This window comes from Duganella rhizosphaerae, from assembly GCF_040364205.1.
Lineage (GTDB): Bacteria > Pseudomonadota > Gammaproteobacteria > Burkholderiales > Burkholderiaceae_D > Rugamonas > Rugamonas rhizosphaerae.
Window position 1 is genome coordinate 1 of the sequence record NZ_BPWK01000013.1, and the last position, 55,589, is coordinate 55,589.

The window sequence follows — 55,589 nt, forward strand, 5'->3', positions numbered from 1 at the left end:
GGCGTGAACACGGCGCCGATCGGGGCAGGCAAGGGGGCTGCGGCCTGGGCCGGCGCGGCGTTGGCGGCGGCGGCGGGCGCGGCGGCGGCGGCAGGCGCGGCTGGCGCATCCGACTGGCTTTGCTGGAGCTGCGCGCCGAGCGCGGCGCTGTTGGCCATGGCGTAGATGTTTTGCGGCGTGGCGAGCGGAACCGCATTGACCGCCGCCGCGCCGACCGGGGCCGGAACCGCGACCGCGACCGCGATCTGGACCGGGACCTGGGCCGCGACCTGGGCCGTAACCGGGACCGCGGCCTGCGCATCCGGCAGCGGCTGCTGGACCTGGGCGCCCTGCGCGGCCCTGTTGGCCGCGGCGTAGATGGTTTGCGGCGCGCCGGCCGGGGCAGGCGCTGGCGCAGATGCGGGCACAGGCGCGGGCGCGGCGGCGGTGACGGCGACGCTGGCGGCCGCCAGGTTCAAGCGGGTGACGGCGCTGTTGAGCGTCGAGGTGGCGCCGACGGCGTCGGTGCGCACCGGGGCGGCGCTGTCGGCGCCCGCGGCCGGCGCGGCCTGCTGCGCGGCGCTGGCCTGCAGCGCGTTGAACATGGCCGGCACCAGGGTGGCGGCATTGGCGTTGGCGGCGGCGGTGACGGCGGCAGTGGCGGCCTGCGCGCCGACGTCGGCGTCGGCGGCACCGTCGGCGCCGCTGTCACCGGCGGCCGATTGCGGGTCGAGCACCAGCGGGTCGGTCAGTTGCAGCAATTGGGCAAACAGCGGCGTGCCGGCCTGGGCTTCGTCGGCGGCGGGCTCCGCCTGGTCGCGGCCCGGATAGCTGACCGGGTCGTTCTGGCTGGCCGGCGTGGCGCCGCGCGGCGCCGGACTGGGCTTGGGCGCATTGCCGGCCAGCGGCGTCTTGCCATTGCCGTTGCCGGTCAGCGGAGCGGACTTGGGTGGAACCCGGCTGCCGTTGTTGGCGGCGTTATGACCCTGCGCAGCCGTCGGCATGCTGTCGAGGCCGCCATGATTGGAGGCGACCGGAGCGGTCAGTTCGGCTTTCGCGGCTTTTGCCGAGGCGGTGGCGCTGGAGAGTGTCATGGTCATGCTTGGATTCCGGTTTCTAACTGTTCGCTGTCTAGCGCATAGGCCAGCCAGCCTTCTTTGTTGGCCTGCATTTCATGCAGGCGCCGCGCGAGGTCTTCGGCGGCGGCGTTGCATGCGCGCACTGTTTCTTCATGTACCTGACGCAGGGCCGACAGGGCGGCCCGTTCGCTGCTGCTCCACTGGCCCTGGGCCGCCATCTGCGGCAAGGCGGTCGTCATCAGGGAGTTCATCGCCGCCAGCATCTTCCAATCCTCGGCGGCGAGGGCGGCGCTCATCTTTTGCGCCATCTGCAGCAGCGTGCGTTGCCTATCCATTTTTGGCCTGTACGCCCAGCCAGCCCTTTTTGATGGTGGTCAGCAACGTCGTCACTTCGTCGATGATGGTCGGGTCCAGGCTGACGCCGGCGGTGTAGAGGCGGCCGGCGCAGTAGTCGTACAGGCGGCCGAGGTTTTCCACCACTTCGCCGCCGTTGTCGAAGTCCAGCGAACTGGCCAGGCCGTTGATGATGTCGGTGCACTTGTTCAGGCTGTTGGCCTTGAGCTCGTAGCGCTTGCCGACGATGTGGCCGCGCGCGCGGGCCAGCTCTTCGAGCAAGCCGTCGGTCAGCACCAGCACCAGCTCGATCGGCGACGCCCGGGTCACCTGGGCGTCCAGATTGGTGGAGTGATAACTGCTGTAGGCTTCGTGGTTCAACATGGGGTTCACCGTACTGGTTGTAGTCGTTAAATGCTTAGTTGTTGCTGTTGGAGAACATCGCCGTGAACATGTCGGAGGTGCTGGTCATCGACGATTGCAGCTGCTGCAGCGCGCTGAACTGCGCCAGATAGCGTTTGTAGGCGTTGTCGAACTGGCTTTGCACGGCCACCTGGCGCTTGGCGATGTCATCCTGCACGCGGGTGATGGCGGTCTTGCGGCTGCCGATCAGGCCGGTGGCCGAGTTGGTCCAGGTGGTCACCAGCTTGTTCATCGAACCCAGCACGCCGCTGTCGACACCCAGGCCGGCGCGGCCGAACAGGGTGTCGATCTTGCCGGGGTCGGCGGCGATGGTTTTCTGCAGGCGGGTGCTGTCGAGCGTCAGCGTGCCGTCGCGGGCGGCGGTGATGCCAAAGCTGATCAGCGAGCGGCCGCCGGTGGCGTTGCGCAGCGCGGCGCCCAGGGTGGCGCGCAGCGCGGCCACGCCGGAATCGTTGTACAGCGCGGCGTCCGGCGACTGCGGCGTGCTGTCGGTGGTCGAGGTGGCGCTGTGGTTGCCCGCCGCGGTCACCGTGTTGAACACCGCCAGCAGCTTGTTGTAGGCGTCGACAAAGCTCTGCACGTTGGCGGTGGTGGCGCTGCTGTCGGGGCCGACGGTCAGCTGCACCGGCGTGGCCCCTGCCAGCTGCGCCTGCTTGACGGTGAACTTGACGTTGTCGATGGTGCTGAAGGTGTTGGAGGCCTGGGTGACCTTGGTGCCGGTGCCCTGGTCGCCCATCCAGACGATCGCGTCCTTGGCGATGGTCTCGACCTTTTGCGTCGACAGGTCCGACTGCAGCGCGGGATCGCCCAGGCCGCTGACGTCGAGCGAGGCCACGGCGTTGTCGGCGCCGGTCTGGGTGGCGGTCAGCACCAGCTTGGGCTGGCCGTTGATGGTCAGGGTGGAGGCGGTGACGCGCGAATTATTGGTGGCGGCGACATTGATCGCGGCGGCGATTTCCTTGGCCGACAATTTGCCGTCCATATTGCTGTCGGCGTTGGCCAGGTCGATCTGGAAGTTGGAGCCGTCGGCCAGCATCACCTTCAGCGAGCCGGCGCTGGTGGCGGCGCTGTCGTTGACGTTGTACGACACCTGGCCGGCGGTGGCCAGCTGCTCGACGTAGAACGAGTAGGTGCCGGCCACGGCGCTGGCGGTGGCGCTGCCGGTGGCGATCGTGGTGTTGCTGCTGGTGGCGGCGTTGGCGGCCACGCCGCTGGTGCTGGTGGTCAGCGCCTGCAGCGAGGATTGGAAGGCGCTCAGCGCGCTGCCCAGCGTGCCCAGCGCGCTGACGGTGGCGGTGGCCTTGGTGGCCCGGCTATCCAGGATGGACTTGGTCGGCGCGACATATGCGTTCGCCAGTTTCTCGGCCGTGGTTTGCGGGTCGTAGACGGGACTGCTGATGACTGCCATGATCGTTGCTCCTGGAAAGGATGATTGAGTGTACCCTGATATAAGGCGACCTTAATCGTTTCCCTATGAAAATATTCTTAACTATTTTTTCGGTGTGCGCTTATTTCTGGCCGCGCATCCATAGTTGTGTTGCCAACTCATCATGTTGCTTGCGTTCCTGGACATTTTGCTGCGCCAGCACCACCTTCTGCTGCTTGACCAGCACCTTGCCCAGCACCTCGCGCTTGGCCCAGGCGGCGTTCAGTTGCTGCTGCGACAAGGCCATGTCGGCCTCGTGCATGTGGAGGTCGAGCCGGTGGCTGTCGGCCATCTGCATCACGGCCTGCTTGTAGTCGCCGCAGTTGCCGGCCAGCGCAGGATGCAGATTGCCGCTGGGGCCGCTATTCGTGTAGAGCCCGGTCAAGCGCTCCAGGTTTTTCTGATACCGTTCACGCAAACTTTCCTTTTCCGCCAGCTCGGTCTGCAGGCGCTCCACCTCGGTGTTGCGCAGGGCCACGAGCGTGGTCAGGTTACGGATGTTGTGGTGGCTCATGTCATCAGCTTTTCAAGTTGGTTGATGCACGGCGCGAAGGGCGCCTCTTCCTTGGTACCCTGGCACAGGAAATCCTCGACCCGGGGGTGCAGCAGCACCGCCTTGTCGGTGACCGGATCGGCGCCCGGCACATAGGCGCCCAGCGGGATCAGGTCGCGCACGCGGTCGTGGCGCGCCATGCTGGCTTTCAGCGCGCGGGCCGCCATCATGTGTTCGTGGGTGATGACCTGGCTCATGCAGCGGCTGATCGAGGAGGCGATGTCGATCGCCGGATAGTGGCCGCGGTCGGCCAGCTCGCGGGTCATGACGATGTGGCCGTCGAGCACGGCGCGCGCGGTGTCGACCACCGGGTCCTGCTGGTCGTCGCCCTCGGCCAGCACGGTGTAGATCGCGCTCATGCTGCCGGTCTGGTTTTCGCCGTTGCCGGCCGATTCGATCAGCTGCGGCAGCGCCGAGAACACCGACGGCGGATAGCCCTTGGTGGCCGGCGGCTCGCCCAGCGCCAGCGCCACTTCGCGCAGCGCCATCGCATAGCGGGTCAGCGAATCGACCAGCAGCAGCACGTTCTTGCCCTGGTCGCGGTAGTGGGCCGCGATCGAATGGCACAGCTCGGTGGCCATGATGCGCATCAGCGGGCTCTCGTCGGCCGGGGCGATCACCAGCACCGCCTTCGACAGGCCTTCCTTGCCGAGCGACATGTCGACGAATTCGCGCACCTCGCGCGAGCGCTCGCCGATCAGGCCGACCACCACCACGTCGGCCACGGTCTGCCGGGTCATCAGGCCCAGCAGCACGGACTTGCCGACGCCGGAGCCGGCCATCAGGCCGACCCGCTGGCCCTTGCCCAGGGTCAGCATGGCGTTGATGGCGCGCACGCCGACGTCGAGCGCCTCGGTCACCGGTTTTTTCTTCAATGGATGGATGCGCGGCGGCTGCGCCTCGAGCGGGAAGTCGCCGCCCAGCTTGCCGAGGCCGTCGATCGGCTCGCCCAGGCCGTTGACCATGCGGCCCAGCCAGCCGGAGCCGATCTGCAGGCTGACTTTTTCGGGGGAGGGCAGCACGCGGGCGCCGGTGGTCAGGCCGATGGCCTTCTTGAACGGCATCAGGAACGACAGCTTGTCGCGGAAACCGACCACCTGCGCGTCCAGCCATTCGCCGTTGACTGTCTCAATCTGGCAACGCTGGCCGGTGTGCAAAGGACAACCCACCGCCTCAAGCAGCAAACCGGACGCCCCCACCAGGCGACCGGTCGGGGTCGCCATGGGCACGGAACCCAGTTCGAGATTGCGTAAGGCGTCAGCGATCACTCTTCGATCTCCGGTTCATCGCCGCCGTCGGCAGCTTGAAGTTGATTATCGACCTGTTCCATGACAGCCGCAAGACGTTGATGACATCCGGCATCAACTTCATTGTCGCCGGCCTTGATGCGGCACTCGCCGGCGTCGAGGCGGGCGTCCGGGATCAGGTTCCAGCGTTTGGAACGTTTCGGGTCCAGCTCGGCGATGCGCTTGAGTTCCTCCGGGTTCAGGAAGACGTCGATTTCCTCGCGGGTGGGCGGCATCGACGCCAGCGTTTCCTCGACCAGGGCCATCAGCTGCACCGGCTGCAGCGCCAGTTCGGCGCGGATCACCTGGCGCGCCACCTTGGCCACCAGGTCGACCACTTCCTTGCGCTGGGCGGCGCGGTAGTCGGAGCGCAGTTTTTTGAGGCTTTTCAGCATGGCGTCGACCGGGCGCGCCATCTGGTCGTAGGCCACCAGGGTTTCGTGGCGGCCTTCCTCGCGGCCCTGTTCCTGGCCGGAGCTGCGGCCGGCCTCGAAGCCGTCTTCCTGGCCGCGCGCCAGGCCGATCTCGTAGCCGTCGCGCTGGCCCTGTTCAAAGCCCTCGCTGACCGAGGCGGCCCACTGCGCGCCGCCGTCGCCGCTCTGGCTGTGGCTGTGCGCCACGGCGCGCTGGTGCGCCAGGTTGGTGAACTGCGCCAGCGGCGGAAAGCGGTAAGCGCGGAACTGCTTCATTCGACCACCTGTTCGGCGAACAGCTGGATCTCGATCTCGCCGACGTCGGCCAGCGCCTTGACGGTGGCCATGATTTCCTGGCGGGTTTGCTCGATGCGCGACAGCGGCATCGGGCCGGCGCGGCGCATCATGTCCTCGAAGGCCTGGGCCTGGCGTTTCGGCATGGTCTTGAGGATGGCGTCGCGGATCGACACTTCGGCGCCCTTGAGCGCGATCGCCCATTGCTCCAGCGGCACTTCCTCGATGATGCGGGTGATCGCCACCTCGGACTGGTTGCCGAGGATGAAGAAGTCGTACATCGACAGCTCGATCTTGGACACCACTTCCGGGTCGTGGGCGCGCAGCAGCTCGACCATCTGCGCGCGGTTGCTCGGCAGGCGGTTGAGGATCTCGGCGGCCTGGCGTATGCCTTCGACGCTGGTGCTTTGCGAATCGAAGGAGGACAGGCAGCGCACCACCAGCTCGTCGAGCTCGACCAGCAGGTCGCGGTCGATCTCTTCCAGGCGCGCCAGGTTCAGCAACACCAGGTCGCGGCCGTCGGCCGGCAGCGCGTCGATGATCTGGCCGGCCAGCGCGGCCGGCAGGAAGGCCAGGAACACCGCCTGCATCTGCACGTGTTCGTTGGAGATGTATTCGGCCAGCCACTTCGGCGAAGCCCATTGCAGGCGCGCCATCTTGGGCCGCAGTTCGTCGCCGTAGATGTTGTTGAGCACGGTGTTGGCGAGGTCGCCGCCCAGCGCCAGGTCCAGCGAGCGCTTCAGGTAGCTGCGCGAGGCGCCGTGCACGCCGGACTGCTGGCGGTAATCGTCGAAGAAGGTCTGCATCGCGGTCTTGACGGACTCGACCTTGATGCCGCTCATGCGCGACATCACCTGCGTCACTTCCAGCAATTCCTCGCGCGACAGGCAGCGCAGCACGGCCGCGGCCGGCTCCTCGCCTATGCTCAGCAGCACGATCGCGGCTTGCTCGACCGGCGACAGCTGGGCGTTGCGGACGGCGTTGCCGTAGTCTTCTTCGTCGGGGTTATTGAGTTCGGCCATTTTTCTGCATCCATTGTTTGACGACTTCGGCGACACGTTCCGGTTCTTTGGCGGCCAGTACTTTCAGGTGGTCGACCATGACGTCGACCGCCGAGCCTGGCGGCGGCAGATCGTAGTTTTCCAGCAGCGGCACCACCGGCATGCCCGGCTGGGCGGCGGCGCCCGGCAGCGCGGGCGCGGCGCCCGGCGTGCCCGGCGCGTGGGCGCCGGCGATGGCCGGCGTGCCGGCCGCGGCGGCGGCCGCTTCCTTGGCTTCCTTGGCCGCCACCACTGCGGCCTGTTCGGCGGCGCGGCGTTCGGCGGCGATGCGCGCCAGTTCCTGCGGCGGCGGCGTGAAGCGCACCGTGGCCAGACGCATCAGCGGACGCAGCAACAGGAAGTAGCCGAGGATGATGCCGACCCCGTACATCACGTAGGAGCTGATGTCGACCACGTTGTCGCGTTCCTGCCACCACGGCGGGGTCGCCGCTTTCGGCGGGAAGTTCATGGCCGACACCACCAGCTGGTCGCCGCGGTCGGCGTTGATGCCCAGGCCGTTGCGCAGGATCTTGTCGATGTTGGCGATTTCGTTGGCGCTCCAGCCGGTCTTGGGCGTGGGCGATGCGGCCTGCGCCAGCACCACGGCCACGCTCAGCTTTTCAAGCCGGCCGCGGCTGCGCTTGGTCTGGGTGATGCTGCGGTCGTAGGCGTACTGGCGGGTGGTGGCGTTCTTGCGCGCGGTGCCGTCGGCCGGATTGTTGGGATCGTTGGCGGCGGCCGGCTTGGCGGCGTCGGCCGGGTTGGCGTTGGCCGGCGGCGGCCGGTTCGACAGCGTGCCCGGCACGCCTTGCGCCACGCGGTTGCGGTCCAGCTCTTCGCGCATGGCTTCGCTGGTGACCTTGGGATCGGCGCCGTATTTCTCGACCGTTTCCTCGACCTTGTCGTTGTCGACCACGGCCATCACGCTCATGCGGAAATTGTCGTCGCCGATGACCGGGCCCAGCAGGTTGCGGACGTTGGCCTTGACCTCGTCCTGGTAGCGCTTGCCGTTCTCGTTGCTGGCGCTGCCGGCGTCGAAGCCGTCGGCCAGGTCGATGTGGGAGGACAGCAGGTTGCCGGTCTGGTCGACCAGGCTGACGCGCTGCGGAGTGAGGCTGGCGACGCTGCCGGCCACCATGTTCACCACGGCGGCGATCGCTTCGGGCGCCAGCGTGTGGCCGGGCTTGAGCGCCACCACCACCGAGGCCGAGGATTTCTCGCCGTCCGACGATACGAACGAGGTCGACTTGGCGATCGACAGGTGCACGCGCGCGTGGGCGATCGCGTCCAGCGTCATGATCGATTGCGCCAGCTCGCCTTCCAGGCCGCGGCGGAAGCGCACGTCCTGCACGAATTGCGACACGCCCAGCGGGTCGTTCTTGTCCATCAGCTCGAGGCCAGCCGGCAGCTGGGCGGTCACGCCCTTGGCGGCCAGCAGCATGCGCACCTTGCCCAGCATCGAGTTGGGCACCAGCACCTGGCCGCTTTCCGGGTGCAGGCGGTACGGGATGTGGTCGGCGTCGAGCACGGTCATCATGTCGGCGGCGGCGACTTTTTCGCGCGCGCCGAACACCGGTTTATAGCCGGACTGGTCGCTCCACAGGTACATCAGCACCATGGCCGTCACGCCGATCGCCAGCAGCAGCAGCGGATACAGGTTTTTCAGCAGGTTGGGCGGCATGGACAGCGCGACGGGGCTGGCGCGCCAGCGCTCGAAGGCGGACTTGATGGAATTGATCACGTTGTTGGCTTTCGCGTTGAACTGGGCCCGCTGTTACAGCGGCAATTTGATGAGCTCGTCCACGGCGCCCATCACTTTGTTGCGCACTTGCATCAACATCGAGAAGGACAGGCTGGCTTCCTGGCTGGACAGCATGGCGCCGACCAGGTCGTCGCTCTTGCCGGAGTCGACGTCGGACATCTGCTGCGCCGCGTTGGCGTCGGCGTCGTTGACTTTATGGACCGCGTCCTTCATCGACTGGGCGAAGGAGAAAGCAGGTTGGGCGTCACCTGCGCCGGCGGCAAACTGCGCGGCGGGCGCCACGCTTTGGCTGGCCAGGTTTTGCGCCGCATTGGTGAGCGACGCGAGGTCGGCCTGTATCAGGTTAGAGATTCCGTTACTCATCTTGCTATCTCCCGTTTATGCAACGTTAGTCCCATATGTCTACCATATCCAGATTGCCAGAAAGCAGCAAGCCCTGCGTTGTTTATCTGTAGGTCGCTGTGTTCAATCAAACGACACATGGCGGCGGATGTCATGGCGATGTCACAGTGTTGTAAGAAAGACATCATCTGCATGGCGCTCAAAGCCACGCCCGCGCTGTCGCGGCGGCATGCATGACGGGGAAAGGGGGGCAGGGGCGCTGACGCCAGTCCCGGTCGCCGGGAACTGTTTTCTTACGGCAAATATCGTTATAAATCATTCACTAAGCGCCATGTATTCAAGTGTGTTGCAGAGCTGCGTCAGACGACGTGAAGCAGGTTAAGCTTACTGGCTAGCAATTTTCTTGTAAAGACTTATTTGCCGTGAGGAATCACTTGGTCAAATATTGTTGGATGGCAATAATGTGAATTTTGATGTATGCTGCGCTAACGACAATGCATGACTTTAAGTTACGATAGGTAATATTCCCCAAATAGTGCGCTGGAAGTAACCAGTTTTTAGCTGGATAGTGCGATGATGGGGGAGTAGCGAAGAAATCCGACATGGCGAAAACATGACAACGACAAAACAGACCGCGCCGCCTCAAGTGCTGGATCCATGCCTGCTGGGGCGGCCGGTGCATCTGCTGCATATCTTTGCGGCCCAGTTGCGCGACGATCTGGCGCAGTCGATGCGGCTCAATATGAACCGCCGCTACTGGGGCGGCTTCCAGGTCGAGGACGTCACGTTCGAGCGGCTCGAAGACAAGGAAACCCGCGGCCGCTGGCTCAGCTTTGCCGCGCCGGCCGGGCAGATCGCCTTCTCGCTGGAACGCAAGGTGCTGCTCAGTGTGTTGAACTTCCGCTACGGCAGCGGCAAGGCCGACGCCGCCGCGCTGGACGAGAACACGGTGAAGGTCACCGCCACCGAAGAACGGCTCGCCGTGGTGCTGGGGCAACAGTTGGCCGGCATCCTGGCCGGACGCATCGAACTCAACCTGCCGGTGCTCGACAAGCCGGCCCCGGCCGAAGGCGAGCAGGAGGCGGTCGACAGCGAATTCAAGCCGGCCCCCGGCTCCCACCCGCCCAAGGGCAGCTGGATCATCACCGTCACCGTGGCCGACATCCGCAGTGGCGCCACCGGCCAGTACTGGTTCGCGCTGGACAAGACGCTGATGGCCAATGTGCTGCGCGGCCTGTTGCGCGACCGCGACGCCGGCAAGAAGGCCCAGCCGGCCGCGCCGCTGGCGCAGCGCCTGCAGGTCGGCCTGGTCGGCCGCCTGGCCAGCAAGGAAGTGCCGCTGGGCAGCCTGTACGACCTGCAGGTCGGCGACGTGATCCCGATCAGCCTGAACAGAGCGGATGTGCTGCTGGAGGACTCCCGTCTGTTCACCGCCGCCGTCACCGAACATAAAGGCAAACTCTGTTTAACCTCTTTTGAAGACGCCGAATAACATGATGAACATGAACGTAGCCAACCCTAGCGACGCCCTGCTGGAAGACCTGTCCGAAGAAATGATCATCGACCAGGTCGGCACCGAGCTGACCGACGTGCCGGCCGTGCCGACGCGGCGCGACCTGCCGGCCATGATGCGCAAGATCCCGGTGACGCTGACCTTGGAAGTGGGCTCGGCCCGCATCTCGCTGCAGGAGTTGATGGCGATCGGCCCGGACAGCGTGGTCGAGCTCGACGTGCTGGCCGGCGAGCCGCTGGTGATCAAGGTCAACGGCACCGCCATCGGCCGCGCCGAAGTGGTGGTGGCGGGCGAGAACTACGGCCTCAAAGTGATCGACCTGGACGGCCTGAATCTCGACATGATGACTCCATGACCTGGAGCCTGAACCCGCAGTGGCGCCGGCGACTGCTGCCAGCGGCCGCGGGCTTGACGTTGCTGGGCCTGCTGGCCTGCGTTCCGGCCCACGCGGTCGACCTGCTGGCCAATGTGGTGCCCGGCGCCAAAACCGAACTGACGGTCAAGACCCAGATCCTGATCGTCATGACCTTGCTGGGCTTGCTCCCGGTGATGGTCATGATGATGACCAGCTTCACCCGCTTCGTGATCGTGCTGTCGCTGCTGCGCCAGGCGCTGGGCCTGCAGCAGGGCCTGCCCAACCGCATCATCACCGGGGTGGCGCTGATTTTGACCCTGCTGGTGATGCGCCCGATCGGCGACCAGATCTGGAGCGAAGCCTTCGTGCCCTACGACCAGGACAAGATCGGCCTGGAGGCGGCGCTGCAGATCGCCGAGAAGCCGGTGTCGCGCTTCATGCTGGCGCAGACCAGCAAGGCGGCGCTGCAGCAGATCGCCCACCTGGCCGGCGAGGACAAGATCACCGAACCGTCGCAGCACGCCTTCACCGTCAAGCTGGCGGCGTTCGTGCTGTCGGAGCTGAAGACCGCTTTCCAGATCGGCTGCATGCTGTTCATTCCCTTCCTGGTGATCGACCTGGTGGTGTCGTCGGTGCTGATGGCGATGGGGATGATGATGCTGTCGCCGCTGGTGATTTCATTGCCGTTCAAGCTGCTGCTGTTTGTGCTGGTGGACGGCTGGACCCTGACCGTCAATACGCTCGTCACGAGCGTGCAGGCGTATTAAGGAGCGACCTGATGCTGACTCCCGAAGTTGCCGTCGACCTGGTGGTCGAATCGCTGCACATCGTCATGCTGCTGGTGGTGATCCTGGTCGTGCCCGGCCTGATCACCGGCCTGGTGGTGGCGCTGGTGCAGGCCGCCACGCAGATCAATGAACAAACGCTGAGCTTCCTGCCCAGGCTGCTGGTGACCTTGCTGGCGATCATCCTGATGGGGCGCTGGATGGCCGGCTACCTGATGGACTTCTGCGTCTCGATCTTCACCCGCGCGGCCACGCTGGTCGGCTAGCCGCCCCGTCATGGAACCCATCCTGAGCCAGTTGCTGCCGATGCTCACCGCGCTGTGGTGGCCGTTCTGCCGCATCCTGGCGATGTTCATCGGCGCCCCGGTGCTGGGCGAGGCGGTCACGCCGGTCACGGTGCGCATCCTGATCGCGCTGGTGCTGGCGATCCTGATGCTGCCGCTGACCACCGCCGCCGGCGCCTACGCGATCGAGCCGTTCTCGATGCACGGCGTGGTGGCCACCATCGAGCAGGCGCTGATCGGCTTCGTGCTGGGCCTGGCCTTCCACTTCGCCATGTCGGTGATCGGCGTGCTGGGCTACCTGGTGTCGTCGCAGATGGGCTTTTCGATGGCGGTGATGAACGACCCGATGAACGGCCAGTCGTCGGACGTGGTGTCGGCGCTGCTGTCGGTGCTGTCGATCATCGTCTTCTTCGCCATCGACGGCCACCTGGTGATCGCCAACGTCATCGGCCAGAGCTTCAAGGCCTGGCCGCTGGGCCACGGCTACAGCCCGCTGCTGATCAACGCCATCGCCTACAACGTCGCCTGGATTTTTTCCGCCGCCATGCTGCTGGCGATCCCGATCGTGTTTTCCACGCTGGTGGTGCAGCTGGGCTTCGGCCTGCTGAACCGGGTGGCGCCGGCGCTGAACCTGTTCGCGCTGGGTTTTTCCGTGATCACCATTTTCGGCCTGATGATGCTGGCGCAGGTGGTGCGCTTCATCCCCGAGCATTATGTGCACATGACCAATATGGTGCTGGAGCTGATACGCCAGCAGATGCAGGTGGCGGCCCATGGCTGAGCAGGACAGCGCCGATAAAACAGAAAAGGCTTCACAGCAGAAGCTCAAGAAGTCGCGCCAGGAAGGGCAGGTGGTGCGCTCGCGCGACCTGTCGACGGCGATCGGCATCCTGGTCAGCCTGAAGCTGTTCGTCTACCTGCTGCCCGACTACCTGGGCGACTTCCTCGAGATCTTCCACCAGAGCTTTGCGCCGTTCACGTCCTCGGGCGCGATCGAGAACGCCATGTCGACCGTGTTCAGCTCGGCGATGTGGTTGCTGATCAAGATGGTGCTGCCGCTGTTCGTGGTGCCGTTCTTCATCGTGCTGGGGGCGATGGTGCCGGGCGGCTGGGTGGTCAGCACCAAGCACTGGGCGCCCAAGATGGACCGCCTGAGTCCGGCGGCCAACCTGGGCCGGCTGTTCAGCGCCAAGCACGCCACGGAATTCCTGATCTCGCTGGGCAAGGCGGGCGTGCTGATCGCGGTGCTGGTGCATGTGGCGCGCTCGACGGTGCAGAGCTACACCCAGCTGCAGCACATGCCGATGGGCCAGGCCATGATGATGGGCTCGAATTTGATGCTGGACGGCTTGATGTCGCTGGTCGCAGTGTTTATCATCTTTGCCTTGGTCGACGTGCCGGCGCAGGCGTATTTCTTCGCCAAGAACCAGCGCATGTCCAAGCAGGACCAGAAGGAGGAGCACAAATCGAGCGAGGGCCGGCCGGAGGTGAAGAGCCGCATCCGCCAGCTGCAGCGGGCGATGGCGCGGCGCAGCGCGCGCAAGACGGTGCCGACCGCCGACGTGGTGATCGTCAACCCGGAGCATTACGCGGTGGCGCTCAAGTATGACCAGAACCGTGCCGAAGCACCGTATGTGATCGCCAAGGGCATCGACGAGATGGCCTTGTACATCCGCCAGCTGGCGGTCGAGTTCAAGATCGAGGTGATGCCGCTGGCGCCGCTGGCGCGCGCCATCTACAACACCAGCCAGGTCAACCAGCAGATCCCGGTCCAGCTGTACCAGGCGGTGTCGCAGGTGTTGAACTACATATTGCAGTTGAAGGCATTCCGTACCGGACGGCGCAGCGCCGAGCCGGTGTATCCAAAAGAAGTCGATGTCCCCACATCCATGAGCGAGGTTGTTAAGTCATGAATTTTTTGAACAGGCTGGTCGCAGAAGCGCGTCGCCACAAGTTCGCCACGCCGGCATTCCTGCTGGTGATTTTGGCGATGATCATCCTGCCGTTGCCGCCTATCCTGCTGGACGTGATGTTCACGTTCAACATCGTGCTGGCGCTGATCGTGATCCTGGTGTCGGTGTCGGCCCGCCGGCCGCTGGACTTCTCGGTGTTCCCGACGGTGATCCTGGCCACCACCATGATGCGGCTGACCTTGAACGTGGCGTCGACCCGGGTAGTGCTGCTGCACGGCCATGAAGGCACGGCCGCGGCCGGCCAGGTGATCGAGGCCTTCGGCAAGGTCGTCATCGGCGGCAATTACGTGGTCGGTATCGTGGTGTTCGTGATCCTGATGATCATCAACTTCATGGTGGTGACCAAGGGCGCGGAGCGGATCTCCGAAGTGTCGGCGCGCTTCACCCTGGACGCCTTGCCGGGCAAGCAGATGGCGATCGACGCCGACCTCAACGCCGGCCTGATCAACCAGGAAAAAGCCCAGGCGCGGCGCCAGGACGTCGCCGCCGAGGCCGACTTCTACGGCGCCATGGACGGCGCCTCCAAGTTCGTGCGCGGCGACGCGGTCGCCAGCATCCTGATCCTGATCATCAACATGGTCGGCGGCGTGGCGATCGGCGCGCTGATGCAGGACATGTCCTTCGGCGACGCCTTCAAGCAGTACGCGCTGCTGACCATCGGCGACGGCCTGGTGGCGCAGATCCCGGCGCTGCTGCTGTCGGCCGCGGCGGCGATCCTGGTGACCCGCATCTCCGACTCCGGCGACTTCGAGCAGCAAGTCGGCGGCCAGGTGCTGGCCTCGCCGCAGGTGATGCTGAGCGCCTCGGGCATGATGCTGATCCTGGCCATGGTGCCGGGCATGCCGTGGCAGATGTTCGGTCCGTTCGCGCTGGTGCTGGCCTATGTCGGCTACCGGCTGCTGCAGCGGGTCAAGGCGCCCGAGACCAGCAACCTCGACGCCATCGAGGCGGCGCTGCGCGAAGACCGCAACCCCGAGCTCGACTGGCACAGCCTGCCGGCCGTGCAGCAGTTGCAGGTGGCGCTGGGCTACAAGCTGGTCAGCCTGATCGACAAGGCGCACGGCGAGCCGCTGACCAAGCGCGTCAAGGGCGTGCGCCAGAGCCTGTCCGAAGCGATGGGCCTGCTGCTGCCGCCGATCATCGTGCGCGACGACCTGGGCCTGAAGCCCTCGCAGTATTCGGTGATGTTGTCGGGCAGCGTGGTGGCCCAGGCCGAGGTGTTCGCCGACCGCCTGATGGCGATCCCGTCGCCCAATATCTACGGCCAGATCGACGGCATCCCCGGCATCGAGCCGGCCTACGGCATGCCGGTGACCTGGATCGAGACCAGCGAGAAGGCCAACGCGCTGGGGCTGGGCTACCAGGTGGTGGAGGCGCCGAGCGCGATCGCCACCCATTTGTCCAAGCTGATCCGCGAATACCTGCCGGAGCTGTTCCGCCACGAGGACGTGCCGGCGTTGATGGACCGGCTGGCGGCGCTGTCGCCCAAGCTGGCCGGCTCGCTGGACAAGGCGCTGACCCACACGCAGATGCTGCGCGTGTTCCGCGTGCTGCTGGCGGAAAACGTCTCGCTCAAGGATATCGTGCCGATCGCCACCACGCTGGTCGACAGTTCCGAGACCACCAAGGATCCGATCCTGCTGGCGGCCGAGGTGCGCTGCGCGCTGCGGCGCCAGATCGTCACCGGCCTGTTCGGGCAGAAGACCGAGATGCAGGCCTTCAACCTGGGCGGCGACCTGGAGAACATGCTGCTGGGCTCGCTGAACCAGGCGCGCCAGAGCGGCAAGATCGTGCTGGACAACTATCCGATCGATCCGCACCTGCTGGCGCAGCTGCAGGTCAACATGCCGGTGGCGCGCGAACAGATGAAGCAGCAGGCCACGCCGCCGCTGCTGCTGGTGCTGCCGCAGATCCGGCCGTTGCTGGCGCGCTATGCGCGGCTGTTCGCGCCCGGCCTGCACGTGCTGTCCTACAACGAGATTCCGGAAAACCGCGAAGTCAGCATCATCGGCACGGTGGGCTGATCCACGCCGGCGCCGGCCGGATGCCGCCCAGTCCTGCGACTGGGCGGCATTTTTTTCGCCTGGACGCAGAACGTTGCTTTTTCGTCAGTAATTGCCAATAGTGCACGGATTTTTTTATAAGCATGATATCTTTTCAGCATCCCCAACCGTTGTACCTAACTGAAAGAGCCAGAAAATGAGAAATCTGAAATTTGTGCGCGCCTTGATGTTCTTTGCTGCCGTTGCCGCAGCGCTCGCCGGCGGCGCCGCCAGTGCGGCCAACAAAACGCAGGTGGTCAACGTTGCCGGCATCCAGAGTTACGATCTGTACGGCGAAGCGGGGAATACCGTCGTCGAGCTGAACCTTGGTGCGCTGGCGCAGGTCACCAGCATTGCCTGGAACTTCAACATCACCGCCTACGATCCGAGCTGGCTGGCCGACATGGAAGCGCATTTCAGCTCCAGCGCCGGCAGCGACGGCGTGGTGTTCACGCCGAGCGACACCTTCAACTCCGGCAGCGAGCACCGCGAGGGCAGCGCCAACCTGGTGGATCTTGGCCTGGATTTCAAGGTGGGCGCCGACGGTAAGCTGCGCATCGAATTCAGCGAGAACTACAAGGACCTGAACCCGGGCGAAGCCGACGGCCAGTGGGATTCGGGCAGCTTCACCATCGGCTACGTCAGCGCGGTGCCGGAACCGTCGAGCTACGGCATGCTGCTGCTGGGTCTGGCCGCCATGGGCGCGGTCGCGCGCCGCCGCCAGAACCGCTGAGCGGCATCCTGGTCAGGCCGATTCGGAAAACAGGTCGTCCGGCGGCAGCGGCTGCGACAGCAGCACGGCCAGCTCCGCCATGGCCTTGAAGATGGCCTGGCTCAGCGCCGCCGTATGGGCGCGGGTAGGGTAGTTGTGTTCGCCGCCGGCCGGCGGCAGTTCGCGCCGCAGGCGGCAGCGCAGGATCGTCAGGCCGCAACGGCTGACGGTGGCCGCCAGTTGCGGCAGCATTTCGCGCATGTGCTGCATGGCCGAGGTCTGCGCCGCGCCCACTTCCAGCGCCACGCCGTTGCCGGTGGCCGGCTCCATCTGGATCACCACCCGGCCCACGCCCGGCAGCATCAGCTCGAGCCGCAGCGCCACCCGCGAACGGCGGCGGCGGTTGCTGCGTTCCTGTTCCTCGTCGTCCTTGACGATCACCTTCAGCACCAGGCGCTCGGCGCCCCAGGCGTACACGGCGAAGCGCCACGGCTCCATCTCGGTCACCAGCGGCAGGCCGGGGCGGCCGTCGCGCATGGCCGCCGGCGTGTGGTCGGCCATGAACAGGCTGGACGGCACATGCTGGCCGTTGGCCTGCTCCAGCCAGGCGGCGCGCTGCTCGGCGTAGGTGCGCACCATGACTTGCCACGAGGCGGCCATCATTTGCGTGTCGGGCGGCTGCCAGACCAGCTGGCGCGACAGAAAGACTTGATTGGGGCGCATCGCGGCCGGATCGGCGGCGTTCGGCACCTCGGCCAGCGCGGCGGCCAGCGCTTCGACGCCCGATTGCGGCAGCGGCAGGCCGTCCGGGCCCTCGAGCAGCACGCCGACGGCGCCGGGGCCGCTGGGCGCCAGCGGCCCGACCGGATAGTCCGCGCCCAACGGCACTTCGCCCGGCGCGCGCGCAACCGGGCCTGGCGGGGTGGTCTGCCGGTCCGGGATGCCCAGCGGGCGCGAAGTTGGTCCGATGCGGTCTAAAGCCATCAAGCTCGCTCTCGAAAAAATCCGATGAAAAAAAAGCCAACCGATACTCCGGTTGGCTCCTTGTATTCCTGACCCGCGAGCAGATCAGGAAGGCGCTACGATTACTGCAGCAAGGACATAACCAGGGACGACGTGCTGTTCGACTGCTTCAGCATGGCGGTGCCAGCTTGCAGCAGCATCTGGCTGGAGGTCATGTTCGACGACTCAGCTGCGAAGTCGGTATCCATGATACGGCCCTTTGCAGCTTTGGTGTTGGTCGAAATGTTCGACAAGTTGTTGTACACGTGGTCCAGACGGTTAGCGGCTGCACCCAGCGACGAACGGATGCCGCCGACCTGGTCGAGCGCGGTGCTGATGGTGTCGATGGCCGAGTTCGCTGCGGTTTGGCCGGCAGCGTTGCTGACCGATGCAGTACCGTCGGTACCGTCGGAGATCTCGGTGCCGACTGCCGAACCGCCGGCTGCGTAGCGTGCCGACACGTTGGTCAGGGCGGTGCCGGTCAGGGCGGTCATGGCGGTCGACAGGTCGATCGACATGGTTTCGGCCTTGGTGGCGCCGATCTGGAAGGTCATCGACGAAGCGATCGTGCCGCCGTCCATCAGCTTGGCGCCGCCGAAAGTGGTGTTCTTCATGACGTTGTTCAGTTCGCTACCCAGCGCGTCGAACTCGGACTGCAGTGCAGCCTGGTCTTTTGCGGTCGAGGAGGCATCGGCTGCCTGGGTGGCCAGATCTTTCATGCGGGTCAGCATGGTGGTGACTTCGTCAAACGCGCCTTCGGCGGTTTGCAGCATCGAGATCGAGTTCTGGGTGTTACGCATAGCCATGGCCATGCCGCTGGTCTGGGCGGTCAGACGGGTTGCGATTTGCAGGCCTGCAGCGTCGTCCATGGCCGAATTGACACGGAAGCCGGTGCTCAGGCGGGTCTGCGAAGTCGACAGCGCCATCTGGGTGCGGGAGATCGAGTTCTGTGCGGAAAGGGCCGCAGCGTTAGTGTGAAGGCTCAGCATGAAATAACTCCTGGTAGGTGGATTCAGTTCGGAGCAACGGATCCTTTGTGCTCTCCCAAGTACAAGACGACCATATCTGGGAGGACATTAAATGCTTTGTGGAAATTTATAAAATATTTTTGTAACCGAGGCCGTTTCCCCATTATTTCGGCCTGTTGGTCAGCCTGTCCACCGCACGATTATGGTCCGCTTTTGCCCTGACGGCGCAATAAATCGTTCCCAGAATAAAAAAAACAGCGCGCCCCTGAGGACGCGCTGTCGAGCTTTCGTTGCTTTTTTGTCTTACATGTTCGGATAGTTCGGGCCGCCGCCGCCTTCCGGGGTAATCCAGACGATATTCTGGGTCGGATCCTTGATATCGCAGGTTTTGCAATGCACGCAGTTTTGCGCATTGATCTGCAGGCGGTCGGCGCCTTCGTCGGTCTTGATGAACTCGTACACGCCGGCAGGGCAGTAGCGCGCTTCCGGACCGGCGTACTGGGCCAGGTTGACGTCCACCGGCACGCTCGGATTCTTCAAGGTCAGGTGGATCGGCTGGTCTTCGGCGTGGTTGGTGTTGGAAATAAACACCGACGACAGGCGGTCGAAGGTCAGCTTGCCGTCCGGCTTGGGATAGCTGATCGGCGTGAACTGCGAGGCCGGCTTCAGGCATTCGTGGTCGGCGTGGCTGTGGTGCAGGGTCCACGGCGCCTTGCCGCGCAGGATGGCCTGGTCGACATAGGTCATCACCGAACCCACGTACAAGCCCTTGCTCAGCCACGGCTTGACGTTGCGCGCCACGTGCAGTTCCTCGTGCAGCCAGGACTTTTCAAAGGCGGCAGGGAAGGTGGCCAGTTCGTCGTGCTGGCGGCTGGCGCCCAGCGCTTCGAACACGGACTCGGCGGCCAGCATGCCGGACTTGATGGCGGCGTGGCTGCCCTTGATGCGGCTCATGTTGAGGAAGCCGGCGTCGCAGCCGATCAGCGCGCCGCCCGGGAACACCAGTTTCGGCAGGGATTGCAGGCCGCCGGCGGTGATCGCGCGGGCGCCGTAGGAAATGCGCTTGCCGCCTTCGAAGAAGGTCTTGATGGCCGGATGGGTCTTGTAGCGCTGGAATTCCTCGTACGGCGACAGATAAGGATTCTCGTAGTTCAGGCCGACCACGTAGCCGACCATGACCTGATTGTTTTCCAGGTGGTACAGGAAGGAGCCGCCGTAGGTCTTGCTGTCGAGCGGCCAGCCGGTGGTGTGGACCACCAGGCCGGGCTGGTGCTTGGCCGGGTCGATTTCCCACAGTTCCTTGATGCCGATGCCGTAGGATTGCGGGTCCTTGCCCTTGTTCAGGTCGTACTTGGCCATCAGCTGCTTGCCCAGGTGGCCACGCGCGCCTTCGGCGAACAAGGTGTACTTGCCGTGCAGTTCCATGCCCAGCTGGAAGTCGGAGCCGGCTTCGCCGTCGCGCTTGACGCCCATATTGCCGGTGGCTACGCCCTTGACCGAGCCGTCGTCGTTGTACAGGATTTCGGCGGCAGGGAAGCCGGGGAAGATTTCCACGCCCAGCGCCTCGGCCTGCTGGCCCAGCCAGCGCACCACGTTGCCCAGCGAGATCACGTAGTTGCCGTGGTTTTCAAAGCAGGCCGGCAGCAGGAAGTTGGGGGTCTTGATGGCCTTGGTTTCGGTCAGGAACAACACGCGGTCTTCGGTGACTTCGGTGTTGAGCGGCGCGCCTTTTTCCTTCCAGTCGGGGATCAGTTCGGTCAGGGCCTTGGGGTCCATCACGGCGCCGGACAGGATGTGGGCGCCCAGTTCGCCGCCTTTTTCCAGCACGACGACCGACACTTCCTGGCCTTTTGCGGCGGCCAGCTGCTTGATCTTGATGGCCGCCGACAAGCCCGCAGGGCCGCCGCCGACGATCACGACGTCATACTCCATCGCATCGCGCGGGCCGTACTGTTCTACTAGATTTTGTGGCTGTGTCATGGTCTGTTCTTATGGTGGTCAAAAAGGGTGGAGGAAAATTTAAGCACGAGTGTGCTTCTTTTTCGCTCGGAATGCAATGTGGGCGCCATTTTGAGGGACATTATTAGACACTGCAATCTAATACTGGCGATTTGTGTAATCATAACGATTCGACAGCCGCGCTGTCGGCAATTCATTACTTATACCAAACACTAGGAGTAGCTCGTGGGCATAGAAGTCAACTTTGAGGGAAAAATTGCGCTGATCACCGGCGCCTCCAGCGGTCTCGGAGCCCGGTTTGCCAAAGTGCTGGCCCAGGCCGGCGCCCAGGTGGTGCTGGCCTCGCGCCGCACCGAGCGGCTGAAGGAGCTGCGCGCCGAAATCGAGGCCGACGGCGGCGCCGCCCATGTGGTCAGCCTGGACGTGACCGATTTCGCCAGCATCAAGTCGGCCATCGCGCATGCCGAGACCGAGGCCGGGCCGATCGACATCCTGGTCAACAACTCGGGCGTGTCGACCACCCAGCGGCTGGTCGACGTCACGCCGGAGGACTATTCCTTTGTCATGGACACCAATCTGCGCGGCGCCTTCTTCGTGGCCCAGCAGACCGCCAAGCGCATGATCGCGCGCGCCAAGGGCGACCCCAGCAAGAAGCACCGCATCATCAACATCGCTTCGGTGGCGGGCTTGCGGGTGATGCCGCAGATCGGCGTGTATTGCATGAGCAAGGCCGGCGTGGTGCAGATGACCAAGGCCATGGCGGTGGAGTGGGGCAAGTACGGCATCAACACCAACGCCATCTGCCCCGGCTATATCGAGACCGAGATCAACGAGGAATACTTCGCCAGCGAGCAGGGCCAGAAACTGATCGAGATGCTGCCGCGCAAGCGCCCGGGCAAGCCGGAAGACCTGGACGGCCTGCTGTTGCTGCTGGCCGGCGAGGATTCCAACTTCATCAACGGCGCGATTATCTCCGCCGACGACGGCATGACCGCGATGTAGCAGCCCTTAAACGCGGCCATGGCGTCGTTGCAGCGCCTTGCCGTGCTAGCGCACTGTCTTCGTCGCTGCGCCTAGCCATGTCCACGTTGAAGGGCTGCCTATCTATAATTGGAGGCCGACCAGCTTGTGGACCAGCTCCGACGAGGTGGCGGCCGAGAATTTGCGCATCAGCTTGGCGCGGTGCATTTCCACCGTGCGCGGGCTCAGGTCGATCTGGCGGGCGATGGTCTTGCTGGTCTTGCCTTCGACCAGCAGCGCGGCGATTTCCCGCTCGCGCGGGGTCAGCTCCGCCGTCACCGGGCGTTTTTCGCTGACGTCCTCGAAGGTCCAGATGCCCGGCCCCAGCGGTTCGGACGCCTTCATCGAATGGCCGGTGACGTGGCACCAGAACAGTTCGCCGTCGGCGCGGCGCATGATGCGCTCGTCCGAATAGCGGCCCTTGGCGTTCATGATGGGGATGATGCGGTCGCCGGTGCGCAGGAACTCGTCCATGGTCGGGTATAGCACCATGAAGGACTGGCCTTGCAGCTGTCCGCGCGCATAGCCGAACATCGAGGCCAGCGCCTCGTTGCAGGACTGGATGACGCGGTTCTCCGAAATGCACATGCCGACCGGCGCGTGCAGGAAAATGGATTCGTAATCGATGACCGGGGCAGTGTTCATGTGTGGGGGCGGCAGGTAGTTCTACGGTATTGTGCTTTTGATTTGCGTATTCTATGCTGAGACGCCTCGTCGCTAGTGCATTTAATAATGTTAGCAACGGATTCAGCAACACACTATAAAGGGACACCCATGAATAAAATCTATCCTGACGCCGCCGCAGCGCTGGCCGGCGTCGTACAAGACGGGCAAACCATTGCGGTCGGCGGCTTCGGCCTGTGCGGCATCCCCGAGGCGCTGATCGCCGCGCTGCGCGATTCCGGCGTCACCGGCCTGACCGCGATCTCCAACAACGCCGGCGTCGACGGCTTCGGCCTCGGCCAGCTGCTGGAAACCCGCCAGATCAAGAAGATGATCGCCTCCTACGTGGGTGAAAACAAAGAGTTCGCGCGCCAGTACCTGGCCGGCGAGCTGGAACTGGAATTCACGCCGCAGGGCACGCTGGCCGAGAAGCTGCGCGCCGGCGGCGCCGGCATCCCGGCCTTCTTCACCAAGACCGGCGTCGGCACCATCGTCGCCGACGGCAAGGAAATCCGCGAATTCGACGGCGAGCAGTACGTGATGGAACGCAGCCTGGTGGCCGACGTGGCGCTGGTCAAGGCCTGGAAGGCCGACAAGGCCGGCAACCTGGTGTTCCGCAAGACCGCGCGCAACTTCAACCCGAACGCCGCGATGGCCGGCAAGGTCACCATCGTCGAAGTCGAGCAGCTGGTGGAAATTGGCGAGATCGACCCGGACGCCGTGCACCTGCCGAGCATCTTCGTGCACCGCATCGTGGTCAACGCCACGCCGGAAAAACGCATCGAGCAGCGCACCGTGCGCGCAAACTAAGAACATCGGAGATTACTATGGCATGGACTCGTGACGAAATGGCCGCGCGCGCGGCGAAGGAATTGCAGGACGGTTACTACGTCAACCTCGGCATCGGCTTGCCGACCCTGGTGGCGAACTACGTGCCGGCGGGCATGGAAGTGTTCCTGCAATCGGAAAACGGCTTGCTGGGCATCGGCCCGTTCCCGACCGACGATGAAGTCGACGCCGACCTGATCAACGCAGGCAAGCAGACCGTGACGGCGCTGCCGGGCGCGGCCTACTTCAGCTCGGCCGACTCCTTCGGCATGATCCGCGGCGGCAAGATCAACCTGGCGATCCTGGGCGCGATGCAGGTGTCGGAGCAGGGCGACCTGGCCAACTGGATGATACCGGGCAAAATGGTCAAGGGTATGGGCGGCGCCATGGACCTGGTGGCCGGCGTCAAGCGGGTGGTGGTGCTGATGGAGCATGTCGCCACCGCCAAGGATGGCTCGACTTCGCACAAGCTGCTGAAGAAATGCGACCTGCCGTTGACCGGCGTCGGCGTGGTCGACCTGATCGTCACCGACCTGGGCGTGATGGAAGTGACCCCTAAGGGCTTGAAGCTGACCGAGCTGGCGCCTGGCGTCACCAAGGAGCAGATCCAGGCCGCCACTGGCGTCGAGCTCGATACCTCGGCCGTGTAAGCGGATCCGGGACCCAATCAAGGCACGCTGCGGCGTGCCTTTTTTTATGCGTCAATCGCGCTGCCGGACCAGCGCTTTCCAGACGGCGTCGAGGTGCTTCTTGTAGGCGGCGTTGGCCGGTTGCAGCAGGGCCGGGTCGTACTGGCGCTTGCCTTCCAGCGCGGGCGCGTTGTCATGGAATTCCAGCTCCCCCCGTATCGCCAGCTTGGTGGCGCCCTCGCGCAGGATCACCTTGACGGTGGAGTAGTCGACACCGCCGCTGCAAAACAGTTTATACGGTATGGTGACTTCGCTGCGGCCGTCGTGGTTCAGGTCGCTGATGCGGATGGCGGAGAGCACGAAATCGGCGTAGTGGTCCAGGATGGGGCAGTCGACATGGTCGCGCACCGTCCACTCGACCAGCCAGCGGCCGTCGTTGCGGCCATAGTAGGCGGCCGCCAGTTCGATGTAGTCGTCGTCGCGGTCGGAATTTTCCATCTGCGAGCGGCCGGCCTTGCGGCTCAGCACCAGCAGGTGTTCGCCGTCGCGGTCGTCGATGCGCTTGGCGTCGACCAGTTTGCCTGTATAGCCGATGTGGCGCGCGGCCAGGTAGATGGCGTCGACCTTGGGCGCCGGTTCGGCGGCGCTGCCGACGCCGCTCGCCAGGCACAGCAGCGTGGCGGCAGTGATGCGGAAGGATGTGCTTGTCATTTCCCGAATATATATGAAAAACGCCCCGCAGGCCGTCATGCAGCGTGCGGGGCGTGGCCGGGGCAAAGGTTGATCAGTGCGCGTGGCGGGTCAGCGGTTGCAGGTCGGGGTCGGTCACGGTGGAGCCCGGATTGTTCAGCTCCTTGTGCAGCGTGTCGTGGTTCAACTCTTTTTCCCAGTGCGATACGACCACCGAGGCGACGCCGTTGCCGACGAAGTTGGTCAGCGCGCGGCATTCGCTCATGAAGCGGTCGATGCCCAGGATCAGCGCCATGCCGGCCACCGGGATGGTCGGCACCACGGCCAGCGTCGCCGCCAGTGTGATGAAGCCGGCGCCGGTAATGCCGGACGCGCCCTTGGAGGTCAGCATCGCCACGCCGAGGATGGTCAGTTCCTGCGTCAAGGTCAGGTCGGTGTTGGTGGCCTGCGCCACGAACAGCGCGGCCATGGTCATGTAGATGTTGGTCCCGTCCAGGTTGAACGAGTAGCCGGTCGGGACCACCAGGCCCACCACGGATTTGGAACAGCCCAGGCGCTCCAGCTTGGTCATCAGCGAAGGCAGCGCGCTTTCCGACGAGCTGGTGCCCAGCACGATCAACAGTTCTTCCTTGATGTAATTGATGAACTTGAAGATCGAGAAGCCGGTCAGGCGCGCCACGGTGCCCAGCACCACCACCACGAACAGGAAGCAGGTCAGATAGAAACAGCCCATCAGCGTCGCCAGCGGTTTCAGCGAAGCGATGCCGTATTTGCCGATGGTGAAGGCCATCGCGCCGAAGGCGCCGACCGGCGCGGCTTTCATGACGATGCCGACCACGCCGAAGATGGCGGACGACAGGTCGTCGATCAGCTTGGTGACCGGCTTGCCGCGCTCACCCAGCAGCGACAGCGCGAAGCCGAACAGGATGGCGATCAGCAGCACTTGCAGGATGTCGCCCTTGGCGAAGGCGTCCACCACGGTGTTCGGGATGATGTTCATCACGAAGTCGATGGTCGACTGGTGCTTGGCTTTTTCCGTGAATTCGGCGATGGACTTGGTGTCCAGCGTGGCCGGGTCGGCGTTGAAGCCGGCGCCGGGGCGGATGATGTTGGCCACGAACAGGCCGATCACCAGCGCGAAGGTGGAGATTACCTCGAAATACAACAGCGCCTTGCCGCCGACGCGACCGATCTTCTTGATGTCCTGCATGCCGGCGATGCCGGAGACCACGGTGCAGAAAATCACCGGTGCGATGATCATCTTGATCAGCTTGATGAAGCCGTCGCCGAGCGGTTTCATGCTGACCGCGTCGGATGGGTAGAAGATGCCTAACAGGATGCCGCAGGCGATGGCGAACAACACCTGCACGTATAGAATTTTATAAAACGGCTTTTTCACGGGGTCTCCTCGCGTTCTGGTGAGGAAGTCATCATCCGTCAAAATAAGAGACATCACTATTGTGGTTAACCGCATTCACAACAGTGATATCCCTTATGTAAGACTTATTGGGCCACCCAGCCGCCGTCCATGTTCCATGCGACGCCCCGTACCTGTTTCGCCGCGTCGCTGCACAGGAACACCGCCAGCGCGCCCAGCTCCTCGGGCGTGACGAACTCGCCGGACGGCTGCTTGTCGGCCAGCAGCGCCCGCTTGGCGTCCTCGTTGCTGATGCCGTCCTTGGCGGCGCGGGCGTCGACCTGCTTTTGCACCAGCGGCGTCAGCACGAAGCCGGGGCAGATCGCGTTGACGGTGACGCCGGTGGTGGCGGTCTCGAGCGCGCTGGCCTTGGTCAGGCCGAGCAGGCCGTGCTTGGCGGCGACATAGGCCGACTTGCCGGCCGACGCCACCAGCCCGTGGGTGGACGCCAGGTTGATGATGCGGCCCCAGTTGTTGGCGCGCATGCGCGGCAGCACCAGGCGCGAAGTGTGGAAGGCCGAGGTCAGGTTGATGGCGATGATGGCGTCCCATTTCTCGACCGGGAAGTCTTCGACATTGGCCACATGCTGGATGCCGGCGTTGTTGACCAGCACATCGATGCCGCCGAACTTGTCGCCGGCGAAGGCGATCATGTTCTCGATCTCGGCCGGCTTGGACATGTCGGCATTGTGGTACGCCACCTGCACGCCGAATTCCCTGGCCAGGTCGGTTTGCAGCTGGGCGATTTCGGCGACGTCGCCGAAACCGTTCAACAGCACGTTGGCGCCTTCCGCCGCCAAGGTGCGGGCGATGCCCAGGCCGATGCCGGACGTGGAACCTGTCACCAGCGCTGTTTTACCGCTCAAAGTCTTGTTTGCCATAGTGTCCTCTGGAGGGTTGGAGATTAAAGTGGTGCTGCGCTACACTTCGGTAGGATTTTAAGCGCAACGCCCGGTAAAATGGTATTTCTAAACAGCATTGCACAAATCACTATAAAAACCACCAAGGAAGTCGCATGTTCGAAGCAAAAATAAAGTCTGTTCAATGTCTGTCTCTGGCTGGTTTGCACCGCATGTCGTACAAGGAATGGGGCGACGAGAGCAACCCCAATGTGCTGCTGTGCGTGCACGGCGTGACGCGCGTCGGCGACGACTTCGACAACATGGCGCGCGCGCTGGCCAACGACTACCGCGTGATCTGCCCGGACATCGTCGGCCGCGGCCGCTCGGGCTGGCTGAAGAACCCGCAGCTGTACCGCGTTCCGCAATATGTTAGCGACATTGTCACCTTGCTGGCGCGCGTGCTGCCTGACGGCGAACAACAGCAGGTCGACTGGTTCGGCACCTCGATGGGCGGCCTGATCGGCCTGGGCCTGGCCTCGTTGCCGGACAACCCGGTTCGCAAATTGATCCTCAACGACATCGGCCCGGTGCTGGCGCCGATGGCCTTGCAGCGCATCGGCGACTACATCGGCCAGGACCTGCGTTTCGACACCTTCGCCGAAGCGGCCAAGTTCATCCGCGATGTCTCGCTGACCTTCGGCCAGCACACCGAGGAGGAATGGCATAAACTGGCGAGCGACGTACTGCGCCAGGACAAGGACGGCAAGTGGGTGCGCCATTACGATATGGGGCTGGCCCTGCCGTTCCGCTCCGCCACGCCGGAATCGGCCGCGGCCGATGAAGCGCTGCTGTGGTCCGCCTACGATGCGATCCGCTGCCCGACCTTGCTGGTGCGCGGCGCCGAGTCGGACCTGCTGTCGGCGGAGACGGCGGCGCTGATGACCCAGCGCGGCCCCAGGGCCACGCTGGTGGAAATCGCGGGCGTCGGCCACGCACCGACCTTTTTCCACGACGACCAGATCGCGATCGTCAAGCAATTCCTGTTGGGCTAAATTCAAGTAGAGTAGAGAAGAAGAGTATGGAAATCAAACGACTGCATGTAGGCAAACGCTTGTCCGAAGTGGCCATCCACAACGGCACCGTGTATCTGGCGGGCCAAATCGCCGACGACAAGACGCTGGACATCCAGGGCCAGACCCGCGAAGTGCTGGGTCATATCGACCGCCTGCTGGCCGAAGCCGGCAGCGACAAAACCTGCATCCTCAGCACCACCATCTACATCGCCGACCTGGCGGACTTCGCCGGCATGAACGAAGAGTGGGACGCCTGGGTGCCGAGCGGCCACACGCCGCCGCGCGCCACCGTGGAAGCCAAGCTGGCCGATCCGGCATGGCGGGTAGAAATCATCGTCGTCGCCGCACAGCGCTAGGGGCACCATGGTTTCCATCACCGCGCTCACGAGCGCAACGTCGGAGCAGCTGGTCCAGGGCCTGACGCCCGACGACAGCGCCCGCATGCTGTCGGCGCTGGACTTCGCCAGCGGCGCCTATGGCGACAAGCTGTGCGCCAGCGGCCAGCCGGCGATCGACTTCGCGGTCGGCGTGGCCGGCACGCTGGCCTTCATGCGCACAGACGTCGAGACCCGCATCGCCGGCCTGATGTTCGAGCTGACCTTGCTCGACACCGCGCAAGCGCCCATCATCGAACCGCGTTTCGGCCAGGAGGTCAGCGACCTGGTGGCCGGCGTGCGCCAGCTGATACGGCTGCGCGAACTGACGCAGACCCAGGGGCCGCAAGGTACCGTCGCGCGCGGCCGCAACGCCGCGCAGATGGCGGTGGCGCAGGTTGAAACGCTGCGCAAGATGCTGCTGGCGATGGCCTCCGACATGCGGGTGGTGCTGGTGCGCCTGGCGTCCTGCGTGACGACCTTGCGCTACTTCGCCGACATCAAGCTGTTCAACGACATGACCTGCGCCTACGGTCGCGAAACGCTGGACCTGTACGCGCCGCTGGCCAACCGGCTGGGGATCTGGCAGCTCAAGTGGGAGCTGGAGGACCTGTCGTTCCGCTTCATCGAGCCGGAAGCGTACAAGCGCATCGCCAAGATGCTGGAAGAGAAGCGCATGATGCGCGAAGGCTTCGTCACCTCGGCGATCGAGCGTCTGCAATCGGAAATGGCGGCGGCCGGCATCCAGGCCGAAGTGTTCGGCCGGCCCAAGCACATCTACTCCATCTGGAGCAAGATGAAGGGCAAGGAGCTGGACTTCACCGACCTGTACGATGTGCGCGCCTTCCGCGTGATCGTGGCCGACGTCAAGACCTGCTACACGGTGCTGGGCGTGGTGCACAACATCTGGACCCCGATCCCGAAGGAATTCGACGACTACATCTCGCGGCCGAAATCGAACGGCTACCAGTCGCTGCACACGGTGGTGACGGCGGAAGACGGCCGGCCGCTGGAAGTGCAGATCCGCACGCAGGAAATGCACAGCTTCGCCGAGTACGGCGTGGCGGCGCACTGGCGCTACAAGGAGGAGGGCGGCTCCAACTTCGCCGGCCAGAAGTACGATGAAAAGATCGCCTGGCTGCGCCAGCTGCTGGCCTGGAAGACTGACGTCGCCGACGCGGTGGTCGGGCAGGAAGAGCAGCAGCGCGAGTGGGTCGAGAAGCTCAAGTCCGCCGCGCTGGACGACCGCATCTTCGTGCTGACGCCGCAGGCGCGCGTGCTGGAACTGCCGGTCGGCGCCACGCCGGTCGACTTCGCGTACCACCTGCACAGCGACGTCGGCCATCGCTGCCGCGGCGCGCGCGTGGACGGCGTCATGGTGCCGCTGAACACGCCGCTGAAGAACGGCCAGACCTGCGAGATCATTACCGCCAAGGGTGCGCCCGGCACGGCGGGCCCGTCGCGCGATTGGCTCAGCGACGAGTACACGGTGGCCACGCGCACGCGCTCGAAGATCCGCGCCTGGTTCCACGCCATCGACATGCAGGAAACGCTGTCGCACGGCCGCGCGATGGTGGAGAAATCCCTGCAGCGCGAAGGCAAGACCGCGGTCAACCTGGAGGCGCTGGCCAACAAGCTGGGCTTCGCCAAGGTCGACGATCTGTTCCTGTCGGTGGGCAAGGATGAATTCAGCCTGCGCCACGTCGAGCAGGCGCTGCACGACACCGGCGAGCCGGCCGAGCCGGAAGACGCGGTGGTGCTGGGCAAGAGCAAGGCGTCCAGCGTCGACCAGGGCGCCAAGTCCGGCGTGCTGGTGGTGGGCACCGATGGCCTGATGACGCAGCTGGCCAAGTGCTGCAAGCCGGCGCCGCCGGACGGCATCGTCGGCTTCGTCACGCGCGGCAAGGGCGTGTCGATCCACCGCACCACGTGCAAGAACTTCGCCGAGATGCGCGCCAAGGCGCCGGAGCGGGTGATCGTCACGGAGTGGGGGCGGGCGGTCTCGGACACCGTCTACCCGGTCGATATCTTCATCCTGGCGGGCGACCGCCAGGGCCTGCTGCGCGACATTTCCGAGATCTTCTCGCGCGAAAAGATCAACGTCATCGGCGTCAACACGCAAAGCGCCAAGGGCTTTGCGCGCATGACCTTCACGGCGGAGATCGGCGCCACCGCGCAGCTGCAGAAAGCGCTGAACGCCATCGCCGAAGTGAGCGGCGTGCAGGAAGCCCGCCGCGCTTAAGGAGCCTCGGCTTCAGCCCGTAGCGCCGCCTGCACCGACGGGCGGGCGGCGATACGGCTTTCGTAGGCGGCGACGGCGGGCCAGTGGTTCAGGTCCATGTCGAAGAACTTGAGCCAGCCCAGCACCGTGTACAGGTAGGCGTCGGCGATGCTGAACCTGTCGCCCAGCAGATAGGCTTGCCGTTGCAGCGTGGTTTCCAGCAGCGTCACGCGCTTTGCCAGTTTGTCGCGGAAGATGGCGCCTGCTGCTTCCGGCAAGGCGCTGTTGAACAGCGGCGCCGCGCCGGCATGGATCTCGCTGCCGATGAAGCCCAGCCATTCCTGCAGCCGCACGCGCTGCCAACTGCCCGGCGGCGGCGCCAGCTCGGTCGCCGGCTTCAAGTCCGCCAGGTATTGCACGATGGCCGAGCCTTCGGTCAGCACTTCTCCATTCTCCAGTTCCAGCGCCGCGACATAGCCCTTCGGGTTGATGCTGCGGAAGTCCCTGCCGTCGGCGGTCAGCTTGGTTTGGTTGTCGACCCGTGTCAGTTCGTAGGTCAGCCCCAGTTCCTGCAACACGATGTGCGGCGAGAGCGAGCAGGTGTGCGGTGCGAAATATAGCTTCATGTCGAACTCCATAAAAACGATGAGGTCTCACTGTAGGTATCCGCTGCTTGGCTGTAAAATTAATGCTTCATAAATCAGACATCAGATTTTCTAATGATGAATTTATCTCATTGGCGCGTGCTGGTCGCGGCGGCGGACGCGGGCAACATCTCGCGGGCGGCGGAGCAGGTCGGCATCACGCAGTCCGGCGCCAGCCAGGCGATCACTCATATGGAGGCGTCGCTGGGGGCGCCGTTGCTGGTGCGCGATCGACGCGCAGTTGGCGTCACCGCGTTCGGCGAGCAGGTGGTCGGGCATGCGCGCGCGATGCTGGCGCAGTTCGACGCCATCCGTTCGCTGTCGCACGCCGCGCAAGGCTTGCATGCGGGGCGCATCCGGCTGGCCAGCTTTCCATCCGTGCTGACTACGGTGTTGCCGCCCTTGTTGAATGCTTTCAAGCGCCGCCATCCCGGCATCGAGGTCGTGGCGCTGGAAGGGACGGACGAAGAGGTCGAACAGTGGCTGGCGGCCGATACGATAGAGCTGGGCGTGGTGCTGAACCCGGCGCCGCAGCGGCAGGCGGTCGTGATCGGGCGCGATGCATGGGTGGCGGTGCTGCCGTCGCATCATGCGCTGGGGCGGCGCTCAAGCGAGCAGGGCGTTACGCTGGATGAACTGGCTGGTCAGCCTTTCGTGCTGGCGACCGGTGGCTGCGCGGTCAACGCACAGAGCCTGGCCGAGCAGGCGGGCTTGATGCTGTCGGATATCCGTGTCACGGTGCGTGACCTGGGTAGTGCGGCGGTGTTGGTGAGGGAAGGGTTGGGCCTGTCCATCATTCCCGAGTCCGCGCTGCCGGAAGACAGGCGCGGCCTGCGCGTCATGCAATTGGAGCCGCGCCGGTATCGGGAATTTGGCCTCGTCAGTTCGCAGGCGGGCCTTGCATCGGCCGCCGTGCAAGCTTTGCTTGATGGTCTTGGCCGATGATGTGAGCCACCCGCGCTGCGATGGCCTGCGCCAGCAGGTGCACGTGGTAGCCGTCGACGAAACCATGGTGGGCCAGCACCGACATGTTCACCATCAGTTTGCCGTCGCCGCGCGGATCGCTGAAGCGGCCCCAGGCCACCGATGGGATGTCGTAGCTCTTGTGGTGGTAGATCGGATGCTCGATCGCCACCAGCTTCAGCCACGGCATGCAGGTGATGTGGATGTTGCGTTTCTTTTCCAACGGGCTCAAGGCCTCGGTGGTGTTGACCAGCACGTCGCTGGCTTCGGCGAACTGCTTCGCTGCCACGCTGCGTTCAACGAATTCCTGTAGATCGGACGAGCGCGTGAAGCGCGCGAAGTTGACGTTCTTGTCCTGATTGAGCACCGTGTACGAGGCCATGAAATCGTCAATCTTGATGACTTCGCCTTCGTAGATGCGGTACATGAAGTTGTCGATCTCCTTGAGCGAGTTCAGCACGCAGTACAGGAACACGTGGAACGGCGGCAGCTGTTGCGCTTTGCAGAACGGCCGGAAGTCCGGCACCTCCAGCTCAAAGCTCAGGTTGACCAGCGGGTTTTCAAAGGAAGCAAAGGCGTTGTAGCGGTCGCGGCGTTTTTCAAAATTATGCATGTGGATGGGTCTGGTGAGTTATTGGATGTTGCCGCAATCGTCGCGCAGCCAGCGCGCGCTGATGGTGCCCATGGGGGCTTCTACCGAGTAGGCTTTATTGCCGTAAAAATGAACGTGACTTTCGATGGATGCGCCGGGTCTGCTTCCTTGCACTGCATGGTCACGACAGCGATGTCTTCACCCTGTTGCGTGATAGTGGGCGGGCAGTGTTCTTTCTGTTGTTCCTGTTCGGCAGCCATGCGCGCGGCTTCCTGGGCTGTCATGCAATGCTGCGCGTTCATGACGCCGTCGGGCTTGCTCACACAAGCCCGGGCGCGGCGCCTGCTGCGCGGAGGCGCCATAGGAGGCCAGGCATGCGGCGGTCAGGAACATTTTTTTTGCAAACACGATGTGCTCCTTTATTTGGGCTGGGTTTCGACTTCCGCTTGCAGCGTGATGTGGTCGATGCCGTGCTTTTCCAGCAGCATGGCCTTGATGGCTTGCAGGATATCGGGCCAGCGGGCCAGGTCGGTGATTTCCACGTGGCCGATCAGTGCCGGATGGCCGGGCGACATGTCCCAGACGTGCAGGTCGTGCACCGAGCGGACGCCATCGATTTTTCCCAGGTCGGCGCCGACTTGCAGATAGTCGATCTGCTCCGGCACGCCGCCCATCAGGCAGTGATAGGACTCGCGCAGCACGTCGATGGTGGATTTCAAAATCAGCAGCGCGACGAAGATCGACAGCAGCGGATCGATCTGCATCCAGCCGGTGTAGTAGATGACGGCGCCGGCGATCAGCGCGGCCACCGAACCCAATAAATCGCCGATCACATTGACCAGCGCGGCGCGCGTATTCATATTGCTGTCGCCGCGCGACAGCATGTAAGCCAGCACCACATTGATCAGCAGGCCGATGGCGGCGACGATGAACACGGTGCCGCCTTGCACCTGCTCCGGTTTGGAGAAGCGCTGCGCCGCTTCAAACACGATCCAGCCGACCAGCAACAACAGCACCAGGCTGTTGACGAAAGCCGCCAGCGCCTCGGCGCGGCCGAAACCGAACGAGTGCCGTGCCGACGGCGGCCGCTTGGCGATCAGCTGCGCCAGCAGCGCCAGACCCAGCGCGGCGGCGTCGGTGACCATGTGGCCGGCGTCGGAAATCAGCGCCAGCGAGTTGGACATGAAGCCGGTAACGACCTCGACCACGGCGAATCCCAGCGTCAATAGCAGCGACCACGCCAGCACGGATGGGCTGCGGTGCACATTGAAGTGGGCATGTTCGGCATCGCCGTCGCGGTGTTCGTGCAGGTGGGCGGAAGGGGAGGGAGGCAGCTCTACGCTAGTGTTGGTGCGGGTTTCGGCTTGCATGGGCTGCTTGTTGTGGTGGGAACCGCCATAGTTTAAAGGATGTCGATGACTCGCGCATCGCGTCCTCATAGTGCATTTTGTAAATGTTTCCGATTTATGCCCTTGTTTTTCTCCGAATCGCTCTCTATAATGCTGGTCTTCGGGCGGTTAGTTCAGCTGGTTAGAATACTTGGTCGACATCCAAGGGGTCGCAGATTCGAATTCTGCACCGCCCACCAGATTACGTAGCACAGTAGTAAAAGCGCAGTAAAATAGCAGTACAGAGCAGTACCCCCGGGCGGTTAGTTCAGCTGGTTAGAATACTTGGTCGACATCCAAGGGGTCGCAGATTCGAATTCTGCACCGCCCACCAGAACATGTAAGAGCGAGAAAGGCAATCCGGTTATGACACCGCGAACTACTACCAAGCTTTGGGAGTGACGCTAGTCGATTGGGATTCTTTTGCTCAAAAAAAGAGAAAACGCGGCTAGCCCGCGTTTTTTTTTCGTCCGCATTTTTATTATTCGTGTTTCAACAGTTTTTTACCACTACCTGGCGCCTGCGCCGAAATGGAGATCGTTATGCTTTCAGTTCGCCTTCCTGATGGTTCTGCCCGTGAATTCGACGGCCCAGTCACCGTTGCACAAGTGGCGTCCAGCATCGCTACCAGCCTGGGCAAGGCCGCACTGGCCGGTAAGGTCGATGGCAAAGTGGTGGATACCTCTTTCCTGATCGAGAAAGATGCCGATCTGGCCATCATCACCGACAAAGACCCTGAAGGCCTGGACGTGATCCGCCACTCGACCGCCCACTTGCTGGCCTACGCCGTCAAGGAGCTGTTCCCCGATGCGCAAGTGACCATCGGCCCGGTCATCGAAAACGGTTTCTACTACGACTTCTCGTACAAGCGTCCGTTCACGCCTGACGATCTGGTCGCCATCGAAAAGAAAATGGCCGAGCTGGCCAAGAAGGACGAGCCGGTCACCCGCAAGGTGCTGCCGCGCGACGAAGCCGTCGCCTACTTCAAGTCCATCGGCGAAGCCTACAAGGCCGAGATCATCTCGTCGATTCCCGCCGACCAGGACGTGTCGCTGTACACCGAAGGCAGCTTCACCGACCTGTGCCGCGGCCCGCACGTGCCGTCGACCGGCAAGCTGAAAGTATTCAAGCTGATGAAGCTGGCCGGCGCCTACTGGCGCGGCGACAGCAAGAACGAAATGCTGCAGCGTGTCTACGGCACCGCCTGGGTCAAGAAGGAAGACCAGGAGCAGTACCTGTTCCAGCTGGAAGAGGCGGAAAAGCGCGACCACCGCAAGCTGGGCAAGCAGCTGGACTTCTTCCACTTCCAGGACGAGGCGCCGGGCCTGGTGTTCTGGCATCCGAAGGGCTGGACCATCTGGCAGCAGGTTGAGCAATACATGCGCAACAAGTACCAGGTCAACGGCTACCAGGAAGTGAAGGCGCCGCAGATCCTGGACTCCAGCCTGTGGGGCAAGACCGGCCACTGGGACAACTACCGCGAAAACATGTTCGTGACGGAGTCGGAAAACCGCTCCTACGCGCTGAAGCCGATGAACTGCCCGGGGCACGTGCAGATCTTCAACAGCAATATGCGTTCGTACCGCGACCTGCCGCTGCGCTACGGCGAGTTCGGCCAGTGCCACCGCAACGAGCCTTCGGGCGCGCTGCACGGCATCATGCGCGTGCGCGGCTTTACCCAGGACGACGGCCATATCTTCTGCACCGAAGAGCAGATCGAGCCGGAAGTGGTGGCTTTCCACACGCAAGCGATGGAAGTCTACAAGGACTTCGACTTCAACAACATCGAAGTCAAGCTGGCGCTGCGTCCGGACAACCGCATCGGCACCGATGAAGTGTGGGACGAGGCCGAGGACGCGCTGCGTTCGGGCCTGCGCGCCTGCGGCGTGAGCTGGACCGAATTGCCGGGCGAGGGCGCGTTCTACGGCCCGAAGATCGAGTACCACCTGAAGGATTCGCTGGGCCGTCCATGGCAGGTCGGCACGATGCAGGTCGACTTCTTCATGCCGGAGCGCCTGGGCGCCGAGTACGTGGCGGCCGACAACAGCCGTCAGGTGCCGGTCATGCTGCACCGTGCGATCGTCGGTTCGATGGAGCGCTTCATCGGCATCCTGATCGAGAACTACGCGGGCGCCTTGCCGGCGTGGCTGGCGCCGGTGCAGGTATCGGTGTTGAACATCTCCGATGCGCAGGCCGAATATGTGGCGCAAGTGGCTGAAAAGCTGCGCCGTAGCGGGTTCCGCGTGCAGACCGATTTGCGCAACGAGAAAATAACCTATAAAATACGCGAACATTCCGTCCAAAAACTGCCCTACATTCTTGTAGTCGGCGATAAAGAGCGGGATGCCAATACCGTGGCTGTGCGGGCACGGGGCAATGTCGATTTGGGCGTCATGTCCATCGATGCCCTGATCGAGCGACTTCAGCAAGACGTCGCCAACAAAGCCTGATCGCACAGTTCTTCATTAGATTTTAAAAGGAATCACCATAGCTACTGACAAGTCGCATCGCATCAATGGCGAAATCACTGCCCCTGAAATGCGTTTAAGTGGGGTCGATAACGAGGCTCTCGGTATCGTGACTTTGGCCGAAGCCTTCCGCCTGGCGGAAGAAGCAAACGTCGACCTGGTCGAGATCGCGCCTACCGCGGTCCCACCAGTGTGCCGTTTGATGGACTACGGCAAATTCAAGTATTCGGAGCAGAAAAAGGCTCACGAAGCGAAATTGAAGCAGAAAATCATCGCCGTGAAGGAAGTCAAGTTCCGTCCGGGCACCGATGACGGCGACTACAATATCAAGCTGCGCAACCTCATCAAGTTCCTCGATGAAGGCGACAAAACCAAGATCACGCTGCGTTTCCGCGGTCGTGAAATGGCGCACCAGGATATTGGCTTCCGTATGCTGGAACGCCTGAAGGCCGATCTGGAGCCGTACGGCCAGGTCGAGCAGTTCCCGAAGATGGAAGGCCGCCAGATGATCATGGTCCTTTCGCCTAAGAAAAAGAAGTAACCCCGTAACGGTCCCGAACGGGTTCGCCGTTTCGATTTTGGGGTCTGACCCCGTACGGGGTCAGACCCCGCCTCGCCGGGGTAGAAGGGCGCCATGCGGCGCCCTTTTCAATTTCTAGTGCAGAATTGCAGCATCTGGTCTATAATTGCCGGCTGTTGTAATGTAGTGGACTCGCATCTGCTGCAAAAACAAGTGAAAGCAGGCATCTAAGTGTGACGTAGTGTCGCCACCTGCAATCCTGTTTGATATGGAGCTACCCCAAAGGGTAGATTGCTATGCCAAAAATGAAAACCAAAAGCTCCGCGAAAAAACGTTTTCGCGTGCGTCCAGGTGGTACTGTTAAGAGTGGTCACGCTTTCAAGCGCCACATTCTGACCAAGAAGACCACCAAATCGAAGCGCCAACTGCGCGGTATCACGAACGTTGATGCGTCTGACGTGAAGTCCGTCATGCGCATGATGCCAACCGCTTAATCTCACAACTAAGGAGTTACTATGCCTAGAGTAAAACGTGGGGTTACAGCTCGTGCCCGTCATAAAAAAGTATTAAACATGGCCAAGGGTTACCGCGGTCGTCGCAGCAAGGTATACCGTGTTGCCAAGCAAGCAGTTATGCGCGCTGGCCAATACGCTTACCGCGACCGTCGTAACAAGAAGCGCGTCTTCCGCCGTCTGTGGATCGCTCGTATCAACGCCGCTTCCCGTGAGCATGGCGTGACGTACAGCGTCTTCATGAATGGTCTGAAGAAAGCTTCGATCGAACTGGACCGTAAAGTCCTGGCCGATATGGCAGTGATGGACAAGCCAGCGTTCGCTGCGATTGTCAACGCTGTGAAAGCAAAAATCGCTGCTTAATACGCATTGATTTGGACGCGCGATCCCGGCAACGGGTCCGCGACTGAGAACGGGGCAAAGGTTGAAACCTGTGCCCCGTTTTTGATTGAGGATAAGAAAAACGCATGGACTCCCTGGAACAACTCGTCGCCTCAGCAGTGCAGGATTTCGACGCGGTCAAAGATGACGCCGCCGCACTGGAAAACGCCAAAGCCAAATATCTGGGCAAGACCGGCCAGATCACCGAATTGATGAAGGGTCTGGGCAAGCTCGATCCTGAAGCGCGCAAGGCGCAGGGCGCCCTGATCAATGCTGCCAAAGGGCAGATTGAAGCGGCGCTGACGGCCCGGCGCGATGCGCTGGCCGACGCCCAGATGCAAACCCGTTTGAACGCCGAGGCCATCGATGTCTCGCTGCCTGGCCGCGGTCGCGCCGGCGGCGGCATCCACCCGGTGATGCGGACCTGGGAGCGGGTGGAAGAGATCTTCCGCTCGATCGGTTTCGACGTGGCCGACGGCCCCGAGATCGAAAACGACTGGACCAACTTCACGGCGCTCAACAGCCCGGAAAACCATCCCGCCCGTTCGATGCAGGACACCTTCTACATCGAAGGCAACGACAGCGAAGGCAAGCCGCTGCTGCTGCGCACGCACACCAGCCCGATGCAGGTGCGCTACGCCCGCAGCCACACGCCGCCGATCAAGGTGATCGCGCCCGGCCGCACCTACCGCGTCGACAGCGACGCCACCCACTCGCCGATGTTCCACCAGGTCGAAGGCCTGTGGATCGCCGAGAACATCAGCTTCGCCGACCTCAAGGGCGTGTACCTGAACTTCGTCAAGGCCTTCTTCGAGACCGACGACCTGCAGGTGCGCTTCCGTCCGTCGTATTTCCCGTTCACCGAGCCGTCGGCAGAGATCGATATCGCCTTCGGTTCCGGTCCGCTGAAGGGCCGCTGGCTGGAGATTTCCGGCTCGGGCCAGGTGCATCCGTCGGTGGTGCGCAACTTCGGCCTCGACCCGGAAAAGTACATTGGCTTCGCCTTCGGCTCCGGCCTGGAGCGCCTGACGATGCTGCGCTACGGCGTCAGCGACCTGCGCCTGTTCTACGAAGGCGACCTGCGCTTCCTGAAGCAGTTCAACTAACAATAACGAAACGGTCGAGCGCCGCAGTGCGTGCGCTCCCGTCGGACTATCTTTGAAGGCTTGATTATGCAATTCTCCGAAAACTGGCTCCGTACCATGGTCGATCCGAAGATGACTTCGGACGAACTGGCCCATCTGCTGACGATGTCCGGCCTGGAAGTGGAAGAAGTCGAAGCCGTGGCGCCGCCGTTCTCCAACGTGGTCGTCGGCCACGTGCGCGACATGGCCAAGCATCCGAACGCGGACCGCCTCAACGTCTGCCAGGTCGATGTCGGCACCGGCACCCTGCTCAACATCGTTTGCGGCGCGCCCAACGTGCGTCCTGGCCTGAAGGTGGTGTGCGCAATGGCTGGCGCGATCCTGCCGCCCGGCGCCGATGGCAAGCCGTTTGAAATCAAGGTTGGCCAGCTGCGCGGCGTCGAGTCGCAGGGCATGCTGTGCTCGGCCAAGGAACTGAAACTGTCGGAAGAGGGCAGCGGCCTGCTGGAACTGCCGGACGACGCGCCGGTCGGCCAGAACTTCCGCGACTACTACGCGCTCAACGACCTCAAGTTCACCATCAAGCTGACCCCGAACAAGGCGGACTGCCTGTCGGTGCTGGGCGTGGCGCGCGAAGTGTCGGCGCTGACCGGCGTCGCGCTGCATGTGCCGTCGTTCCGTCCCGCCACCGTCAACAGCGCCGAAGTGCTGCCGGTGAAGATCTCGGCACCGGACCTGTGCGGCCGTTTCTCCGGCCGCGTGATCCGCAACCTGAACGCCAAGGCCGCCACCCCGGACTGGATGAAGCAGCGCCTCGAGCGCAGCGGCCAGCGCTCGGTGTCGGCGCTGGTGGACATCTCCAACTACGTGATGCTGGAGCTGGGGCGCCCATCCCACGTGTTCGACCTGGCCAAGATCCACGGTGGCCTGAATGTGCGCTGGGGTAAAGCCGGCGAAACGCTCAAGCTCCTGAACGGCAACACCGTCACCGTCGACGAATGGGTGGGCGTGATCTCGGACGACAAGGAAATCGAATCGCTGGCCGGCATCATGGGCGGCGACGCCACGGCCGTCTCGCTGGAGACCGAATCGATCTACCTGGAAGCGGCATTCTGGTGGCCGAGCGCCATCCAGGGCCGCGCCCGCAAGTACAACTTCTCGACCGACGCCGCGCACCGTTTCGAACGCGGCGTCGACTACGCGACCACGGTCGAGCACATCGAGCGCATCACCTCGCTGCTGATCGAAATCTGCGGCACGCCGACCACGCAGGTCGGCCCGGTCGACGACCAGATCGTCAACCTGCCGAAGCGCGCGCCGGTGCAGATGCGCACCGCCCGCGCACAGAAAGTGATCGGCGTGGCGCTGGACGATAAAACCATCGCCGACATCTTCACCCGCCTGGCGCTGCCGTTCACGCTGGCCGATGGCGTATTCTCGGTCACCTCGCCGTCGTACCGCTTCGACATCGAGATCGAGGAAGACCTGATCGAGGAAGTCGCGCGCGTCTACGGCTTCGAGAACATTCCGACCGTGGCGCCGGTGGCCGCCAACACCATGATCATCGCGCCGGAAAATACCCGCTCGCTGTTCGCGGTGCGCCACCAGCTGGCCGACCTGGGCTTCCAGGAAGTGGTCAACATGAGCTTTGTGGATGCGGCCTGGGAACAGGATTTCGCCAATAATTCCAACCCGATCAGGCTGCAGAACCCGATCGCCAGCCAGATGAACGTGATGCGTTCGACGCTGATCGGCAGCCTGGTGGCCAACGTGCGCTACAACCTGAACCGCAAGACCAGCCGCGTGCGCCTGTTCGAGATCGGCGCCATCTACCTGCGCGACGACAGCATTCCGGATGGTCCGCTGACCGTGGCCGGCTATCACCAGCCTAAGCGCGTGGCCGCCATGGCCTACGGCAACGTGGCCGACGAGCAGTGGGGCCAGGACAACCGCGCGGTCGATTTCTTCGACCTCAAGGCCGACCTGGAGCACCTGTTCGCGCCGCTGTCGCTGCGCTTCGTCAAGGCCGAACATCCGGCGCTGCATCCGGGCCGCTCGGCGCATGTGCTGCTGGACGGCAAGGTCATCGGCTTCATCGGCGAGTTGCACCCGCGCTGGCTGCAAAAGTACGAGCTGCCGCACGCGCCGGTGGTGTTCGAGGTGGATGCTGTTGCTTTACAGCAACGACCTGTGCCAGAATACGCGGAAATCTCCAAGTTCCCAGGCGCCACGCGCGATCTGGCGGTGGTCGTCAAGCAAGACGTTCCGGCGCAGGATTTGCTGGACGCATTTAATGCTGCTGTGCAAATGAGTCCACAGGGCAAGATCGTGCAAGCCATTGTTTTGTTTGATGAATATCGTGGCAAAGGACTGGAGGCGGACGAAAAATCGCTTGCTTTCCGCTTTAGCTTGCAAGATACTCAAAATACGCTGCAAGACGATGTGGTGGAGGCTGTGATGGCCGCCGTCGGCGATGCCGCCAAGCAAAAACACGGCGCCCGTCTGCGTACCTGAGCTGACAGCCAAGATTGTTGTAAAATCATTATTTGTTGACCATTTGGGAGTCCGGCCTTTGCCGGACTCATTCGTTCTTAGATAAGGCAGGGCAGGAAAATTAATAATAACGACGTAGATTCCGCCGTACTCCAATCCGCATTGGCTGCCGATTTGCATCGGGCCATGCAGGTGGCCAAGGTACGCCAGGATGCAGAAAAAGATTTGCCTACGCTGACCAAGGCGGAGCTGGCCGAGCTGTTGTTCGAGCAGGTCGGCCTGAACAAGCGCGAGGCCAAGGATATGGTGGAAACCTTCTTTGACGAGATCCGCAACGCGCTCGAGCGTGGCGAGGCCGTCAAGCTGTCCGGTTTCGGCAATTTCCAGCTGCGCGACAAGCCGCAGCGCCCGGGCCGCAACCCGAAGACCGGCGAAGAAATTCCGATCACGGCGCGCCGCGTGGTGACTTTCCATGCCAGCCAAAAACTCAAGGGCATGGTCGAAGAGACTAATCCGATGGCGCGCGCCGCCTGAGTGGGACTGAGCCGTGATGAATGACCGCCTCGCCAAATCCGAACTGGTTGTGCTGCCGCCGATCCCGGCCAAGCGCTATTTCACGATCGGTGAAGTGAGCGAGCTGTGCGGCGTCAAGCCGCACGTGCTGCGCTACTGGGAGCAGGAATTCACGCAGCTCAAGCCGGTCAAACGGCGCGGCAACCGCCGCTACTACCAGCACCACGAAGTGCTGTTGATACGCCGCATCCGCGAGCTGCTGTACGAACAGGGCTTCACCATCAGCGGCGCCCGCAATAAGCTCGACAGCCGTGCGTATGATGCCGCGGCGGCGGAGTATGATGGCGGTTTGGCTGTCAACGGCGCGCCGGCGGCGGACGTTCCTGCTCCGTTGGACCGGGAAATGATACGCGGCGAATTGCTGGCAATATTGACATTGCTCAAGCAATCCTAGCTTGTACTGCTGCCGCGTGCTGCTGCTAGCCGCATGATTGCTGCTATAATTTCAACATTATTCACATCAGCTACGCTGATAGACGGTGGCGTGAAGTCCGGTGGGGCCTATGGCGCAACAGCCGGACAATACGAGGGGAAACAATGATACGCGTTGCCATTTGTGACGACCATCAGATAGTTAGAGCAGGCTTCAAACAGATTTTTTCGTCGTCGGACGATTTCGACGTGGTGGCCGAAGCGGGTACCGGGCGCGAAGCGTTGGAAATCGCGCGGCGCGAGATTTGCGACGTGCTGTTGTTGGACATCGCCATGCCCGACCAGAGCGGCATCGATACCTTGCGCACCATCCGCCAGGGCCAGCCCGATCTGCCGGTGTTGATACTGTCCGGTTATCCGGCGCAGCAGTACGCGCTGAACCTGTTCAAAATGGGCGCCAACGGCTACCTGAACAAGGAATGCGAGGCCGACGAGCTGATCTCGGCGGTGCGCACCGTGTACCAGGGCCGGCGCTATGTCAGCTCGACCGTCGGCGAACTGCTGGCGCAAAGCTTCGACCGCGATCCGAACACGGCGCTGCATACGGAATTGTCGGACCGCGAGTTCCAGGTGTTCCTGCGCCTGGCGCGCGGCGCCACCGTGTCGGACATCGGCGTGGCGCTGTCGCTGAGCATCAAGACCGTCAGCACCTACCGCACCCGCATCATGGAAAAAATGGGCATGCAGTCGAATTCCGACTTGACCTATTACGCCATGAAAAACAATTTGTTGGACTGATCCCACGGGGCGCGCACCATTGCGTGCTCCAAAAGCATCGCTTCCCTCATCGGTCTATAATTCGGCTAGTGTGGCGTATGTCCGCCCCGGATTAAACCTTGTGAAGGAAACTCATCAGGATGTATTTCACTGTCGAAACAGCGCCGCATCACCGCCTGCCGCTGTACAAGACCGTCTTGTGCGTGACCTGTGCGCTGCTGCTGATCGTCAACGGATTCAGCCTGTTCCACAATTTGCAAGCCCTGCGCGGCGCCCAGGTCCAGCTGGGCCAGACCGCGCGCGTGGCGGACCGCCTGCAATACCTGAACGTGCTGGTGCTCGATGCCGAAAGCAGCATGCGCGGCTATTTCCTGTCCGGCCGCGACGCCTATCTGGGTCCCACCAAGACCGCGCTGGCCGAAACCGAGATCGAATTCAAGGAACTGGACAAGCTGCTGGCCGATAGCCCGTCGCAGCTGAAGAACCTGGCGCAGCTGCACACGCTGGTGCGCCGCCGCCTGTCCATCATGAGCCAGGCCATCGACGTCTACCGCGAGGGCGGGCTGGAAGAGATCGTCAAGATCGCCAAGCTCAGCGATGGCCGCGCCAGCATGGACGAGATCCGCCTGCAAGTGGTGATCATGGAGCAGGAGCAGAACGAGACGCTGGTCTCGCGCAGCACCATGTTCTACCAGGAATACCAGAAGGCGGTGCTGCTGGGTATGGGCATCAACGCCCTGGCCATCATGGTGCTGGTCATGTTCTATCAATTGGTGCGCCGCAGTTTCGCCAACCGCGCCCAGGTCGAGCACGCGCTGCAAAGCGCCAATGAAAACCTGGAATCGCAGGTCGAGCAGCGTACCGAGCAGTTGTCGGTGCTGTCGCGCCACCTGATCAGCATCAGCGAGGAAGAGAAGGTCAGGTTGTCGCGCGAGCTGCACGACGAGCTGGGCGCCAACCTGACCTCGATCAGCATGGACATCGCCGCCGTCACCCAGCAATTGCAGAAGACCGATCCCGAACTGGCGGCGCAGCTCAAGCGCGCCCGCGCCACGCTGGTGGAAACGGTGGAAATGAAGCGCCGCATCGTCGAGAACCTGCGACCCAGCCTGCTCGACAACCTGGGCCTGTGCGCCGCCATCGAAAGCTATTGCAGCGAATTCAGCCGCCTGGCCAAGGTGCGCTGCGATTGCGACGTCGACGCCGATATCGAAGGCGCCGCCCGCCAGTCGGGCGACCTGTCGATCGCCTTGTTCCGCATCGTGCAGGAATCGCTGACCAATATCCGCAAGTACGCCAAGGCCAGCCGCGTCACCGTCACCATGAGTCTGAGCCCCGGTGGCCTGATGCTGCGCATTATCGACGACGGCATCGGCATTGCCTCCAATACCATCGTCAAGCCGATGTCGCATGGTCTGCTGGGGATGCGCGAGCGCGCCTTGCTGTTGGGCGGCACGCTGACGATACGCCGCGGCCGCAATGACGCCGGCACCTGCATTGAAGTTTCCATTCCCTTGCGCAATCGCGTGCCGACCGAAGAGCGCCGCGCCGACGTGGGCGCGGCGACGCTGCCGCCGGCCATCAGCGAAGTGCTTAGCTCCGTGCTACATCCACCAGCAGACGGTCGTATTCCGTCTTCGCCACCTTGTAGCATTCACCCGCATACGCCTCCAAGCCTGAGCGATCAAGCACAGTGATGTTGCCGCGGCGGTAGGTGATCAGGCCGTCGTCCTGCAATTTGCCGGCGGCGGCGGTGATGCTTTCGCGGCGCACGCCCAGCATGATGGAAATCATTTCCTGCGTGACCTTCAACTCGTTCGATGGCGAGCGGTCCAGGCGGTCCAGCAGCCAGCGGCACAGCTTTTGTTCGATCGAGCTGTGGCGGCCGCCGACGGCGTTCTGCGCCATCTGCGCGAACAGCGCGGTGTTGTAGCGCATCAGCAGCGCGGGCAGGGCGCCGCCCTGGTTGAAGGCGTCGCGCAGGTGCTGGGCTTTCATGCGGTAGCCGTAGCCGGCCGCCTGCACCACGGCGCTGCACATGGCGCGCTCGCCCTCGAACAGCGACACGCCGACCACGCCTTCGTGTCCGACCACGGCGATCTCGGTGGTGGCGCCGTCTTCCATCACGTACAGCAGCGAGACGATGGCGGTGGTCGGGAAATGCACGTAGTCCATCGCGCCGCCGAATTCAAACAATTCTTTGCCGAAGGGCAGGGTCACCAATTCCAGGTGTTCAAACAGCGATTCCAGCACGTCGCGTGGGAGTGCGGCCAGCAATTCGTTCTGCAGGGTGCCGCTGTAGCTGACAACAGGCCGGGACGCAACCTTGAATTCTTTCGCCTTCATCGCCATGCGTGGCGCTGGGGTTTTGTCGGTTGCGTTAAGTTGGGTGTTGTTCATTTTGTTCCTCACAATCTGGCTATACAAGAGCACCGAAGGCTTGCTTCAGTGTTGCCATCACTTTAGGGGCTTTGTTAGATTGCGAACATAAGAGGAGGGGACGCACAAATGTAGGCTTGCAACATGGCACTTTGTAGGTCTGGTCCTACACGGGCTCTATTTTTCTGTGGAGGGCGCGTGCATAATGCACAAATCGAATTCGAACGGCGCACAGAACATGCATGTACTTGTGGTGGAAGATGACGCCGTCCTGGCCGATGGCCTGAGCCGGGTGTTGAGCGGCCACGGCATGGCGGTCGAGGTGGTCGGCAACGGCACCCAGGCCGACGCGCTGCTGCAGCGCGCCGAGCACACCGAGGTGGTGGTGCTCGATATCGGCCTGCCCGGCATCGACGGCTTCGAGGTGGTGCGGCGCCTGCGCGCGCGCGGCAGCCAGGTGCCGGTGCTGCTGCTGACGGCGCGCGACGCCATCGAGGACCGGGTGCGCGGCCTCGAGCTGGGCGCCGACGATTACCTGGTCAAGCCCTTCGCCACCGCCGAGCTGGTGGCGCGGCTGCGCGCGCTGGCGCGCCGCAACACGCCCAAGCCGACCGTGCTGGCGCTGGGCGACCTGGCGCTGGACATGTCGGCCAAGCGCGCCCGCGTGCGCGACAAGACCATCGAGCTGTCGGTGCGCGAATGGGCGGTGCTGGAATACCTGTTGCAACACGGCGCGCGCGTGGTGTCCAAGCAGCAGATCATCGACGCCATCCTGCCCTGGGGCGACGACCTGACCCTGAACGCGGTGGAAGTCTACATCTCGCGCCTGCGGCTGAAGATCGCCGACGCCGGCGTCTCGATCCGCACCATCCGCGGCTTCGGCTACATGCTGGAGCAAACCCCGCCGGCGCATGAATAGCATCCGGCTGCGGCTGCTGAAGTGGCTGATCGTCCCGATCCTGCTGATCAACCTGGCCGGCGGCGCGCTGACCTATATGCTGGCCTGGCTGCCGGCCCAGCTGGCGTTCGACCAGGGCTTGTCCGGCGCCGCCGCCGCGCTGGGCGCGCGCCTGAGCGCGGACGGCGGCCAGCTGCGCATCGACTTGCCGCGCCAGGCCGAGCAAGTGCTGCGCAGCGACGACACCGACGCCGTCTACTTCGTGGTGCGCGACGCGGCCGGCCGCACCATCGCCGGCGACGCCGATTTTCCAGCGCTGCCGCGCGCGGCGGCCGACGGCGCGACGTCGGACTACAAGCCGGCCGCGGCCTTCGACAGCAGCTTGCGCGACGAGGCGGTGCGCGGCGTGGTCTTGCGCTTGAGCTTGCCGGTGGCCTCGGGCGCGCCCGTGCAGGCCGCCATCGGCGTCGCCAAGACGCTGCGCAAGCGCAACCAGGTCCGCCTGGCCGTGGTGCGCGCGCTGGTGTTGCTCGAATCGCTGTTCGCGCTGACCTGCGTCGGCCTGATCTGGTTCTCGGTCGGCAACGGCCTGCTGCCGTTGAACCGCCTGCGCGCCGGCCTGAACGCGCGCGACGGCGACGACCTCGAGCCGATCGCGGCGGCGCAGGTGCCGTACGAACTGGAGCCGGTGGTGTCCGCCTTCAACGGCCTGCTGGACAAGGTCAGCCAGGGCGCCCACGCGCGCCAGGAATTCCTGGCCAATGTGGCGCACCAGCTGCGCACGCCGCTGGCCGGCCTGAAGACCCAGCTCGAATGGCTGGGCGCGCGCCACGCCGAGCCGGAGACCGCGCACTCGCTCAAGCTGATGTTGTCGGCCACCGAGCGCATGATACGCAAGACCAACCAGCTGCTGGCGCTGGCCCGCGCCGAGCCCGGCCACTTTGAAAAAACCCGGCTCGAGCCGGTGGCGCTGGACGCGCTGGTGGAAGTGGCGATCCAGTCCTTCGTCGACCAGGCCACGCTCAAGGCGATCGACCTCGGCTTCGATCTGCAGCCGGTCACCATCGTCGGCGACCGCTTCCTGCTGCGCGACCTGATCGACAACCTGATCGACAACGCGATCCGCTACACGCCGCCGCGCGGCACGGTGACGGTGGCCTGCCGGCCGGACGGCGAGGGCGGCTGGCTGAGCGTCGAGGACAACGGCCCCGGCATTCCGCTGGCCAGGCGCGAGCAGGTGTTCAGCCGCTACGTGCGGCTGGACGACCGCACCACCGGCAGCGGCCTGGGCCTGGCCATCGTGCGCGACATCGCCACCGTGCACGGCGCCAGCCTCACCGTCGCCGAGGGCGCCGGCGGCCGCGGCGCGCTGTTTTCCGTGCACTTCCGCTAGTTAATTGCGCCTTTTCGCCGCTGTCAGGAATTTGTCAGCATTTCCTCAGGGAAATGCAAGCTTGGCCCGCTACACTCCAGTCATCAGAAAACCAACCGGGAGCGGGCCATGCAGCGTGTCCAAAAAGGCTTTACCTTGATCGAGATTATGGTCACGGTGGCCATCGTCGGCATCTTGATGGCGGTGGCGATCCCGGCCTACAGCGATTACGTGATCCGCGGCCGCCTCAGCGAGGCGTTCACCGCGCTGGGCGGGGCGCAGCCGGCGGCCGAGCAGTTCTGGTCGAACAACCGCACCTATGCCGGCTTCGACGCCGCCAGCACCTTCCCGCGCAACACCGGCTACTTCACCTACGCGCTGGGCGGGGCCGGCGCCTCCAGCTACACGCTGACGGCCACCGGCATCGGCAAGATGAACGGCTTCATCTACACCATCGACCAGAGCGGCACCCACGCCACCACCGGCAGCCCGACCGGCTGGGGCGTCAGCGCTTCGTGCTGGGTGGACCACAAGGGTGGCGCATGTTCCAATTAACGCCGCCGGCCCGGCGCCGCCAGCGTGGCCTCACGCTGCTGGAGCTGCTGCTGACGCTGTCCATCTTCGGTTTCATGCTGGCGATCGGCATCCCGAACGCCAGCAAATGGCTGCTGAGCAACCGCGCCCGCAGCGCCAGCGAATTCTATGCCGACGGCTTCAGCCTGGCGCGCCGCCAGGCCGTGATGCACAACAGCTTCAGCCGGATCTCGCTGACCCCCAACGTCAACAGCGGGCAGATGGACTGGCAGGTCGACATCTGCTTCGTCTCGCCGGCCACCCAGTGCGGCGCGGCCGAAGCGGGCTGGTCGAGCGTCGCCGCGCCGGCCGCCAACGATCCCGAAGGCGCGGCCGGCTACAAATCCGTGTACCGGGCGGCCGATGCGCTGCCGAAATCGGAAGTCCTGCTGCCGAGCACCCTGCCGGAAGGCAGTTCGCAGGTCTACTACACGCCGATCGGCTGGGTCGACACCCGCTTCGCCCAGCGCCTGACCAGCTTGCGCCTCGACCCGGCCGCCCAATATGCCGGCGAGGTGCCGGTGGTGGCGCTGGTGATCACGCTGGCCGGCATGGCCAGCAAGTGCGATCCGCGCCTCCCCGTCACCGACAGCAGGGCTTGTCCTCCATGAAACCCGCCATCCACACCACCCACGCCGGCATCCGCCGCCGGCCCGCGCGCCGCCAGGGCGGCGTCGCGCTGCTGGAAGCGCTGCTGGCCATCGTCATTCTCGGCATCGGCCTGCTCGGCACCATCGGCTTGCAGGCGCGCGCGTATTCGGCGCTGTCGGACGCCAGCCTGCGGGCCGAGGCCACGCTGGCCGGGGAAAAACTGCTGGGCACGATGAACGCCGACAGCAACAACCTGCTGAACTACGGCGCCGTCGAGGGCGGGGCGGCCACCGCCGCCACCCAGCCGTGGGTGGACGAGACCAAGGCGGCGATCCCCGGCGCCATCGTCGGCGTGGTGGTGGTGCCGCAGCAGCTGCGCATCCGGGTCGACATTTCCATCAAGTGGAAGCGCAAGGCCGGCGACGCCCAAAACCAGCATCTGGTCACCTCCTATATTGCGCTCTGATATGAAACCCCATACCTCACGCCGCCGCGGCGGCTTCTCGTTGGTGGAACTGATGGTCAGCGTGGTGATCGGCCTGCTGGCGCTGCTGTTCGCCACCCGCCTGATCGTCAGCGGCGAACAGAACAAGGACGCCGCCGTCGGCGGCTCGGACAGCATGCAGAACGGCATGCTGGCGCTGTTCTCGCTCAGCAGCGACGCCACCGAGGCCGGCTGGGGCCTGAACGACCCGATGCTGGCCGGCTGCGACACCGTGTTCTCCGACGCCAGCGGCTACGCGCTGCCGACCGCGCAGCGCGGCGGCGCCAACTTTACGCCGCTGGCGGCGGCGGTGATCCAGTCCAACGGCGCCGACCCGGACGTGATTTCCTTCAACAGCGGCACCTCGCAGGCCGGCGCCGGCTCGGTCAAGCTGACCGCCGACTACACCGTCGGCAACCTGATCGGCATCGACAGCAGGAATCCCTACGCCTTCAACAACGGCGACGTGCTGGTGGTGGCGCCGATGACGCCGGGCAGCGGCCGCTGCACCCTGTTCCAGGTGTCGGGCTTTACCGTTCCGCCCGCCGCCAGCGCCATCCTGGTCGGCACCGGTGGCCCCTACCGTTTCAATCCGCTGGCCGGCCTGGCCACGCCCTACAAGCAGAACCTGGCCTACATCTACAACCTCGGTGCGCCGACGCAGCTGCATTTCCACACCTGGAGCGTGGCCAACGGTGTGCTGCTGCTGCGCGCCACCGAGCTGGCCGGCGCCGAGGCGGCCGGCGTCGCGGTGACCGACAACGTGGTCAGCATCAAGGCCCAGTACGGCTTTGACGCGCGTCTGCCCGGCCCCAAGCCCTACGACCCCAACCCCGGCGCCGACGGCATGCAGATCACCACCTGGAGCAGCACCATGATCGACGCCGACCACGACACCGTCATCGGCAGCCCCGGCGATTTCCAGCGGGTGGCCGCGGTGCGGATCGCCGTGGTGGCGCGCAGCAAGAACACCGAGAAGCCGAACTCGGCCGGGCTGTGCAGCGCCACCACCGTGCGGCCCACCGTGTTTGCCGGCGCCGCCCCGGCCGGTGTGGCGGCGGCGCCGGTGCAGGTCAACGTGGCGGTGGCCGGCGACACGGTGGCGTGGCAGTGCTATCGCTACCGCGTGTTCGAGACCATCGTGCCGATCCGTAACGCCCAATGGAGGCCGTGATGCGCCTGCCCAACCGACAACGCGGCATCGCGCTGCCCATCATGCTGATCATGCTGACGGTGATGCTGGTCAGCAGCATCTACCTGCTCAAGTCCAGCACCTCGACCACGCTGACCACCTCCAACCTGGCCTACGACGCGTCGCTCAGCAAGGCGGCCGACCTGGGCGTGCACACGGCGTTCGCCTACCTGCGCTCGATGACCAACGCTTCGCTGCTGGAGGTCAACCAGCCGGCCAGCGGCTATGTCGCCACCCTGACGCCGACCTGGACCGCCAGCACCCCGGCCTTCTGGCAGGGCTCGGTCACCCTGGCGGCCGACCCTTCCGGCAACCAGGTCGAGTATGTGATCCACCGGCTGTGCGACTTTGCCGGCGCCTTCAACGCGCCCGGCAACCACTGCCTGCTGACCTCGGCGCGGCCGAATTCCAAGACCCCTCAGCCCTACGGCAAGAGCGGCCGCGCCGACAGCCCGAACTATCAGGACCAGCCGCAGCTGCATTACGTGGTGACGGCGCGCATCGTCGGCGCCCGCGGCGGCAATGTGATCACGCAAGCGGTCGTCATGAAAGGGCCGTGAGGCCGTCGTCTTTTTGAATGGAACCATCATGAACAAGCTTACTTCCACGCTGGCCGGGCTGGCCCTTGCCACGGCGCTGTGCGCAACGGCGCTGGCCGGGACCACCCAGATCGCCCAGGTGCCGCTGCTCAACATCACCGGCACCGGCACCGTCAAGCCCAATCTGATGCTGCTGTTCGATAACTCCGGCTCGATGGACCAGACCTACACGCCGGACTACGTCAACGACAACCTGTGCCGCAGCGCCGCCACGCTGCAGGCCGGCATCACCGCCTGCGCGGTCGGCCACCCGCCGTTCATGAGTCCCGATTTCAACAAGCAGTACTACAATCCGGCGATCCGCTACCTGGTGCCGATCAAGTCCGACGGCAGCTACTACCCGGAGCAGAACGCCGCCAACACCACCAACTGGACCTCGGTCAGCGGCGACGGCTTCGGCGCCCACAAGGCCGACATGGCCGGCAACACGGTGACGGCCAACATCAACCTGGTGACCGGCTTCCCGGACCTGAAGTGGTGCTCGGGCAGCACCTGCCAGTTCAACACCGCCAGCTACACCTACCCGGACGCCACCTACCAGACCGCCACCGCGATCACCACCGGCCCGTACTACTACACCATCGGCGTCGGCCAGTACTGCACCGACGACACCATGAAGACCTGCGTCTCGACCGCGGTCGGCGCCACCGCGCCGTCCGGCTATCCGGTGCCGGTCAAGGTGCGCTGGTGCAGCGACAAGCTGCTGACCCAGTGCCAGGGCAAGCGCGTGGGCGCCTTCATCTACCCCGGCTATTCCAAGCCGGCCGGCGCCACCGCGTCCTACGGCACCATCGCCATCGGCGCCTCGGCCACGGCCAGCTCGCTGGGCATCAGCAGCGTGGTGGTCAACGCCACCACCACCGTCACCAACGCCACCGTCACCGCCGCCACCGGCACCAACAGCCTGATCAAGCAGCAGACGCTGGCCAGCGCGCTGGCCGCCAACATCATGGCCACCACGGCCGCCAAGGCCGCCAATTCCACCAGCTTGTATTTCGCCTGCGTCAAGACCCCGACCGGCCAGCCCACCGTGTCGGCCTGCAGCGTGTTCGGCATCACGCTCAGCGCCGACAACCTGGTGGCGGTGCTGCCGGTCAGCTGCTCCGGCAGCATCAGCCTCGCCACCTGCGTCACCTTCACCGACAACAGCCGCGCCGGCTGGGGCATCGCGGTGACCGCGCCGACCGTGGTGGTGACGGCCGCCGCGCCGGCCAGGGCGGTGGTCAGCTTCACCGGCTCCAGCACCTCGTCGTCGCAGACCGCCATCCTGAAAAACCTCAGCTATGCCGGCACCACGCTGGTCGGCGGCGCCTCCAACAGCAGCCCGACCTACCTGAGCCTGGGCAAGGGCCAGACGCCGACCCAGATCGCCGCCGCGCTGGTCGCCAAGATCGGCACCGCCAACCCGATCAAGGCCTACCTGGGCAACAACAGCAACTGCCCGACCGGCTACACGGTCACCAGCGTCTGCCTGGTGAACTCGGCGGCGACCGACAACAGCGCCACCATCAGCACCTTCACCATGGACAACCAGGGCACGGTCAGCTGGACCACCACCGGCTCCAGCGGCTACGCGGCCGCCGTCAACGACGCCATCCCGGCCAGCACCACGGCGCTGACGGCCGGGTCCGGCGCGCCCAATCCCTTCGTGCGGGTCAACCTCGTCAGCGGCCAGACCTATCCGAAAGGCGCCGACCGCACCGACTGCGCCGGCGCCACCTGCACCTATGCCGAAGAGATGAACAACTTCGCCAACTGGTATGTGTACTACAAGAGCCGGCTGCAAATGATGAAGACCTCGATCGGCATCGCGTTCGCCGCCATCACCGCCAACTACAAGGTCGGCTACGTCAAGCTGTCGAACGCCGGCTCCGGCGCCGCCATCGACCTCAAGCCGGCCGATTTCACCGGCAGCGCCCGCGCCAGCTGGTACACCACGCTGTACAACACCACCACCTCGGGCTCGACGCCGATCCGCACCGCGATGGACAACGTCGGCCGCATGTTCGGCAACCTGACGCCGTACAACTACGCGGCCGGGCAGGAAGTGGTGCAGTACCCGTGCCAGCAGAATTTCATGATACTGACCACCGACGGCTACTGGAACGGCAGCTCCACCGCCAACGTGGTCAACAACGACAACGTCGAGAGCGCCGCGCGCTTCTGCACCCAGGCGCGCGGCTGCGTCGACGCGCGGGCGCAGACGCAGCCGTCGATCTCGGACGTGGCGCTGCACTGGTACAACGGCGGCTCCAGCACCACCACGGTGTCGCTGCGGCCGGCGCTGGAGCCGGACATGAGCAAGCCCGGCTCGGTGCCGGCGGCCGGCGGCGAGAACACCCACCTGCACATGAACACCTACACGCTGGGCCTGGGCGTGGACGGCGTGATGACCTATGAGCCGAACTACGACAGCGCGCCCAAGACCGGCGGCGACTTCTACAACCTGATCACGGCGGCCACCAGCGGCTGTCCGTGGAACGGCGGCGGCGCCTATGTCTGGCCCGATCCGGACGTGACCAACACCGCCAGCACCGTGCAGGAGCGGGTCGACGACCTGTGGCACGCCGCCATCAACGGCCACGGCAAATATTTCAGCGCCCAGGACCCGAAAGACGTGGTGGGCGGCCTGAGCGAGGCGCTGTCGAACATGCAGGTGCACATCGGCGCGGCCGCCGCGGCCGCCACGTCGACGCCCAACATCACGCTGACCGACAACGACATCTTCTCCGACACCTTCACCACCGTGAAGTGGTACGGCGAGCTGTCGGACAAGAAGATCGACAGCACCGACGGCAGCGTCGGCACCGCCAGCACCTGGACCACCAGCGACACGCTGGGCAAAAAGGTCGGCAACAGCAGCGACACCCGCACCATCTACATGTACAACACCAGCGGCGCGCTCGCCAGCGTGCCGGATCTCTTCCTGTTCAGCAACATGAAGGGGCCGGCCGCCGGCTGGTTCGCCAACAAGTGCGCGTCGCTGTCGCAATGCGTGCTGTTGTCGGCCTCGGACAAAGCCCTGGTCAACGACGGCAGCAACCTGGTCAACTACCTGCGCGGCCAGCAGCAGTACGCCGACGACAGCCTGTTCCGCGCCTACACGCTGACGCTCAACACCCCGGCCGGCGCGGCCGGGCCCATCCCCATCGTGCTGGGCGACATCGCTTCGTCCAAGCCGGCCTTCGTGCGCGACCCGCGCAACGATTACTCGGACCCGTCCTATGCCACCTTCAAGGATAAGTACGGCAACCCGACCAGTCCCGACTACCGCAGCGGCGCGGTGTTCACCGCCGCCAACGACGGCATGCTGCACGCCTTCGCCTCGGCCACCGGCAACGAGCTGTGGGCCTACGTGCCGCGCATCACGATGAAGAAGCTGTACGCGCTGGCCGGCACCACCTACGGCACCAACCACCAGTTCACCACCGACGGCTCGCCGGAAGTGGCCGACGTCAAGGCCGCGGACGGCTGGCACACCGTGCTGGTGGCCGGCCTGAACGGCGGCGGCCGCGGCTACTATGCGCTCGACATCACCGACACCAGCCATCCCAGGCAGCTGTGGGAATTCTGCGCCGACGCCGCCGTCTGCCCGCTCAGCGACGGCGACCTCGGCCTGACCTTCGGCAATCCGCAGTTCGGCACGCTGGCCGACGGCCGCTGGGCGGTGTTCCTGACCTCCGGCTACAACAACGTGCCCGGCACCGACGGCGTCGGCACCGGCACCGGCAAGGGCTTCCTGTACGTGCTGGACGCCTACACCGGCGCGCTGATCGCCAAGATCGGCAACAACTCGGGCGACACCACCACGCCGTCCGGCCTGGCCAAGATTTCCGCCATCAGCGACGATCCGGGCGCCGATCCGCGCGTCCAGTACATCTACGGCGGCGACAACCAGGGCCAGATGTGGCGCTTCGACCTGAGCGCGGCCTCGGGCGCGATCACGGTCACCATGCTGGGCGACGCCGGCGTCAACAAGCCGATCACCACCCGCCCGGACGTGACCATGTGCGCGGTGCAGGTGACCACCAGCGTCGGCGGCGTGCCCATCACCACCACCAGCGGCAGGCGGGTGGTGTTGTTCGGCACCGGCCGCCTGCTGGACGTGCCCGACACCTCCGACACCTCGGTGCAGAGCCTGTACCTGCTGAAGGACAGCGCCACGCCGATCGCCGACATCCGCGGCTCGACCATGGTGAAGCAGACGCTGAGCCTGCTCGGCTCCAGCAGCAACACCAACACCTACCAGGTCACCAGCAACCCGGTCGACCTGACGCAGAAGGACGGCTGGTATTTCGACTGGACGGTCAACGCCGGCGAGCGCATGAACCTCGATCCGCAGATCGTCAGCGGGGTGGCCAACGTGGTGACCAATATGCCGTCCTCGTCGTCGGCCTGCTCGGTGGGCGGCTCGAGCAATCTGTACCAGGTCAACGTCTGCAACGGCCAGGCG

The 55,589-nt window shown here is 64.1% G+C and carries 54 protein-coding genes, 2 tRNA genes and 1 pseudogene (1 of these 57 running past the window's edge); 35 read left to right on the plus strand and 22 right to left on the minus strand.

Going from position 1 to position 55,589, the window contains the following annotated elements; all coding sequences use genetic code 11:
- From RUGAMON1_RS23620 to fliE, 10 genes and pseudogenes are all read right to left on the minus strand, one after another.
- Positions 1–1,079, minus strand: a pseudogene (locus RUGAMON1_RS23620) (flagellar hook-length control protein FliK); the annotation flags it as partial.
- Positions 1,076–1,393, minus strand: coding sequence for a hypothetical protein (locus RUGAMON1_RS23625; RefSeq protein WP_445232826.1), 318 nt, complete (start codon positions 1,391–1,393; stop codon positions 1,076–1,078). The gene RUGAMON1_RS23625 and the pseudogene RUGAMON1_RS23620, both read right to left, overlap by 4 nt.
- A complete protein-coding gene (gene fliS / locus RUGAMON1_RS23630; protein ID WP_116988556.1) occupies positions 1,386–1,775 on the minus strand; it encodes a flagellar export chaperone FliS in 390 nt (129 codons plus the stop codon). The genes RUGAMON1_RS23625 and fliS overlap by 8 nt, the downstream gene beginning before the upstream one ends.
- A gap of 34 nt (positions 1,776–1,809) precedes the next feature.
- The gene (fliD, locus tag RUGAMON1_RS23635; protein WP_445232827.1) at positions 1,810–3,222 is read right to left on the minus strand and encodes a flagellar filament capping protein FliD; all 1,413 of its coding nucleotides are present in this window, start codon (positions 3,220–3,222) and stop codon (positions 1,810–1,812) included.
- Positions 3,223–3,322: 100 nt separating this feature from the next.
- Complete coding sequence (locus RUGAMON1_RS23640; protein ID WP_116988558.1) at positions 3,323–3,754, minus strand: flagellar FliJ family protein; 432 nt, start codon at positions 3,752–3,754, stop codon at positions 3,323–3,325.
- Positions 3,751–5,061 (minus strand): flagellar protein export ATPase FliI, encoded by a 1,311-nt coding sequence (fliI, locus tag RUGAMON1_RS23645; RefSeq protein WP_445232828.1) that lies wholly within the window; start codon positions 5,059–5,061, stop codon positions 3,751–3,753. The genes RUGAMON1_RS23640 and fliI overlap by 4 nt, the downstream gene beginning before the upstream one ends.
- A complete protein-coding gene (gene fliH / locus RUGAMON1_RS23650; RefSeq protein ID WP_445232829.1) occupies positions 5,058–5,768 on the minus strand; it encodes a flagellar assembly protein FliH in 711 nt (236 codons plus the stop codon). Before fliH ends, fliI begins: the two co-directional genes overlap by 4 nt.
- Entirely contained in the window at positions 5,765–6,808 is a 1,044-nt protein-coding gene (locus RUGAMON1_RS23655) for a flagellar motor switch protein FliG (protein ID WP_020702668.1), read from the minus strand. Before RUGAMON1_RS23655 ends, fliH begins: the two co-directional genes overlap by 4 nt.
- Positions 6,792–8,567 (minus strand): flagellar basal-body MS-ring/collar protein FliF, encoded by a 1,776-nt coding sequence (gene fliF / locus RUGAMON1_RS23660; RefSeq protein WP_445232830.1) that lies wholly within the window; start codon positions 8,565–8,567, stop codon positions 6,792–6,794. The genes RUGAMON1_RS23655 and fliF overlap by 17 nt, the downstream gene beginning before the upstream one ends.
- 33 nt (positions 8,568–8,600) lie before the next feature.
- Complete coding sequence (gene fliE / locus RUGAMON1_RS23665) at positions 8,601–8,951, minus strand: flagellar hook-basal body complex protein FliE (protein ID WP_116988563.1); 351 nt, start codon at positions 8,949–8,951, stop codon at positions 8,601–8,603.
- Positions 8,952–9,543: 592 nt separating this feature from the next.
- On the opposite strand from fliE, the gene RUGAMON1_RS23670 reads away from it, so the two are divergent.
- From RUGAMON1_RS23670 to RUGAMON1_RS23705, 8 genes are all read left to right on the plus strand, one after another.
- Complete coding sequence (locus tag RUGAMON1_RS23670; protein WP_445232831.1) at positions 9,544–10,422, plus strand: FliM/FliN family flagellar motor switch protein; 879 nt, start codon at positions 9,544–9,546, stop codon at positions 10,420–10,422.
- 4 nt (positions 10,423–10,426) lie between these two features.
- The gene (locus tag RUGAMON1_RS23675) at positions 10,427–10,798 is read left to right on the plus strand and encodes a FliM/FliN family flagellar motor switch protein (protein WP_199538397.1); all 372 of its coding nucleotides are present in this window, start codon (positions 10,427–10,429) and stop codon (positions 10,796–10,798) included.
- Positions 10,795–11,565, plus strand: a complete 771-nt coding sequence (gene fliP, locus RUGAMON1_RS23680) for a flagellar type III secretion system pore protein FliP (protein ID WP_445232832.1) — start codon at positions 10,795–10,797, stop codon at positions 11,563–11,565. Before RUGAMON1_RS23675 ends, fliP begins: the two co-directional genes overlap by 4 nt.
- 11 nt (positions 11,566–11,576) lie before the next feature.
- Positions 11,577–11,849 (plus strand): flagellar biosynthesis protein FliQ, encoded by a 273-nt coding sequence (gene fliQ / locus RUGAMON1_RS23685; RefSeq protein ID WP_008449457.1) that lies wholly within the window; start codon positions 11,577–11,579, stop codon positions 11,847–11,849.
- A gap of 10 nt (positions 11,850–11,859) precedes the next feature.
- Positions 11,860–12,648: a flagellar biosynthetic protein FliR gene (gene fliR / locus RUGAMON1_RS23690; protein WP_445232833.1), complete on the plus strand. Its 789-nt coding sequence runs from the start codon at positions 11,860–11,862 to the stop codon at positions 12,646–12,648.
- Positions 12,641–13,780 (plus strand): EscU/YscU/HrcU family type III secretion system export apparatus switch protein, encoded by a 1,140-nt coding sequence (locus RUGAMON1_RS23695; protein ID WP_445232834.1) that lies wholly within the window; start codon positions 12,641–12,643, stop codon positions 13,778–13,780. The genes fliR and RUGAMON1_RS23695 overlap by 8 nt, the downstream gene beginning before the upstream one ends.
- Entirely contained in the window at positions 13,777–15,864 is a 2,088-nt protein-coding gene (locus tag RUGAMON1_RS23700; protein ID WP_445232835.1) for a flagellar biosynthesis protein FlhA, read from the plus strand. The genes RUGAMON1_RS23695 and RUGAMON1_RS23700 overlap by 4 nt, the downstream gene beginning before the upstream one ends.
- 175 nt (positions 15,865–16,039) lie before the next feature.
- Complete coding sequence (locus tag RUGAMON1_RS23705; protein WP_445232836.1) at positions 16,040–16,615, plus strand: PEP-CTERM sorting domain-containing protein; 576 nt, start codon at positions 16,040–16,042, stop codon at positions 16,613–16,615.
- 12 nt (positions 16,616–16,627) lie between these two features.
- Here the strand turns inward: RUGAMON1_RS23705 and RUGAMON1_RS23710 are convergent, their stop codons facing one another.
- The 3 genes from RUGAMON1_RS23710 to RUGAMON1_RS23720 form a co-directional block, all read right to left on the minus strand.
- Positions 16,628–17,578: a hypothetical protein gene (locus tag RUGAMON1_RS23710; protein ID WP_445232985.1), complete on the minus strand. Its 951-nt coding sequence runs from the start codon at positions 17,576–17,578 to the stop codon at positions 16,628–16,630.
- 101 nt (positions 17,579–17,679) lie between these two features.
- Positions 17,680–18,585, minus strand: coding sequence for a flagellin N-terminal helical domain-containing protein (locus RUGAMON1_RS23715; RefSeq protein ID WP_445232837.1), 906 nt, complete (start codon positions 18,583–18,585; stop codon positions 17,680–17,682).
- A gap of 282 nt (positions 18,586–18,867) precedes the next feature.
- The gene (locus RUGAMON1_RS23720) at positions 18,868–20,544 is read right to left on the minus strand and encodes an electron transfer flavoprotein-ubiquinone oxidoreductase (RefSeq protein ID WP_445232838.1); all 1,677 of its coding nucleotides are present in this window, start codon (positions 20,542–20,544) and stop codon (positions 18,868–18,870) included.
- Positions 20,545–20,748: 204 nt separating this feature from the next.
- On the opposite strand from RUGAMON1_RS23720, the gene RUGAMON1_RS23725 reads away from it, so the two are divergent.
- On the plus strand, positions 20,749–21,525 hold the full coding sequence (locus tag RUGAMON1_RS23725; protein WP_445232839.1) for an SDR family oxidoreductase: 777 nt from the start codon (positions 20,749–20,751) through the stop codon (positions 21,523–21,525).
- A gap of 102 nt (positions 21,526–21,627) precedes the next feature.
- Here the strand turns inward: RUGAMON1_RS23725 and RUGAMON1_RS23730 are convergent, their stop codons facing one another.
- A complete protein-coding gene (locus RUGAMON1_RS23730; protein ID WP_445232840.1) occupies positions 21,628–22,188 on the minus strand; it encodes a LuxR C-terminal-related transcriptional regulator in 561 nt (186 codons plus the stop codon).
- 129 nt (positions 22,189–22,317) lie between these two features.
- On the opposite strand from RUGAMON1_RS23730, the gene RUGAMON1_RS23735 reads away from it, so the two are divergent.
- Positions 22,318–23,016: a CoA transferase subunit A gene (locus RUGAMON1_RS23735; RefSeq protein WP_445232841.1), complete on the plus strand. Its 699-nt coding sequence runs from the start codon at positions 22,318–22,320 to the stop codon at positions 23,014–23,016.
- Positions 23,017–23,033: 17 nt separating this feature from the next.
- A complete protein-coding gene (locus tag RUGAMON1_RS23740; RefSeq protein ID WP_445232842.1) occupies positions 23,034–23,684 on the plus strand; it encodes a CoA transferase subunit B in 651 nt (216 codons plus the stop codon).
- A gap of 51 nt (positions 23,685–23,735) precedes the next feature.
- Here the strand turns inward: RUGAMON1_RS23740 and RUGAMON1_RS23745 are convergent, their stop codons facing one another.
- The 3 genes from RUGAMON1_RS23745 to RUGAMON1_RS23755 all read right to left on the minus strand — a co-directional run bounded on the left by RUGAMON1_RS23745 (position 23,736) and on the right by RUGAMON1_RS23755 (position 26,651).
- On the minus strand, positions 23,736–24,374 hold the full coding sequence (locus RUGAMON1_RS23745) for a M949_RS01915 family surface polysaccharide biosynthesis protein (protein WP_445232843.1): 639 nt from the start codon (positions 24,372–24,374) through the stop codon (positions 23,736–23,738).
- Between the two features lie 73 nt (positions 24,375–24,447).
- Positions 24,448–25,806: a dicarboxylate/amino acid:cation symporter gene (locus RUGAMON1_RS23750; RefSeq protein WP_445232844.1), complete on the minus strand. Its 1,359-nt coding sequence runs from the start codon at positions 25,804–25,806 to the stop codon at positions 24,448–24,450.
- A 50-nt stretch (positions 25,807–25,856) separates the two neighbouring features.
- Positions 25,857–26,651, minus strand: a complete 795-nt coding sequence (locus RUGAMON1_RS23755; RefSeq protein WP_445232845.1) for a 3-hydroxybutyrate dehydrogenase — start codon at positions 26,649–26,651, stop codon at positions 25,857–25,859.
- Positions 26,652–26,785: 134 nt separating this feature from the next.
- Between RUGAMON1_RS23755 and RUGAMON1_RS23760 the strand changes: the two genes are divergently transcribed.
- Genes RUGAMON1_RS23760 through RUGAMON1_RS23770 form a run of 3 tightly spaced genes read left to right on the plus strand, consistent with a single transcriptional unit; the run spans position 26,786 to position 30,301 of the window.
- Positions 26,786–27,664: an alpha/beta fold hydrolase gene (locus tag RUGAMON1_RS23760; protein WP_445232846.1), complete on the plus strand. Its 879-nt coding sequence runs from the start codon at positions 26,786–26,788 to the stop codon at positions 27,662–27,664.
- A gap of 26 nt (positions 27,665–27,690) precedes the next feature.
- The gene (locus RUGAMON1_RS23765) at positions 27,691–28,041 is read left to right on the plus strand and encodes a RidA family protein (protein WP_445232847.1); all 351 of its coding nucleotides are present in this window, start codon (positions 27,691–27,693) and stop codon (positions 28,039–28,041) included.
- Positions 28,042–28,048: 7 nt separating this feature from the next.
- Positions 28,049–30,301, plus strand: coding sequence for a RelA/SpoT family protein (locus tag RUGAMON1_RS23770; protein ID WP_445232848.1), 2,253 nt, complete (start codon positions 28,049–28,051; stop codon positions 30,299–30,301).
- On the opposite strand, the gene gstA is transcribed toward RUGAMON1_RS23770, so the two are convergent.
- Positions 30,298–30,906 carry a glutathione transferase GstA gene (gene gstA / locus RUGAMON1_RS23775; RefSeq protein ID WP_445232849.1) on the minus strand — a complete coding sequence of 203 codons (609 nt, stop codon included), beginning with the start codon at positions 30,904–30,906 and terminating at the stop codon, positions 30,298–30,300. The genes RUGAMON1_RS23770 and gstA overlap by 4 nt on opposite strands.
- A gap of 93 nt (positions 30,907–30,999) precedes the next feature.
- Here gstA and RUGAMON1_RS23780 point away from each other — a divergent pair, with 93 nt between their 5' ends.
- Entirely contained in the window at positions 31,000–31,869 is an 870-nt protein-coding gene (locus tag RUGAMON1_RS23780; protein ID WP_445232850.1) for a LysR family transcriptional regulator, read from the plus strand.
- Here RUGAMON1_RS23780 and RUGAMON1_RS23785 read toward each other — a convergent pair.
- From RUGAMON1_RS23785 to RUGAMON1_RS23795, 3 genes are all read right to left on the minus strand, one after another.
- On the minus strand, positions 31,805–32,500 hold the full coding sequence (locus RUGAMON1_RS23785) for a CatA-like O-acetyltransferase (protein ID WP_445232851.1): 696 nt from the start codon (positions 32,498–32,500) through the stop codon (positions 31,805–31,807). The genes RUGAMON1_RS23780 and RUGAMON1_RS23785 overlap by 65 nt on opposite strands.
- 80 nt (positions 32,501–32,580) lie before the next feature.
- Positions 32,581–32,802: a hypothetical protein gene (locus tag RUGAMON1_RS23790; protein WP_445232852.1), complete on the minus strand. Its 222-nt coding sequence runs from the start codon at positions 32,800–32,802 to the stop codon at positions 32,581–32,583.
- Between the two features lie 96 nt (positions 32,803–32,898).
- On the minus strand, positions 32,899–33,849 hold the full coding sequence (locus tag RUGAMON1_RS23795; protein ID WP_445232853.1) for a cation diffusion facilitator family transporter: 951 nt from the start codon (positions 33,847–33,849) through the stop codon (positions 32,899–32,901).
- Positions 33,850–33,990: 141 nt separating this feature from the next.
- Between RUGAMON1_RS23795 and RUGAMON1_RS23800 the strand changes: the two genes are divergently transcribed.
- The 12 genes from RUGAMON1_RS23800 (at position 33,991) to RUGAMON1_RS23855 (ending at position 44,745) form a co-directional block, all read left to right on the plus strand.
- Positions 33,991–34,067: transfer RNA gene (locus RUGAMON1_RS23800), tRNA-Val, on the plus strand.
- Between the two features lie 57 nt (positions 34,068–34,124).
- Positions 34,125–34,201 (plus strand) — tRNA-Val (locus tag RUGAMON1_RS23805).
- Positions 34,202–34,409: 208 nt separating this feature from the next.
- The gene (gene thrS / locus RUGAMON1_RS23810) at positions 34,410–36,317 is read left to right on the plus strand and encodes a threonine--tRNA ligase (RefSeq protein WP_445232854.1); all 1,908 of its coding nucleotides are present in this window, start codon (positions 34,410–34,412) and stop codon (positions 36,315–36,317) included.
- 19 nt (positions 36,318–36,336) lie between these two features.
- A complete protein-coding gene (infC, locus tag RUGAMON1_RS23815; protein ID WP_081632419.1) occupies positions 36,337–36,876 on the plus strand; it encodes a translation initiation factor IF-3 in 540 nt (179 codons plus the stop codon).
- 275 nt (positions 36,877–37,151) lie between these two features.
- A complete protein-coding gene (rpmI, locus tag RUGAMON1_RS23820; protein WP_081632420.1) occupies positions 37,152–37,349 on the plus strand; it encodes a 50S ribosomal protein L35 in 198 nt (65 codons plus the stop codon).
- A 21-nt stretch (positions 37,350–37,370) separates the two neighbouring features.
- On the plus strand, positions 37,371–37,730 hold the full coding sequence (gene rplT / locus RUGAMON1_RS23825) for a 50S ribosomal protein L20 (RefSeq protein WP_026334467.1): 360 nt from the start codon (positions 37,371–37,373) through the stop codon (positions 37,728–37,730).
- A gap of 104 nt (positions 37,731–37,834) precedes the next feature.
- Complete coding sequence (pheS, locus tag RUGAMON1_RS23830) at positions 37,835–38,854, plus strand: phenylalanine--tRNA ligase subunit alpha (RefSeq protein WP_008449402.1); 1,020 nt, start codon at positions 37,835–37,837, stop codon at positions 38,852–38,854.
- Positions 38,855–38,920: 66 nt separating this feature from the next.
- Positions 38,921–41,347 (plus strand): phenylalanine--tRNA ligase subunit beta, encoded by a 2,427-nt coding sequence (pheT, locus tag RUGAMON1_RS23835; RefSeq protein ID WP_445232855.1) that lies wholly within the window; start codon positions 38,921–38,923, stop codon positions 41,345–41,347.
- Positions 41,348–41,512: 165 nt separating this feature from the next.
- Positions 41,513–41,860, plus strand: coding sequence for an integration host factor subunit alpha (locus RUGAMON1_RS23840; protein WP_008449399.1), 348 nt, complete (start codon positions 41,513–41,515; stop codon positions 41,858–41,860).
- Positions 41,861–41,876: 16 nt separating this feature from the next.
- Positions 41,877–42,293 (plus strand): MerR family transcriptional regulator, encoded by a 417-nt coding sequence (locus RUGAMON1_RS23845; protein WP_332851566.1) that lies wholly within the window; start codon positions 41,877–41,879, stop codon positions 42,291–42,293.
- Positions 42,294–42,436: 143 nt separating this feature from the next.
- Complete coding sequence (locus RUGAMON1_RS23850; RefSeq protein ID WP_445232856.1) at positions 42,437–43,069, plus strand: response regulator; 633 nt, start codon at positions 42,437–42,439, stop codon at positions 43,067–43,069.
- A gap of 119 nt (positions 43,070–43,188) precedes the next feature.
- Positions 43,189–44,745, plus strand: coding sequence for a CHASE3 domain-containing protein (locus RUGAMON1_RS23855; protein ID WP_445232857.1), 1,557 nt, complete (start codon positions 43,189–43,191; stop codon positions 44,743–44,745).
- Here RUGAMON1_RS23855 and RUGAMON1_RS23860 read toward each other — a convergent pair.
- Positions 44,642–45,448 carry a Crp/Fnr family transcriptional regulator gene (locus RUGAMON1_RS23860; RefSeq protein ID WP_445232858.1) on the minus strand — a complete coding sequence of 269 codons (807 nt, stop codon included), beginning with the start codon at positions 45,446–45,448 and terminating at the stop codon, positions 44,642–44,644. The two genes, RUGAMON1_RS23855 and RUGAMON1_RS23860, sit on opposite strands and share 104 nt — an antisense overlap.
- Before the next feature lie 217 nt (positions 45,449–45,665).
- Between RUGAMON1_RS23860 and RUGAMON1_RS23865 the strand changes: the two genes are divergently transcribed.
- The 8 genes from RUGAMON1_RS23865 to RUGAMON1_RS23900 all read left to right on the plus strand — a co-directional run.
- Positions 45,666–46,346 (plus strand): response regulator transcription factor, encoded by a 681-nt coding sequence (locus RUGAMON1_RS23865; RefSeq protein ID WP_445232859.1) that lies wholly within the window; start codon positions 45,666–45,668, stop codon positions 46,344–46,346.
- The gene (locus RUGAMON1_RS23870) at positions 46,339–47,718 is read left to right on the plus strand and encodes a sensor histidine kinase (protein ID WP_445232860.1); all 1,380 of its coding nucleotides are present in this window, start codon (positions 46,339–46,341) and stop codon (positions 47,716–47,718) included. The genes RUGAMON1_RS23865 and RUGAMON1_RS23870 overlap by 8 nt, the downstream gene beginning before the upstream one ends.
- A gap of 108 nt (positions 47,719–47,826) precedes the next feature.
- Positions 47,827–48,252 (plus strand): type IV pilin protein, encoded by a 426-nt coding sequence (locus tag RUGAMON1_RS23875; RefSeq protein ID WP_445232861.1) that lies wholly within the window; start codon positions 47,827–47,829, stop codon positions 48,250–48,252.
- Positions 48,240–48,881: a prepilin-type N-terminal cleavage/methylation domain-containing protein gene (locus RUGAMON1_RS23880; RefSeq protein ID WP_445232862.1), complete on the plus strand. Its 642-nt coding sequence runs from the start codon at positions 48,240–48,242 to the stop codon at positions 48,879–48,881. The genes RUGAMON1_RS23875 and RUGAMON1_RS23880 overlap by 13 nt, the downstream gene beginning before the upstream one ends.
- On the plus strand, positions 48,878–49,327 hold the full coding sequence (locus tag RUGAMON1_RS23885; RefSeq protein WP_445232863.1) for a type IV pilus modification PilV family protein: 450 nt from the start codon (positions 48,878–48,880) through the stop codon (positions 49,325–49,327). Before RUGAMON1_RS23880 ends, RUGAMON1_RS23885 begins: the two co-directional genes overlap by 4 nt.
- 1 nt (position 49,328) lies before the next feature.
- Entirely contained in the window at positions 49,329–50,519 is a 1,191-nt protein-coding gene (locus RUGAMON1_RS23890) for a PilW family protein (RefSeq protein WP_445232864.1), read from the plus strand.
- Entirely contained in the window at positions 50,519–51,097 is a 579-nt protein-coding gene (locus tag RUGAMON1_RS23895; RefSeq protein ID WP_445232865.1) for a pilus assembly PilX family protein, read from the plus strand. The genes RUGAMON1_RS23890 and RUGAMON1_RS23895 overlap by 1 nt, the downstream gene beginning before the upstream one ends.
- A 28-nt stretch (positions 51,098–51,125) precedes the next feature.
- On the plus strand, positions 51,126–55,589 hold the 5' portion of the coding sequence (locus RUGAMON1_RS23900; RefSeq protein ID WP_445232866.1) for a pilus assembly protein. Its footprint extends 195 nt past the window's final position; 4,464 of the gene's 4,659 nt are visible here — the first part of the coding sequence; the start codon lies at positions 51,126–51,128; its stop codon lies beyond the right edge, outside the window.

Bases quoted from the DNA above. Each gene is read 5' to 3' on its own strand.
- RUGAMON1_RS23625 (WP_445232826.1), bottom strand. From the start codon at position 1,393: ATGGATAGGCAACGCACGCTGCTGCAGATGGCGCAAAAGATGAGCGCC.
- fliS (WP_116988556.1), bottom strand. From the start codon at position 1,775: ATGTTGAACCACGAAGCCTACAGCAGTTATCACTCCACCAATCTGGAC.
- fliD (WP_445232827.1), bottom strand. From the start codon at position 3,222: ATGGCAGTCATCAGCAGTCCCGTCTACGACCCGCAAACCACGGCCGAG.
- RUGAMON1_RS23640 (WP_116988558.1), bottom strand. From the start codon at position 3,754: ATGAGCCACCACAACATCCGTAACCTGACCACGCTCGTGGCCCTGCGC.
- fliH (WP_445232829.1), bottom strand. From the start codon at position 5,768: ATGAAGCAGTTCCGCGCTTACCGCTTTCCGCCGCTGGCGCAGTTCACC.
- RUGAMON1_RS23655 (WP_020702668.1), bottom strand. From the start codon at position 6,808: ATGGCCGAACTCAATAACCCCGACGAAGAAGACTACGGCAACGCCGTC.
- fliE (WP_116988563.1), bottom strand. From the start codon at position 8,951: ATGAGTAACGGAATCTCTAACCTGATACAGGCCGACCTCGCGTCGCTC.
- RUGAMON1_RS23670 (WP_445232831.1), top strand. From the start codon at position 9,544: ATGACAACGACAAAACAGACCGCGCCGCCTCAAGTGCTGGATCCATGC.
- RUGAMON1_RS23675 (WP_199538397.1), top strand. From the start codon at position 10,427: ATGAACATGAACGTAGCCAACCCTAGCGACGCCCTGCTGGAAGACCTG.
- fliP (WP_445232832.1), top strand. From the start codon at position 10,795: ATGACCTGGAGCCTGAACCCGCAGTGGCGCCGGCGACTGCTGCCAGCG.
- fliQ (WP_008449457.1), top strand. From the start codon at position 11,577: ATGCTGACTCCCGAAGTTGCCGTCGACCTGGTGGTCGAATCGCTGCAC.
- fliR (WP_445232833.1), top strand. From the start codon at position 11,860: ATGGAACCCATCCTGAGCCAGTTGCTGCCGATGCTCACCGCGCTGTGG.
- RUGAMON1_RS23695 (WP_445232834.1), top strand. From the start codon at position 12,641: ATGGCTGAGCAGGACAGCGCCGATAAAACAGAAAAGGCTTCACAGCAG.
- RUGAMON1_RS23700 (WP_445232835.1), top strand. From the start codon at position 13,777: ATGAATTTTTTGAACAGGCTGGTCGCAGAAGCGCGTCGCCACAAGTTC.
- RUGAMON1_RS23705 (WP_445232836.1), top strand. From the start codon at position 16,040: ATGAGAAATCTGAAATTTGTGCGCGCCTTGATGTTCTTTGCTGCCGTT.
- RUGAMON1_RS23710 (WP_445232985.1), bottom strand. From the start codon at position 17,578: ATGGCTTTAGACCGCATCGGACCAACTTCGCGCCCGCTGGGCATCCCG.
- RUGAMON1_RS23715 (WP_445232837.1), bottom strand. From the start codon at position 18,585: ATGCTGAGCCTTCACACTAACGCTGCGGCCCTTTCCGCACAGAACTCG.
- RUGAMON1_RS23720 (WP_445232838.1), bottom strand. From the start codon at position 20,544: ATGACACAGCCACAAAATCTAGTAGAACAGTACGGCCCGCGCGATGCG.
- RUGAMON1_RS23730 (WP_445232840.1), bottom strand. From the start codon at position 22,188: ATGAACACTGCCCCGGTCATCGATTACGAATCCATTTTCCTGCACGCG.
- RUGAMON1_RS23735 (WP_445232841.1), top strand. From the start codon at position 22,318: ATGAATAAAATCTATCCTGACGCCGCCGCAGCGCTGGCCGGCGTCGTA.
- RUGAMON1_RS23740 (WP_445232842.1), top strand. From the start codon at position 23,034: ATGGCATGGACTCGTGACGAAATGGCCGCGCGCGCGGCGAAGGAATTG.
- RUGAMON1_RS23745 (WP_445232843.1), bottom strand. From the start codon at position 24,374: ATGACAAGCACATCCTTCCGCATCACTGCCGCCACGCTGCTGTGCCTG.
- RUGAMON1_RS23750 (WP_445232844.1), bottom strand. From the start codon at position 25,806: ATGTCTCTTATTTTGACGGATGATGACTTCCTCACCAGAACGCGAGGA.
- RUGAMON1_RS23755 (WP_445232845.1), bottom strand. From the start codon at position 26,651: ATGGCAAACAAGACTTTGAGCGGTAAAACAGCGCTGGTGACAGGTTCC.
- RUGAMON1_RS23760 (WP_445232846.1), top strand. From the start codon at position 26,786: ATGTTCGAAGCAAAAATAAAGTCTGTTCAATGTCTGTCTCTGGCTGGT.
- RUGAMON1_RS23765 (WP_445232847.1), top strand. From the start codon at position 27,691: ATGGAAATCAAACGACTGCATGTAGGCAAACGCTTGTCCGAAGTGGCC.
- RUGAMON1_RS23770 (WP_445232848.1), top strand. From the start codon at position 28,049: ATGGTTTCCATCACCGCGCTCACGAGCGCAACGTCGGAGCAGCTGGTC.
- gstA (WP_445232849.1), bottom strand. From the start codon at position 30,906: ATGAAGCTATATTTCGCACCGCACACCTGCTCGCTCTCGCCGCACATC.
- RUGAMON1_RS23780 (WP_445232850.1), top strand. From the start codon at position 31,000: ATGATGAATTTATCTCATTGGCGCGTGCTGGTCGCGGCGGCGGACGCG.
- RUGAMON1_RS23785 (WP_445232851.1), bottom strand. From the start codon at position 32,500: ATGCATAATTTTGAAAAACGCCGCGACCGCTACAACGCCTTTGCTTCC.
- RUGAMON1_RS23795 (WP_445232853.1), bottom strand. From the start codon at position 33,849: ATGCAAGCCGAAACCCGCACCAACACTAGCGTAGAGCTGCCTCCCTCC.
- thrS (WP_445232854.1), top strand. From the start codon at position 34,410: ATGCTTTCAGTTCGCCTTCCTGATGGTTCTGCCCGTGAATTCGACGGC.
- rpmI (WP_081632420.1), top strand. From the start codon at position 37,152: ATGCCAAAAATGAAAACCAAAAGCTCCGCGAAAAAACGTTTTCGCGTG.
- rplT (WP_026334467.1), top strand. From the start codon at position 37,371: ATGCCTAGAGTAAAACGTGGGGTTACAGCTCGTGCCCGTCATAAAAAA.
- pheS (WP_008449402.1), top strand. From the start codon at position 37,835: ATGGACTCCCTGGAACAACTCGTCGCCTCAGCAGTGCAGGATTTCGAC.
- pheT (WP_445232855.1), top strand. From the start codon at position 38,921: ATGCAATTCTCCGAAAACTGGCTCCGTACCATGGTCGATCCGAAGATG.
- RUGAMON1_RS23840 (WP_008449399.1), top strand. From the start codon at position 41,513: ATGCAGGTGGCCAAGGTACGCCAGGATGCAGAAAAAGATTTGCCTACG.
- RUGAMON1_RS23845 (WP_332851566.1), top strand. From the start codon at position 41,877: ATGAATGACCGCCTCGCCAAATCCGAACTGGTTGTGCTGCCGCCGATC.
- RUGAMON1_RS23850 (WP_445232856.1), top strand. From the start codon at position 42,437: ATGATACGCGTTGCCATTTGTGACGACCATCAGATAGTTAGAGCAGGC.
- RUGAMON1_RS23855 (WP_445232857.1), top strand. From the start codon at position 43,189: ATGTATTTCACTGTCGAAACAGCGCCGCATCACCGCCTGCCGCTGTAC.
- RUGAMON1_RS23860 (WP_445232858.1), bottom strand. From the start codon at position 45,448: ATGAACAACACCCAACTTAACGCAACCGACAAAACCCCAGCGCCACGC.
- RUGAMON1_RS23865 (WP_445232859.1), top strand. From the start codon at position 45,666: ATGCATGTACTTGTGGTGGAAGATGACGCCGTCCTGGCCGATGGCCTG.
- RUGAMON1_RS23870 (WP_445232860.1), top strand. From the start codon at position 46,339: ATGAATAGCATCCGGCTGCGGCTGCTGAAGTGGCTGATCGTCCCGATC.
- RUGAMON1_RS23875 (WP_445232861.1), top strand. From the start codon at position 47,827: ATGCAGCGTGTCCAAAAAGGCTTTACCTTGATCGAGATTATGGTCACG.
- RUGAMON1_RS23880 (WP_445232862.1), top strand. From the start codon at position 48,240: ATGTTCCAATTAACGCCGCCGGCCCGGCGCCGCCAGCGTGGCCTCACG.
- RUGAMON1_RS23885 (WP_445232863.1), top strand. From the start codon at position 48,878: ATGAAACCCGCCATCCACACCACCCACGCCGGCATCCGCCGCCGGCCC.
- RUGAMON1_RS23890 (WP_445232864.1), top strand. From the start codon at position 49,329: ATGAAACCCCATACCTCACGCCGCCGCGGCGGCTTCTCGTTGGTGGAA.
- RUGAMON1_RS23895 (WP_445232865.1), top strand. From the start codon at position 50,519: ATGCGCCTGCCCAACCGACAACGCGGCATCGCGCTGCCCATCATGCTG.